Origin of the sequence: Rudanella paleaurantiibacter (assembly GCF_009184635.1) — a bacterium.
Taxonomy (GTDB): Bacteria; Bacteroidota; Bacteroidia; order Cytophagales; family Spirosomataceae; genus Rudanella; species Rudanella paleaurantiibacter.
In genome coordinates this window covers 115,344-173,014 of record NZ_WELI01000011.1, presented here as the reverse complement: position 1 = coordinate 173,014, position 57,671 = coordinate 115,344, and the positions used below count along the sequence as shown (strand labels likewise).

Genomic DNA, 57,671 nt, shown 5'->3' with positions numbered 1-57,671 from the left:
GGAGAAAACCAATCAGGTGTCGCAGGCTTTGCAGAAAATCTGCCGGGGCGTCGAAGGTATCGAGTCCATCTCCTCACTGGCTGGCTACGAGATCATGACCGAAGGCCGGGGCTCCAACGCAGGCACCTGTCTGATTAACCTCAAGCCCTGGTCGGAACGCGACCATAACGTGAAGGAAATCATGGAAGAGCTGGAGGAAAAATCGCGCGGTCTGGGGGCTATCGTCGAGTTTTTCGAACCACCCGCCATTCCGGGCTTTGGTACCTCGGGCGGTTTCTCGATGCGTTTGCTTGATAAGAACACCGATACCGATTACCGCGAGTTCGACCGGGTGAACAAGGAGTTTATGGACAATCTGGGCAAACGCAAAGAGCTAACCGGCCTGTTTACATTCTTCGCGGCCAACTACCCGCAGTACGAGTTGGTCATCGACAATAAACTGGCCATGCAAAAGGGGGTTTCGATTGGCAAAGCCATGGACAACCTCAACATCATGATTGGTAGCACGTACGAGCAGGGCTTTATCAAATTCAATCAGTTCTTTAAGGTTTATGTACAGTCGGACCCCAGTTTCCGCCGTCTGCCAACGGATCTGCTCAAACTATTTGTGAAGAACGATGCGGGCGAAATGGTGCCTTACTCGGCCTTCATGCAACTCAAAAAAGGACAGGGCCCCAACGAGATCACCCGCTTTAACCTGTACAACTCCTCAGCTATTCAGGGGCTACCCGCCAAAGGGTACACCACCGCCGAAGCCATTGAGGCTATCCGCGAAGTGGCGTCCCAAACGCTGCCCAAAGGCTACGACATTGCGTTTGAGGGCCTTTCGTACGACGAATCCATCCGGGGCAATGAGTCCTTGTATGTGTTCCTGATTGTGCTGGCCTTCGTGTACATGGTACTGGCGGCTCAGTATGAGAGTTTTATCATTCCGCTGGCGGTGGTATTCTCGTTACCTGTTGGGGTGTTCGGCTCGTTTTTTATGCTCAAGCTGATGGGGCTCGAAAACAACATCTACGCCCAAATCGGCCTCATTATGCTCGTCGGTTTGCTGGGTAAAAATGCCGTGTTGATTGTGGAGTTTGCGGTGCAAAAACGACAGGAGGGGGCCTCCATCCTGAACGCAGCCATCGAGGGAGCCAAGGTCCGCTTCCGACCCATTCTGATGACTTCCTTCGCGTTTGTGGCCGGTCTGATTCCGCTCCTGATTGCGACCGGTGCGGGGGCCATTGGCAACCGGACCATTGGTGCCTCGGCTATGGGCGGTATGTTGTTCGGAACCATTCTGGGCGTCGTTATCATCCCCGGCCTGTACTACATTTTCGCTCACCTTGCCGACGGACGCAAGCTTATCCGGGATGAAGAAGATGAGCCCCTTAGCGAGAACCTTGTCCATCAAATCGACACATTCCCTGTCATTGAAGAACGCGAAAACCATGTTTAAACGACTTATTTCAGGTGGGCTAAGCGTAGCTTTTCTGACGCTGGCTATCACCTCATGCAAAACGCCAATGCTGGTTGGCCGAACGGAGAACCGCACCGTACCCGTACGTTTTGGCGCGGGACAGGACTCCGTAAATACAGGCAAACTAATCTGGCGGGAGTTCTTTACCGACCCCTACCTGGCTGCCCTGATCGACACGGCCCTGCACAATAATCAGGAGCTGAACATCACGCTGCAGGAGATACAGATTGCCCAGAACGACATCCGGGCGCGAACCGGGGAGTACCTGCCTTTTGTGGGTCTGCGGGCCGATGCGGGGGTCGACAAGGTGGGCCGATACACTCGGCCGGGGGCTGTGGAAGAAAACAACGAGATTCGCCCCGGTCGTCGTTTCCCCAACCCGCTACCCGACTTTCGGCTGGCGGCCAACGTCTCGTGGGAGGTCGACATCTGGAACAAGCTGCACAACGCAAAGCGCGCGGCCGCAACCCGGTATCTGTCTTCCATTGAAGGCAAAAACTTCGCCGTCACAAACATCGTTGCCGAGATTGCCAATTCGTACTATGAGTTATTAGGCCTTGACAATCAACTGGATATTGTTCGTAAAAATATTGAGATTCAGACAAACGCCCTGAACATTGTGCGGACGCAGAAAGAGTCGGCGCGGGTGACGGAGTTGGCTGTCCGGCGGTTCGAGGCCCAAGTTCTGGGTACGCAAAGCCTCCAATACAACATTCAGCAGCGGATCACCGAAACCGAAAACCGGATCAATTTCCTCGTGGGTCGGTTTCCGCAACCGGTACAACGGAGCACTCAGGATTTCAACCTGCTGGTTCCTCAGCCGGTGCGGGCCGGTCTTCCGTCGCAGCTGTTACAGAACCGGCCGGATATCCGCCGGGCAGAGCGCGAACTCGAAGCCGCCCGACTTGATGTTGAGGTAGCGCGAGCCAATTTTCTGCCTTCGTTAGACCTTTCAGCTGCGGTAGGTTTTAACGCATACAATCCGGCCCTGTTGCTCTCTCCCGAATCTCTACTTTACTCGCTGGTGGGTGGGTTGAGCCGCCCATTGGTCAACCGGAACGCGATTAAGGCTATGTACGCCAGTGCCAATGCCCGGCAGATTCAGGCCGTTTTCAATTACGAACGCGCCATTCTAAACGCTTACATCGAAGTGGCTAATCAGTTGGCAAATATGAATAACCTCCAAAAGAGCTATGATTTCAAGGCTCGGCAGGTTGATGCGCTACTTCAGTCCACCAACATCTCCAATACCTTGTTCAAGTCGGCGCGCGCTGATTACATGGAGGTGTTGCTGACACAGCGCGATGCGCTCGAATCGCGGTTCGATCTGGTCGAAACGCGAATGCAGCAACTCAACGCGATGGTGAATGCGTACCGCGCCCTAGGTGGCGGCTGGAATTAAGGAATAGGGGTCAGGTAAAGTGAACGAGTCGCAGCCTGATAGGTCGAATGTGGCCTGTCAGGCTGTTTTTAGTTGATGCAAGCTACTTTGCGAGCGCAAATTTGTTAATTTGCAATTCGCAAATTGCAAATTGCATGAAGAAACACAATGGAATGCGGCCCCTGGACATTGTGGTGCTGCTGAAAATAATTGCACTGGGCGAACAAGGCTGGCTAAAAAAAGACCTGGCCGGATGGCTTCAGATAAGCGCTTCGGAGGTAAGCGAGTCGATGAATCGTTCCGAAATAGCCGGATTGATCGACAATACACATCGTTCGGTTATGCGTCGGGCATTGCTGGAGTTTTTGCAACACGGTTTGCGTTACGTATTTCCACAACGACCGGGCGCTATGGTTGTCGGTATGCCAACAGCCCATTCAGCACCATTACTAGCCAGATCATTCGTTTCATCCGAAGCGTACGTCTGGCCGGATGCGTACGGAACCGTGCGAGGACAGGCCATTGAGCCACTTTACATAACCGTCCCCCAGGCCTGCCGGTTGGACGGCAATTTATATGACTTACTAGCTTTGACAGATGTATTGCGCGTAGGTAAGGCCCGCGAAATGGTACTGGCGAAAACAATGTTACAAGATCGCATTTTAACATGAGTGTAGCAGGCGAGGTGAACCGCTTACGGCTGCGGGTTGTGGCCAACTTGCTGGCCCACTTAAAGCAAGACATTGTATTTGTAGGGGGCGCTACCGTATCCCTTTACGTCGACTCCAACACATCGTCCGATATCAGACCAACCGATGACGTAGATGTGGTTGTCGAACTGGCCACGTATGGGTTGTATAGCGAACTGGATTCTCAACTTAGATCAATTGGTTTTCAGAACGATGTCATGTCGGGCATAATCTGCCGGTACGTAGTTCAAGGAATCACCGTTGACATAATGCCCACCGATCCGTCGATTCTTGGCTTTAGTAATCGCTGGTATGCAGATGGATTCCGTACGGCAATGTCCTGCAAACTGGATGAGCAAACGTCCATCAAGATATTTACATTGCCTTACTTCGTGGCATCAAAATGGGAAGCCTGTAAAGGACGTGGAGGGGAAGACCTTCGATGGAGTACCGACTTTGAGGATATTATTTTTGTTCTCGATCAGGTTTCGGATGTTGAAAATAAGCTAATAAACTCAACAGCCCCTGTCAGAACCTACCTCCGCGATGAATTTAATCAGCTACTGAATCGACCCGATCTGGATGAATGCATTTACGTACACCTTGAACCCCGTTTTGCATCGGTACGAACACAACGAATCAGGTCTTTGATCGAAACCGTAGCGCTACCTTAATACCACAATGGCAAAAGACGTAACCATCCTGACCGGGTTTCTGGGATCGGGCAAAACCACCCTGCTCAATGCCTTACTGAATGAGCAAGTCGGCCGGCGCTTCGCGCTGATCGAGAATGAGTTTGGAGAAGAGGGCATCGACGGCGAACTGATTGTCAGACCGGATATCGACATTACCGAACTGAGTAACGGCTGTTTGTGCTGTACCCTCAGCAACAACTTACTCGATGTACTGGACGCCCTGAGCCAGCGGCAGCACAGCTTCGACGAGTTGATTATTGAAACAACCGGTATCGCTGATCCGTCGAATATTGCGGTTCCGTTTATGATGGTGCCCGCGGTACAGGAAGCCTTCTGTATCAAGCGGGTGATCTGCCTCGTGGATGCCGAACTGGTTGAAGATCAGCTCCGTGACACCGAAGAAGCTATTGGCCAGATTTCGTTTGCCGATGTTATTCTGATCAACAAAACCGACCGCGTGAGCCCTGAGTACCTAACCCGACTACGCACAACCCTGAACGAGATTAACCCGTTGGCGGAGGTGCTGGTTGGTCATAAAGAGGCTTATCCGATTGCCGAACTGCTGGCCGTAGTGCGTGATGAATCCGAGACCGCTGGCATTGCCCGGCTCACGCCCACCCGGCCCAATTTGCCCGGGGCTTATTCAACGCCAACCGCACAGCCACAACTCGCAGAGGCCCCGCCCAAAGCCCATCACCATCGGCACAGCAATCTGGTTTCTGTCAGCTTCCGGTTCACCAAGTCGCTGGATTTAACCCGGTTGTACCACCGCCTGACTACCTTGCTCCTGTTTCATGGCAAAGACCTGTACCGCATAAAAGGGGTGATTTATGACCGGTCGCGGGCCGAGCGATGGGTCGTTCAGTCAGTTGGCCAGACCCTTACGTTGGTGGACGGAGCACCGTGGCAGACTGACGACGAACGAGTGAGTCGGCTGGTATTCATCGGTCGTGGCCTCAAAACCGCCGAACTGGAAACAATGCTCGGACAATGTTTCTCGAAAGAACCCGATGCTGGCTCGTCTGATCTACTTCGACAAACGCCCAGCCTGTAAAACTTGAACGCGACAGCAAGTTTTATTTATTCCTTTTTGCAACCTTGTTGCAAAAAGGAATACCTTTGTCATAGTTCCGTGCATGGTTGCGTCGGCAATCTATCCCGCACGATACCCTTTGGCAATGAAAAAACTACCTGTTACGGTCCTGAGCGGCTTTTTGGGAGCCGGTAAAACCACCCTTCTCAACCACGTACTGCATAATAAACAGGGCCTCAAAGTGGCGGTTATCGTCAACGATATGAGTGAGGTCAATGTGGATGCACAACTGGTTCATCAGCAAAGTACCCTATCGCGCACCGAAGAAAAGCTGGTCGAAATGTCGAATGGTTGCATTTGCTGCACCTTGCGCGAAGACCTCATGCAGGAAGTAGAAAAACTGGCCCGTGAAAATCGCTTCGACTACCTCCTGATTGAGTCTACCGGGATTTCGGAACCGCTACCCGTAGCCCAAACCTTTTCGTTTGTGGATGCGGAGAATGGCATTGACCTTTCCCGGTTTGCCCGGCTCGATACGCTCGTAACGGTTGTGGATGCGTTCAACTTCCCGAAAGATTTTGGCTCCATCGACAATGTGTATGGAAGGGCTCTCAATGATGACCCCTCCGATACGCGTACCATTGTAAACCTGCTCACCGACCAGATTGAGTTCGCTAACGTGCTGATTTTAAACAAGACCGATTTGCTAACCCGGCATCAGGTCGGCGAACTCAAAGCCATTCTGCACACACTCAATCCTTCAGCCAAACTAATCGAATCACAATTCTCAAAGGTCGATCCGGCTCAGATTCTACATACGAACCTATTCGATTTTGATGAGGCATCGCAATCGGCGGGCTGGATTCAGGAGTTGCAAAATCACCAGAACGGCATCAGTCACACGCCCGAAACCGAAGAGTACGGTATCCGCTCATTTGTGTTCCGCGACGTTCGGCCGTTTCACCCGGAGCGCTTCTGGCAATACCTGAGTGAACATTTTCCGGCGGGGATTATCCGCAGTAAAGGCCTGTTCTGGCTCGCTTCACGGCCCAACGAAGCTCTCAACTTTAGCCAGGCCGGGGGTAGCCTCCGGGCCGAACGAGCTGGGGTTTGGTGGGCCTCCATGCCGTTTCAGGAGCGTATTCGATACGGTTCATTCCTGGACAACCGCGACCAGATCGAACGTCGCTGGCACAAACGCTTTGGCGACCGGCAAAACGAACTGGTCATTATCGGTCAGGATCTAAACGAGCCTCAGATACGCGCCGAATTAGACCAATGCCTGTGCTCCGAACCAGAAATAGCGCATATGGAAGCCAACGGCCGCTTTAAGGACCCATTTCCAGTTTGGGAGTAAACCATTCCACAGTATGACAACCAACAAGATTTACGACGTAATCATCATTGGAGGGAGTTGCGCGGGACTGAGTGCCGCGCTGGTATTGGGTCGTTCGCTCCGGGAGGTACTGGTTATCGACGCCGGGCGTCCCTGCAACCGCCAAACTCCTCATTCACACGGCTTTCTAACCCGCGACGGCGAATCGCCCACTCAACTTCTGGCCATCGCCCGTGAGCAATTGACCCACTATCCTAACGTGACCTTACGTACAGGACTGGTCGTGAAGGCCGAAAAGCAAACGGAGGGATTTCGGGTGACGACACAACCAGAGGCAACTGATGCGGGCGAAGACTTCTCAGCTCGCAGGCTGCTGCTGGCAACCGGCGTTTTCGACATCATGCCCGACTTGCCAGGCTTTGCCGAATGCTGGGGGCGCTCGGTACTTCACTGCCCGTATTGTCATGGGTACGAAGTTCACGGGCAACCTCTGGGCGTTTTGGCAAACGGTGAGGTCGGTTACGAGATGGCTACCCTCATTCAGCACTGGGCGGGCCACCTGACGCTGTTCACCAACGGCCCATCGACACTGACCGACACACAGAAAAACGTGCTGGGCCAGCTGCACATTCCGATTGTTGAAACGCCGATAAAGGCTATTGCGCATCAGGCCGGAATGCTTACCCATCTGCTCTTGGCAGACGATAGCACAAAGCCGCTCAGTGCAGTGTTTTCCCGCGTTCCCTTCCGCCAGCATACCAACATTGCCGAGCAGTTGGGCTGCGAACTACAGGAAAACGGGTTGATTAAAGTCGGTGAGGTTGGTGATACATCCGTTCCGGGCGTGTTTGCCGCCGGAGATACCAAAACGCTGTACCGACAGGTTACTCAGGCGGTTGCAGGCGGTGCCAAAACAGGAGCCTGGATCAATCGAGAGCTACTGACGGCTTCGTTGCAGGAGCGCATTTTTTAAGGGAGCAGTTTGATTCCACCTCAAAATCTGGCGTCCTAAGAGGGCGTCAGAATAAACCTGATTCCGGTCAGAATCAGTCGGGCATTTGATCCAGATACGTTTTTTGGGTCTGCTTTTTAGTGTAAAACTGCGTTGTTTCCAGCGTCTCGTGCCGGAGGTGTTGCTGCACATGCTCCAAACTTACCCCCGATTCGAGCAGAAGCTGCCCGGCCGTATGGCGCAAACTGTGCGCCGACATACCCTTCCGTTTCAGCCCCTGCTGACGCAAATGTTTATCGACAATATAGCGGATCTGATGCGTCTTTAATTCATCGAACAGCGGTTCGTTTTGCCGGGCGGGTGTAAGCGGCCACCGCTCGGTTTCGCGCAGAAAGGCTTCGATGGCACTTCGGCAATCGGCAAAAAACTTGATTGGTTTACGGGTATGTTTCCCTTTGCCCAGTACCCGTAATTGCCCCCGGTCGAAATCCAGATCGCCGAGACGCAACCGGGTTACCTCTACCGTGCGCAGCCCTTCCAGACTCAGTAGCGCCAGAATAGCCAAATCACGCGCCGACTCGGGTACGGCAAGCAAATCACGCCGTTCATTTTCTTCCAGACTATCCTTGTAAAATGTGCGCTCAATGGCTAGCCCTCGAATATCATTAATATCGCGCAAGGCATTGATCTGTTGCTCGTTAAGCCCTAAGTCGTCCCGTTTACGAATACACCATAAGGCCAATTGCTTAACGGCCGACAAGTACAGATTCACCGTAAAAGGCGAGTAGTCTTCGGCTTTTAAATGCTCCACAAAATCGCCTACCGTCTGTCCGCTTAGCGAAGCCGGCTGCCCCAATTGTACCTGTCCATCGACGTACAAAAAAAAGGAATTTAGAGCCTTGGTATAGGTTTCTTTGGAGTGATCGCCCCGCAGGTTTTTTGCCTCCCGGACAAACCGAAGTACCAGCTCATTCATAGCGGGTGGCAGCTTGGGCACGCGCGGGTCAGGAACGACAGTGGGCTGACCTATTTGCTGGTAGAACAGCATGAATTTCCGTATCGGCGAAACGCGATTGGGTGGCAGTTCGGCCGTGTACTGCGCAAAGCTGACACCATCAATCGGAACGCTATTTTGCAAACAAGCCTCGACAAACGCACGGGCATGCCGGGGATAGTTACTCGACTTCGGCAAGTCCGTCGCGAAGTACCGGATCAGCTGACTCACCGTCAGTCGCGATTGCATAGCACCTAACCCCTGCTGTCCGGCTCTATCCGGTTTACGAAGCTCCTTCATCCTCATCAATTTAGCTCCTTAAAGATGATACATTTTCCTCTTTTCACCAATTCTTGCAAATCATAATTTATGAGACGGTGAAAGATTTCATTTGGTTCTCTACTCTGTTATGCCCACAAGCGGACCGCCCCGACCAAATTTCGGTAGCGAAATCAGACCGGGGCGGAGAAAGTATGTAGGTAAATGGACAGTGAATAATGGAAATAGCTTCCGCGAGTGCCTTCGACAGGCTCAGGCTGACTGGCGGCCCTCAAACCGTGTGTCAGCCTGAACCTGGCGAAGGCACTCGCGGAAGTAATCAAATAGATATATTATCAACACCTCAGGTTAGTTCGAAATTATCTGCAAAAATTTGGTGGGTCGCTCGGGGTCGGGGACAAACCAGGCAGGATTTCCGGATTCGTCGCGGCCCAGGCGGGCACCTGTAACCGGCGGAGTCGATTTGCCTTTCCGCCGAACGGTAATGTTGGGTAAAAACTCCGCGTCGGCTAAATCCTGAAGGCTTTGAGTAAAGGCATCGAGAACCCGGTCGATGTCATCCGAAGTATGCGCTTCGGTCATGAAACACGGGAAACCATCCCAAATATGAATACCTCGCTCACGCATGAGCGTAAACAACAGCTCACTGTACGGAACATCTTCGGTAAACTTAATTCTCCAGAGTGATCCAAACTGGGCAACAAGAAGTGGCAACCTATTTTCGGTCAGGAACTGATTCATGGCTTCTACCAACCTGCGGGCTTTATCCGTTAATCGCTGTTGCAAAGCAGGCCCTTGTTTTTGCATGTAGGTAAGCGAAGCCTTAGCAGCAGCGAGCGCGAGCGGATGCCGTACAAAGGTACCCGCATAAAACGTTATGTCAGCCTCAGGATACGACGCATCGCCGTAATTCCAGAAGCCACCATCGAGTGCATCCATGAAAGCTGCCTTACCCGCAACCACGCCAATGGGTAAGCCACCACCCACCACTTTACCATACGAAGCCAAATCGGCCTGGATACCAAACAGCCCCTGAGCGCCAGCAGGGTGCATACGGAATCCGGTGATGACTTCATCGAAAATCAAGGCCGTTCCCGACTCCATTGTCACTTCTCTGACTTTCTTCAAAAACTCAACCGGCTGAAATTCAGACCGTCGGCTCTGTACGGGTTCGACCAATACAGCCGCCAATTCGTTGGCTCGTTTGCGAATGATGGCCAGGCTTTCGTCGGTGCCGTAATCCAGAATGAGCAAATTTTGAACAGCCTCCGAGGGAATTCCCAAAGCCGCCGGGTACGATTGTTGCGAACTGCCCGCGCGAGCAATCACTTCGTCGAAAATGCCGTGATAAGAGCCCGTAAACACCACCACCAGCGAGCGACCGGTTACGGTGCGGGCCATCCGAATGGCTGCCAGCACCGCTTCGGAACCTGTGTTGCAGAGGGCCGCCCGCTCAAAGCCGGTAAACGAGCAAATCATCTGACAAACCTCGCCCGCCAGCCGGTGCTGTGGTCCAATCTCGTAGCCTTTGTCGAGTTGTTCATGAAGAACTTTATTCAGAAAATCAGGCCGGTGCCCAAACAGAATCGAGCCAAAGCCACTGAGCACATCAATGTATTCATTCCCATCAATGTCCCACAACCGGCTCCCGAGCGACTTATCGACGACGATCGGGTACACGATTTCTTTGGTCAGTGGTTTGAAACCCGTCACGGCCCGGGGGTCGGCCATCCAAGGTCGGTATTGCTGGGTATGCGCTTTGCTACTGGCTGTCTTTTGGTTGTAACGCTCCACATGTTCGTGCAGGAACCGCTTTTGCGAATCGCTCAGAGCCGTAATATGCCGCTCAATTCGCGCGCCAGCCCCAAAGGCTTTGGTCACCGTTACAGGCTCAGGGGTCGGGGGAACCTCGGCCGGTGACGGCGTAAATTGGGTTGGTGCAGGAGCACTATTTGCAATGGCACCACCCTGTAAAATAACCAGTTGCTGATTTAAAATCTGAATCTGCTGCGCAAATAAATTCACAACCGAAGGGGCATCGGTAAGACCGTGAACAACAGACGTTGAGGCAACACCCGCATTATTCACGGGTAGCGAAACCGGCGCAATGTCCGGTTGAATCACCGGTAGTGCCACTCGATTGGGCGAGGTGACTTCAGCAGGTTTTGGCACAACAGGCCGATAGGCATCGGCGGGCAATTTACTATCGAGGTAGGCCAGTAATTTTTCCAGCGTGTTGTACTCAGCCGAAAGCTGCCGGAACGAGATCGGCAAATCAAATTTCTTCCGAAGCTGAAACGAAAGCTGCGTTAACGCCAATGAATCGAGGCCAAGGTCCAGAAAACGGCTGGTCAGCCCTACATTTCCACTGTTTACACCAGCCGTTTCGGTCAGTAACGTTCTGACAATGGCTAAGAGTGCCTCTATTCTTGAGCTCGGAGTTGACATACTTGTCGTTGAATGAGTTAAATCCGCCTGTGGAGGTTTGTTTGCCTGAAGGCTGCCTGTGTTCACTAGTAATGAGGCACTTACCGGGTCAACCCAGCAGCGTTTTCGGTTGAACGCATACGTGGGCAATAGCACTTTTTTCGGGGATGAGCCCGCGTACAAGCCAGTCCAATTGGGGGTAACACCCCACGTCCACAAAGTACCCAGTGCGTTTAAAATTGCCCGCGATTCCGACCCCCGACCGGCTTGTGCCTCTATGCTGGCAACCACCCGAAGCGGTTTCTCCAAACCCTGCTGGCGGGCTAAAGCCGTAGAAACCGTACCCGGCCCCACCTCCAGCAATAGCGCGTTGGGCACTTCAGCGAGTGTGCGTAACGCGCGGGCAAACTGCACAGGGAGCCGCATATGGGTAGCCCAGTACATAGGGTCGGTGGCCTCAGCGTCGGTTAGCCACGTCCCCGTCACCGTCGAGACAATCGGTTTGCGAGGGTTTTGCAGCGAAACTTGCCCCACAGTGGACGCAAATGACGCTACGGCTGGGTCCATCATAGCTGAGTGAAACGCATGGCTTGTTTCCAGCATCCGGTTCGGAATTTGCCGTCTGTCCAGTAGGGTAGCCAACCGCTCAACCACTTCGGCGGGACCAGCCACCACACATTGCTGCGGGCTGTTGACGGCTGCAATAGACAGCCCCGGCGGAAGCATGAACTGCAATTTCTCCGAGTCCAGGCGCACCGATAGCATACGGCCCGACGGTAATTCACTAATCAATCGGCCACGGGTCGCAATCAGGGTGAGTGCATCGGGCAGAGAAAAAACGCCCGCCAGATGAGCCGCCACAAACTCTCCGATACTGTGCCCACAAAACAGCGTCGGGGCAATTCCCCAACTCATCCAGAGCTGGGCCAACGCGTATTCCGTCGTAAACAGAGCTGGCTGGGTATAGCGCGTATTTTTGAGCCTCACTTGAGCCTCTTCATTGTCCAGCGCGAAAAGCACCGTTCGGATATCTACATCCAACAGGCCATGCAGGTACTCAGCGCACTTATCAACGGCATCCCGGTACACAGGCTCTGTTTGGTACAACTCATGCCCCATGTTCAGATACTGAGCCCCCTGACCGGGGAACATAAATACCAACTCGCCGGGGCTTTCAGCGACAGTCGATAGGGGGTCAGCGGTCTCGGTACGTAGTTGCTGTACAAGCTCTTCGGCAGAATCGGCGACCACAAACCGCCGGAAATCGAACGGAGGCCGGGTGGTTTGTAAGGTGTACGCAACGTCGGTCAGGCCGGGGGCATCAGCTTGCAACAGCGTGGTTGCCAGTTCATCGGGATAGGCATTCAGGCTGGCTTCCGATTTAGCCGACCAGCAAACAAGTTGAGCACGACGTGTGGGCTTATCCAACTCCTCAATCTCAACCGTCGGTACGGGAGCATATTCTTCCAGAATAGTGTGCACATTGGTGCCACCAACCCCAAACGAACTAACCCCCGCCCGGCGCGGCTGAGCGGGCTTTGTCGGTTCCAAGCCCGGTTCGCCGGTAAGCCACGGTTGTAAGCTGTTATTTACGTAGAACGGACTGCCGGAGAAATCAATAATTGGATTTGGTTGCCGATAACCAATAGATGGAGGAAGCTGACGATGATGCAGTGCCAGCGTTGTTTTGATAAAACCAGCCACCCCAGCCGCAGCCGTCAAATGCCCCAGATTACTTTTGATCGAGCCAATCGCACAATACTGCTTCCGGTCCGTTTGGCCAAAGGCGAGATTCAGCCCCTCCAGCTCAATGGGGTCGCCCAGAGGTGTGGCCGTGCCGTGTGCTTCAACGTAACTGATGGTGGCTGGGTCAACTTTAGCATCGTCAAGTGCCTTTCGGATGGCTACTGCCTGACCTTCAGCACTCGGGGCCGTAAAACTCCCTTTTCCCCCACCATCATTGTTTACCCCAACACCTTTGATTACGGCATAAATCGTATCCCCATCCTGCTGGGCATCGACCAGCCGTTTCAGCAAAACAACCCCAGCCCCGTCACTAAACACAGTACCACTGGCTTCGGCATCGAACGGGCGGCAATGGCCATCCCGGCTAAGCATGGCCCCCTCTTCGTACAAATGTCCACTGTTGATCGGAGCCGTTACACTGGCTCCGCCCGCAACGGCCACGTCGCACTGACCCAGTCGCAGGCTATCAACGGCCTGTGTAATGGCCAACAACGACGATGAACAGGCGGAATACACACTAACTGCCGGGCCTTTCAGGTTCAACTGATAGGCCGTTCGCGACGCAATGAAATCTTTCTCGTTGACCGTCATCGCCTGAAACGCCCCAACCTGATTCAGCACCTCGGGGTTTGTCAAGATGTTGTTCAGGTAATACGTGTTATTACCACAACCCGCCCACAGGCCAATTTCACCGTCGAAATGAGAAGGCAGGTGGCCCGTTTTTTCCAGCACCTCCCACACAATCTCCAGAAAAACACGCTGCTGCGGGTCCATTACCTCCGCCAGTTTCCCATTCAGATTGAAAAATTCGGCGTCGAACTGGTCAGCCTGTTCCAGAATTCCCCGGGCTTTCACATAGGCCGGGTCGAGTGTGAGCGTGTCGGGCAATGAAGGGTCCAGCTCCTGATCGGCGAAAAACCGTATGGTTTCCTGACCATTGACCACCACCTGCCAAAGTGCTTCGGGCGAGGAGGCTCCGGGAAAGCGCCCGGCCATGCCAATTACCGCTATATCCGTATCGTCGGCAAGGCGCGGCTTGCGGCTACGCGTACGCAAAGAAGGTTTAGACGACCCATTCAGAAAATCGGCCAAAGCCTCTACGGTCGGATATTGATAGAGCTTCGTGACGGAAAAATCGTAGGCGTAGGTCTGCGCGAGCGTCGTGACGGTTTTGATGGCCAACAGGGAATTGCCGCCCAGCTCAAAAAAATTGTCGTGAATGCCCACCCGGCCCACCTGAAGCACTTCTTTCCAAACCGTAATGAGGTTCTCCTGAATCTGGGTTTGTGGAGCCGCGTATGCACTGCTCAATAACTCGGAGGCATCAGGATTGGGCAAGGCCCGACGATCCACTTTCCCGTTGCGGGTAAGCGGAATGGCCTCTACTGGCAACAGCAAGGCGGGCACCATGTAAGCAGGCAAGCGTGTTTGTAAAAACGCACGTATCGCCACCCGGTCGAAACCGATTGGCATGACCACATATCCAATCAGTCGTTTGTCGCCCCGGGCGTCTTCGCGGGCCAGTACAACCGCCTGTTGTACCCCCGGGTACTGGAGGAGCGCCGTTTCAATTTCACCCAATTCGATCCGAAACCCTCTGATCTTCACCTGCTCATCTATCCGGCCCTGATAGACCATATTCCCGTCGGGCAGTCGAAGAGCCAAATCACCACTGCGATACAGTCGGTCGCCCGGCTCGGTGCCGAACGGATTCACAATAAACCGCTGCGCCGTTAGCGCCGGCCGGTTCAGGTATCCACGGGCCAATCCGGCCCCACCTACATACAACTCGCCAACCTCCCCAACGCCCACCTCATGCCCGTCGGGATTCAGAATGTAGGTCGTGAGCGTGGGGATCGGCACCCCAATCGGCGACCCGGCATTTCCACTTACCTCATCCACTATGTGCGCCGAGGTAAGAGCCAGATAGGTCACGTGCACGGTAGTCTCCGTGATTCCGTACATGTTGATCAGTGCACAGCCGGGATAGGCTTTAAACCAGGGCTTCAGCCGGGCCGGGTGCAGGGCTTCGCCCCCAAAAATGACGTAGCGAAGCGGTAACGAATCAATGTGACCCACCACCTGCTCCTGCAAGGCATAAAACGCCGAGGGTGTTTGGTTCAGAACCGTCACGCCCTCCTGGTGCAGTAAATCGCCAAACTGTTGAGCATCTTTGGTTACCGATTGCGGAACCACCACCAGCTTCCCCCCAAACAGCAAGGCCCCGTACATTTCCCAGACCGAGAAATCGAAGCAAAACGAGTGGAACAGGGTCCAGACATCATCGGGGCCAAAGTGGAACAGGGGCGAATCGGTAAAGAACAGCCGAACCACATTTCGGTGCTCAATAATCACCCCCTTCGGTTGGCCGGTTGAGCCGGACGTATAAATAACGTAAGCCGCGTGCGCTGGTGTTAGCCCCGTTTGCGGAAGCTCGGTTGCTGCCTGCGCAATCCGGTCCCACTCACCATCTATACTCAGCAGAGTCGCTTCAGGATTCAGGTTCTGGAGTTTGGCTTTGGCCGCTTCATCAACAAGTACCACCGGCCCGTTTACGTCCGAGAGAATATACCGAATCCGCTCGGCCGGGTAGTCGGGATCGATGGGTACATACGCGCCACCGGCCTTCAGAATACCTAACAAGCTCACAATCATTGACAAGGAACGATGGAGGCAGACAGGAACCAACGTTTCTTCGTGCACCCCAAGACGTATCAGGTGGTGAGCCAATTGGTTCGATTGCTCATCGAGTTGGCGGTAGGTAAGCCCATGTTGCCCAAACACAACCGCAACCCTATCGGGGGTTCGTTGTGCCTGCTGAACCAGCAGATCGACAAGGGTAGGCCCGGCAGCGGCCTGGTCTCTGTTGAAGAGAGAATTCATACGTATGGGTGAGGGAATAGACTTTGGTACCGTTTGGCACAAAATCTATGATTCATGACCGTTGGCAGGGGCATTCAGCCAATCGCTCGATAGGTAAGCGTAGAGCACTTTATCCAGTACAATGCCGTCTTTTACCGCACTGCTTCGTAGTACACCCTCACGCTGAAAGCGGGCCTTTTCGAGCACTTTAATAGAGCCCAGGTTATGCGCATACGGCATGGCATACAGGCGGGTTAGCGGGTACTGCACAAAGGCATAATCTGTAAAGGCGCGGAGGGCGGCCGTAATGATTCCTTTACCCCAATGCGCTTCGCCGAGCCAGTACCAGATTTCGGCCGAGTACCGGTCAATGTCATCACCAAAGCGCAGGCCGATGTTACCTACGGCTTCACCACCCACATCGAGCGCGAAATTGAGCTCAACGGCCGGATCTACCACGTACTGAATCCAACGTTGGGCATCGGTGGGCGTGTAGGGAAACGGGAAACTGTCGCGCAGATTTAGCCAGATGGCTCGGTTGTTGGCGTGGGTATGAAGGTTCACTTCATCGCCAAACTGCCAGGACCGCACGCGGCACAGACCACATTCAAGTTGCATAGGTTACACGAAATTATACGAACGTCTCCTAAAATATAGACGAGTTGGCCCGAGTGTGGTAACAAGAAGGCTTCTGATAACGCGCGGTAAACTGTCACTCGCAACCGGAGATCCGTTCAAACCTTCCGTAGGTACTGGCGAAAAAAGGTTTGTTCTTATTGCTAAAAACCAAACACCATCGAATGAAAACACCCCGCCTGATGCGTCGATCAATTTCGAGTGAAACGAGCGACACACCGGGCGGGGTGTTCAGTATATGAGAGCGTCTTACCGGTCGAATTTGCGTTGACTGGCCCGTTGCTCAGTTGGGAAGTCCGCCGGAATCGGAATATCGACTTTTCCGGTGGCAGCCCATTGTGTACCGCGTTGGAGGCAGGTAATGAAGCCTACGCACTCAACTGAATAGTCGGCGTGACCCAATGGCGTATGAAAAATGCGCCCTTTACCAAACCGAACCGTCATCAGCATGGGTTCGTGCCGGTCGGTACCCCGATTGCTTTTGGGCGAGAAAGCAGTGGCCAACACATCCATTTTCTCGGCCGGCCCCCGCAACCGATCATACAACTCGTCGCGGCTGTGTAACCAGTTTGTGGGCATCCCTTTTGTGATCGGGTGCTTTGTATCCCGAACCTTGACCACAAATTCGGCCTGTGCCCCGTGAGATCCAGCCTTACCCGGCTGCATGTCGCGCACCAGTTTCTCGGTCTGGTCATAATAGACGTAAGGGCCGTCTTTCTCGGTACGGTCGCCCCAGCCACCCAGACCAATCATTTGGTTATAGGCCGGCCACAACGGAAATGAATTGTTAGCCGCGTGAATCACCACCAGCCCTCCACCTTTTTTCATGTACTGCTCAAAATCGGCCTGTGTCGCATCGGACCAGGGGGCGGCATTCCAACCGAAGTTGCAAATCACCACATCGTAGGCCGAGAAATTCGGATGAAAGCTCGAATCCATACGTGCTTTGGACAACGCCCGCGTGGGCCGCATACCGTCGAGGGGGTAGTTTCGGATAAACTCCTCGCCCTCCCAGGTGTAATAGGTCCGTTGAACATCAACCGAGAATTTGCCCGTTTCTTCCAGATAGCGCTTCATCATGAACGTAATCTTGGGCCATTGTACGTGGTTATTCTGGCCGTCGATGATGAGCGCCCGTAAGCGAGGAGCGGGTTTGGCAGCGGCTGTCGTCAAGCTGAACATGCACAGCAAGACAAACGCTATGGTGGAAAATCTGGCAATGGACTTCATGCACAAAGGGGTTTAAGATCGTAAGGAATATGCCTGTATCGTAACTCCCGAAAAAGCAATAAAGCCTACTATCCCTACTTTCAGATAGTAGAGTAAGCCCATTTTTACCCCCTTCGCTCAACGCCCGTTACAAACACATCCTAAGAGTCGCTGCCTGTTTGTGGGAGGTAATCTTCACGATTCGGGATGAATTAATGAGAAGGCCGCCTGCTACACCAGCAAGCGGCCTTCTCAGCTCATTTGAGCCAGTAGCCCCCAAACGGGAAAACGGTATTTATTGGCCCTGTCCCATTGAGAAGGCCTGCTTTCCCGCAAACGCGTAGAGGTTTTCGGTTTTAATCGTATCAATATTATGCTCTGCCGCTTTCGATAAAATCTGGATAATATCCTGTTTGCTGATCGGCTTACCGGTTTGGGGCAGAAAACGACAACGCCAATGATCCGTGCAGAAGGTCTCTTTGAAGCCATTCGGCCAAACCTTGATTCCGCGATTCGTAATCATACTCAGGGGTAACTCAGGAGTGGCTAAGGCTCCCACCTGCTGCGCTAATTCTTCAGGGTCAGTGCCCGCCCAGTGAACAAACACATCAACACCCAGTAACTCTTTAGCAACCGCCGGTTTGCGTTCGTACACAGGCAATTCGATAGCTTGTGAGTTCGCGTACGAAACCGGCTTCAAAATACCCGGTTGCTGCCCGAGTCGGTCAATGATGGCCTGAGCAAACTCCTTCGTTCCTACTTTTTGCTGGCTAACCCCTTCTTTATAGATGTCGTAGGTATGCACGCCATCTTCAATCGTTTTCAACCAGGCATTCTGTACGCGTTCGGCTACTTCGGCCTGCCCAATGTGGTTGAGCATCATGATGGCCCCCTGCAAAAGTCCCGATGGGTTTGCCAGATTTTGACCGGCCCGGCGGGGAGCTGATCCGTGGATGGCTTCAAACATGGCACATTCTTCCCCAATATTGGCCGAACCGGCTAAACCAACCGAGCCAGCAATTTGAGCCGCCACATCGGACAGCACATCGCCGTACAGGTTTGGCATCACAACAACATCAAAAGCCTCGGGCGTATCAGCTAATTTGGCAGCTCCAATGTCAATAATCCAGTGCTCGGTTTCCAGATCAGGAAACGCGGGGGCTACCTCATCGAATACCCGATGAAACAAACCATCAGTCTGTTTCATGATGTTATCTTTTGTAAAGCAGGTTACTTTTTTGCGGCCATACTGACGGGCATAGGCGAATGCATACTGTACAATTTTTTCGCAACCCGGCCGACTAATCAGCTTGAGGCATTGCACAACCTCATCGGTTTGCTGATGCTCAATGCCGGCATACAGGTCTTCTTCATTTTCGCGCACTATAACCACATCCATATTCGGATGCTTGGTTTTAACGAACGGGTGCAGGCTCATACAGGGCCGAACATTGGCGTATAACCCCAGCATTTTACGGATAGTTACGTTGAGGCTTTTGTAGCCTCCCCCCTGCGGTGTGGTTATGGGCGCTTTTAAAAACACTTTATTACGCCGAATGATGTCCCATGATTCGGCAGAAATACCCGACATATTTCCAGCCAGGTAAACCTGCTCGCCAACCTGAATTTCGTCAATTTCCAATTGAGCACCAGCCGCCTGCAAAATAGACAGCGTTGCATCCATAATCTCGGGGCCAATTCCATCCCCTTTGGCTACAGTAATTCGTGTCATTATGATGAATGTGTGTATGTGAACTGAGGGCAAAGTTCATGGCTATAATTCATAAATAATAATTTATATATTTGATGTTATACATAACTTTTATTTATGAATTACACCCTGCACCAGCTACATGTCTTTCTGACCATATCACAAACACAAAGCATTACCAAAGCGGCTGAGGTGCTGCATCTGACCCAGCCAGCTATCTCAATTCAGTTAAAAAATTTTCAGGATCAATTTGAAATCCCCCTCACGGAGGTCATCAGCCGCCGGGTTTACCTAACCGATTTTGGCTGGGAAATTGCCCGGGCAGCCGAGAAGATTCTGAACGAGACCCATGCCATTAACAATCGGATTTTGGCTTACAAAGGCTTACTGCATGGCAAGTTGAGAGTATCGGTGGTATCAACGGGTAAGTATGTGATGCCGTATTTTTTGTCGGACTTTTTACGCAAGCATGAGGGCATTGAATTGGTGATGGATGTGACAAACCGGCAAAAGGTAATCAGTAGTCTGGCCAACAATGAAGTCGATTTCGCACTGATGTCGATCATACCCCATCAATTAGGAGTTAACTATCTGGAACTGATGCCCAATAAGCTTTATCTGGTGGGGCGTCGACCCGACCACCCCGCTCCCCCCGACACTACCCCCCAACTACTCGAAAAGCTTCCGCTCATCTATCGGGAAGCGGGTTCGGGGACACGTTCTATGATGGAAACGTTTATCTCGGAACGTCAACTCGTGGTACGCAAGCGCCTGGAGCTTACCTCCAATGAGGCCGTAAAACAAGCCCTTCTGGCCGGACTTGGCTACTCTATAATGCCCTTAATTGGAATCCGGAATGAACTCCTCAACAACGATTTACAAATTATTCCGATTGAAGGGTTACCCCTACAAACATCCTGGATGCTCATTTGGCACAAAGACAAAAAACTGTCGCCTGTTGCTGAGGCATACGTCCAATCTTTGGAAAAACATAAAGAACAGATTATTGAACAAGACTTTGGGTGGTGTAAGCTCTTTTGAGCCCGGAATCGAGTAGCTTTCCATGTCTACTGAGCAAACCAAAGACCAACCCAAATCAGCGTTTCGTATTTTCAAGGACCATTGTTTATTCACATAGGCAGAGGCAAAGGTGAATGAAAAGAAAAGTCAGCAGGCACATCTTTCCCGAAACAATCGCGCAGCGCAAAACGGGCTGCCTGATAGCCGCACATACCATGCACCCCGCCACCGGGTGGGGTCGCTGAGGAGCAGATATATAGGCCGGGCGCACCCGTGCGGTAGGGAGTTAATCGGAACGTGGGGCGGGTGTACAATTGCCCCACATCAATAATGCCCCCGTTGATATCGCCCCCGACATAGTTCGGGTTCCAGGCCTCAATTTGCTTTGTGTTCTGGGTATGCCGAGCCAGAATCCGGTCGCGAAAACCGGGTGCAGCACGCTCTACCTGTTGCTCAATTCGCTCGGTCATATCGACCGTCGATCCGTTCGGGACGTGGCAATAAGCCCACCCCACATGTCGGCCGGCCGGGGCTCGCGTGTCATCAAACACACTTTGTTGGGCCAGCAGCACGTAGGGCCGGTCTGGATGATAGCCGCTATAGGTGACTTTTTCGGCCAGAGTTATCTCTTCCAACGTACCCCCCAAATGCACCGTCCCCGCCCGGCTACAATCGGGATTAGCCCACGGAATGGGGCCATCCAGCGCCCAGTCAACTTTAAAAATACCGGGGCCATACCGGTAGGTCGCCAGTTGTTTCCGGTACAACCACGGGAACCGGTCGCCAGCAAGCTGAAGCACACTTTTCGGTGTCAGATCCAGCAATATAGCCCGCGCAGGGGGCAGGTCACCAAACGAGCGGACGGGCCGGTTCACTTCTACCTCGCCCCCCAACGACTGCAAATAATGAACAAGCGCCTGGGTAATCTGCTGGGCTCCCCCTTTGGGTAAAGGCCAGCCCACCCGGTGCCCCACCCCCATCAGCACCAGTGCAATAGCCGAGGTGGTCAGGTTACTCAACGGCTGAATAGAATGAGCCGCCATACCCGCCCATAGCGCGCGTGCCTCCATGCTGCGGAACCGACGGGCAAGCCACGTAGCCGGTTGCACCGCATTCAAGCTAAACTGAGCCAGCTTGAGGGGGTGGCCCGGCCAGCGCAATGGACCCAGAATATCGGGTAGTAAGCTGGGCAGGTGTTCAATAATTGGCTCGAATAGCTGTTGATACGTGGCCGCATCGGGGCCGAGCCGTTCGGCTGTATCGGCTACAGACCCCATCAGCAAAGCAGCCCGGCCGTCGGGCAGTGGGTGAGCCGCTGCCACGGGGGGGGTTATCCATTCGAGCCCAAACTCGGCCAGGGGCAAACGACTCAGAAACGGAGAAGCAACCGCCAACGGGTGAATGGCCGAGCCGAGGTCATGCACAAAGCCCGGTAACGTCAGCTCGCCCGAGCGAACCCCTCCGCCGGGTGTAGGCTGTGCCTCCAGTACCTTCACCGACAGGCCCGCCCGCGCCAGCACAATGGCAGCACTGAGTCCATTAGGGCCCGCGCCCACAACGACCGCATCGTATTTTTTTTCTGTACCATTCATGATTTTGTACCTGACGGGTCACCGCCAGTTTTGGGGTTTATGGAACACCCGACCATCGGCTTTTAACACCCAGGGCGTAATCGGGTTCAGGTGGTACCCACCCGTATCGGGGCCGCGGGCATCGATCAATTGCTTTAGGGTTGGCTGCGTGTAGCCAGTTTCGTCGGTAACCCGGCTACAGATTTCGGTTTCGGCTCCATCCCAGCGCCAGAGGTGCCGAAAGCGGACATGGGCCTTATCGAGCACGGGTTGCTGTAATTCGGCCACTTGCCACGACCGGCCCGCATCGGTACTGACCTCAACCCGAACAACCTTGCCGCGCCCGCTCCAGGCAAGGCCCCGTATTTCAATCCAACCGCGTTCTACCTGTGCCGGGTAGGCCGGGTACGTAATCAGACTGCGGGCGTCCATTTCGAAACTGAACTGCCGAATTTTACCAGGCCCGCCACCGGGTGCACGCACCGGCTCGGTGTATTTGGACGTTTCCTCACGCGTGTGCCAGGGGGCGTCGCCCAACTCAAGACGACGGAGCCATTTAACGCTCATGTTCCCCTCCCAACCGGGCAAAAACAACCGTACCGGATAGCCTTGTTCGGGCCGGAGGGCTTCGCCGTTCTGCGCATACGCGATAAGGGCATCGTCGAACCCTTTCTGTACCGGAATGCTGCGGGTCATCCGGGCCGCGTCGCCCCCTTCGGCCAGAAACCACGTAGCCGAAGGCTTCACGCCCACCTCCCGAAAGAGGGTCGACAGTTTCACCCCGGTCCACTCGCTTTGGCTCGTCAGCCCGGCAATTTCCTGCGGGCTCATCGTTTCTTTACCCGTCCGAAAATTTCCTGAACACTCCAGAAACGCAATCCGCGATACGCTCGGAAACCGCTTCAGGTCGGCCAGTGAAAACACCGTGGGTCGGTGAACCAGCCCGTGAATGGTTAGCTCGTACCGGGCCGGGTCGACCGTAGGAATCCCGTTATGGTGTCGCTCAAAGTGCAAATCCGAGGGGGTAATGATGCCGTGAAGATCCTGCAAGGGGGACCGAGACGATATATCGGAGGGTTTTTTTACCAGCTTCTCAAACGCCGATCGGGTTCCGACCTCGCCCGGCGGCAAACCCGGTACGCGGGTCGGGTCATCGAGTAATTTGAGTTCATATTGCGAAATGCCAACCTGAACCGCCATTGCAGGCCAACCTTTCGCCAATGCGTTTTGCACCAGGGCCACAGCCGCTGTTGCGGCACCCCCCAGCAGGCTCCGACGGCTAACATTTGGGGTTCTTTCGGTTTCGTTTTTCTTCATTACTCATCGAATTTCGGGCCCACCCCGCCGGTCGTCGGGCACAAACAAGTGCTGAGCCGGCATACAGATAGTCGGTAACGTATTGGCATTTAGCACCATCGTTGAATCCATTACTTTATTGGCCGACAGCAGGTAAGCGGTGAGGGCATACACCTCGTCATCGATGAGGGAGCCGGGGGCATTGAAGGGCATGGCCCGCCGGATGTAGTCAAAGACGGTTGTCGCGTAAGGCCAGTAATTGCCAATGACCCGTTCGGGCCGTTTGCCGGATAATGCTAAGGCATCAGCAGGGGCCGTCATAACGAGGGCACCGTTTGGTCCACCCGTACCACCCGGCCCGTGGCAGGCCGCACATTTGGCCCGAAAAAGCACGGCCCCCTGCCCCGCCGTACCCGAACCCGGTGGTAGGCCTATACCATCGGGGCGCACATCGCTGTCCAGTCGGGTCAGGTGTGCGGCAGAGGCAGCTCGCCCGAAACCAAACCGACCCGGTATGGTATCCGTTGGCACTATAGGAGAGTTGGTACCGGGCGAGTGACGAACCCACCCGCCCAGTATCACCATCATCACGCATGAGAGACCAATTAGCCTATTCATACGTACCGGCTTCGAGCGTGCTGCGGCTGAGCGCGTACGGCCGCACGTAGCGATCAAGTACCACATAAATGGAATCTTTATGCTCGTTGATGCCCCGCAGAATCACCCGCTGTCCGCCATTTTGTACGGTGTAAGCAAGCACCATCCGGTTCCGTTTGACAGGTTTACTTTCCGCCCGAATGCCTTTGGAGCGCCGGGTAGAGCGGGCAAGTGGGTGTATTTTGGGGTCTTCGGGCCCGATGATGACCTGTACTGCTTTCGGGATAAACGAAACAGCTTCGAGCGAGTCTTTGGCCGCCTGAACCGGGTCGCGTTCAGGGCGAGACTCGCCGGGACCGGCCGGTCGGGCGCCTTGCCCACCCAGGTCGCGGTTGTTCACCAGATATTCGCGGGTGGCGTTTTCGGCCTGGCTCGCCCGGGCACCCCGGTTTTTGTCCTGCAAATACAGAACACCATTCACCGTATCGGCTTCGTAATAGAACACCCGCTGCCCACCGGCTACTCCCGTGAGTTCAAACGTGCGGTTGATGTCGCGCATGGGGGCTCCCCCTCCGTTCGACAGGTCCAGTTGGACGGGTTTGGCCGTTTTGAACGTCAGCGTAGTCCAGTTTTCAAACGTAGCCTGTTGCCAGCGGAGGGTGTCGGTCGGCGATTCGGGCAGGAGCTGTCCGGTCTCGGGACCGCCGTGGATTCGGAACTCGGTCACGGCATAATTACCCCGTAACTCCTTAATCCCTTTCTGAGCGGGTTGCTTATAGGGGTCGTATTTCCAGTTGGTCCATTGCAGCCAGAACAGCCAGACCAGAAAAATGCCGAGGGTAGCCGCTTTCAGCCCGATACGTACATATTGCTGCCAACCCGTAAAGTTTGGGGCAAAATACACAGGCACCACGGGCTGCTCCAGAATGAGCAACTTGTAGAGGTCGGCGATGTAGTAGACCAGCAAAAAGCCGGATAACAACACGAAATACGAACTATATACATGCACGCCCCCGTCGTAGGCAAAGTTGACGTACACAATGTCGGCCAGGGCCCCAAACAACAGCACCGCCCCCCAGAACGTAGTGGCTCGAAAAAACAGGAATGCTCCGGCGGCCACCTCAACTACACCCGTAAACACCTCGTACCAGGGCACAATGCCAATCGACAACCAGTAAATTTTTTGTAGCGTCAAATCACCAAAATCGGTGTTCAACACCCCCAACGACGGGTATGGCAACTGGGTGGGTAGCAGTTTAGTGAACCCAAACCCGATGATACCGATACCCGCGCGGTACCGCACCACCACCCGCAGCCAGTAGTACAGGGTCTCATAATGAGCGGGTTCCGCCTTGCGAAGCCAGAGAACGGCCGTCCAGACGGCCCCTACCGCAATGGCAAACAGCAGCGTGATTACCCAAATGGCATAGCCATTCAAGGTACTCCCGAAGATACGATTCCCGAATAGCCCCAGACCCGACCCGAAGCGGGCCAAATCGTAGAAATCGCGGTAGTGCGGGTGAAGCCAGTCAAGAGTGAGGGCATTTTTGTACCAGGCCAGGTCATTGGGCAACGACATGGCGATGAAAAACACAAAGGCAATTCTGAACAGAATTTTCTGGCCCTCGGTCCAGGGACGGGCTGTTGCGCCTGCAGATACCGGCGGATTTGCAGGCGCAACAGCCGCCGAAATCGGCTTTCGTAACCCAAGTTCAATTTGTTCAGGCGTGATTGGATAGGTTGCCATAGGTCTGTGAGTTAAAGAGTGAGTGAGCCCCGCCGACCAGCTTTGGCGGCTTCGTGTTGCAGGTATTTTTTGTTCACTTTCACCAGCGTAGCCTCTACCCGGTGCCCTTCCGAATCGGTGCCTTGCAGCGTGAGCCGGTTGTTGGCAGCTCGGGTGAGCCGTAACCTAAGTCGATCGGTAGCGTGATGGGGGTTTGCATTCTGCAGAAGCAGTTGAGTCCGGGCAACATCGGTTGTGTACCGGTAGTAAAGCCGTCCCTGCGAACCGGCCAGTTCGTGATCGCTTTGGGCGGCACCGGCAGGTAGCTCTTCGGTTGAAACATGGTGGATTGTTACCGGCCGGTTCGACCGGATGCTGAGCGTATTCCAGGGCTCAAAAACCACATCTTGCCAGCGGCCTGGGTGCATTTTTGCGTAAGGAATCACCTGCCCATCCTGCTTAAACGTTTCCACCCGGTAAAGGCCAAGCACCCCCTCGGCACGCAGGCCGGGCGTTTGCGGGTACCGGATAGCCCGGGGCGTGAATGCCGTTGTGAACCCGTAAACACCTACAACCAAACCCAAAAACGCCCCTTTTAGCCCATAGCGGGCCGCTCGCGGAATAGTCGACAGGGCGGCAGGTTCCTGATTGGGCCGGGCCGGGCGTTCGAGGGATACCAGGCGGAACAAACGAGCGGCATCGTGCCCAAACAGAAACAGCCCAAAGGTGAGCAACAGCCCGCTGTAGATGTACTCACCGCCCTCATAAGCGAGGTTGGAGAAAAACACATTCCCCAAAAACGGTAACAGAATCAGGGTTCCAATAGCGGTGGTTTTGCGGTGGAGCAACAACAAGCCGCCTAACACCTCAACTCCACCCAGAAACGCCTGATACCCCGGCACAACCCCCAGCGAGAGCGAAAACAATTTCCAGGCCGAATGGTCGCCGTAGGCCGTATTGAGGCTACTCAACGACGGCAGGGGGGCCTGAATCGGAAACAGTTTGAGGAAACCGTAAGCTATCACGGCCCAGGCGAGCCGGTACCGAACCGCCACCCTGACCCAGGCATACACACGCTCGTCGGCTGCTGGATTCGGGGAGCGTTGCGCCCAGATTAAGGTGCCGATGCCGGCCAACAGAGCCACTACCGCCCAGTTTGTAAACGTAGCCGTTGAACCAAAAAACGAGGGCGCATACCGCGACAGGTTGAACAGCCACCGCGTAAAAGCGTAGGCAACCGAATCGCCTGACCAATCGAACAGGTTCTTGAAAAATTGACCGTCGAGCGGCAAAAGCTGAATAGCCATGTACAGCACCACAAACCGGATACCAATGGTCTGGATTGATGAGATTTTCATGACGGAAAGGGGTTAGTAGCCAGGATTTTGTTCGAGTGCCTTATCAGACAGGAGCTGCTGAATGGGTAGGGGCATGAGGTACCGGTTCGGGTCGGTCAGGTTGAACACGGCCGGCGCGCGACCCGTCCGAACAATATCGAACCAGCGGTGCGGCTCCAGCGCAAACTCCACACGTCGTTCATTTTCAATGGCCAGTAATACCGCTTCGGGCGTAGCTACGGTTGAGCTACGGAGCGGGGCAAGCCCGGCCCGTTCGCGAACGGCGTTGAGGTCAGCGAGAGCCTCGGTCAGCTTGTTTTGCTGGGCACGGGCTTCAGCCCGAATCAGATAGGCTTCGGCAATCCGGAAAATATAAGACGGGTCGGAGGCCGGATTACGGTAATACAACGTGCCGTATGGGCGGTTCTGATTGTCGCGGGCCACGAGCACCGAGCGGTTTCCGCCGATGGCCGGGTTAGTTAGCAAGGCCACGAGCGCGTCGTTGGGTGCCCACTGACGGGTACCACCGGCCGTTTGGGGTTGCCACTGATTCCGGTGCGTGTTTACCTCAGTGGTACCATTGTAAAAAATCTCCCAAACCGACTCCTGCGTGCCCCGGGCGTCGTTCTGAAAAAAGGCACCAAACGGGCGCAAAAGCCGGTAATTCGTCGAATCACCAATCAGGCGGCCCGCGAAATCCTCAGCTTTTGCCCAATCTTTGTTGTATAGAAAATAGCGCGCTTTGAGCGCAAATACCGTTTTGCGGGTCACGTTGTACCGGTCGGTTGCCAGCGGCAACAGTGGTTCGGCAGCCTCCAGATCCCTGAGCACCTGCGCATAGGTTGCTGCCAACGTAGCCCGCCGAATCCCGGCATTGTCGGCGGGACCGAGGGTTGGCTTCGTAATAATAGGCACCCCGCCCCACGTCCGGGCCAAATCGAAATAAGCCAACGCCCGAATGGCATAAGCTTGCCCCAGGTACGCGTTCCGCAGGGCTGGGGTCAGGGCGGGATCGGTTACGGCGGGCACTTTCTCCAGCACATTGTTGGCCCGGTTGATGGTGCGGTACATAGCAATCCAGGCCGAGCTAAGCGTTGCATTTTCGGCGCTCACCCGCTTATTGATAAACTCCTGCACCTGCGACTGTGACCCTGTCCAAACGATATTGTCGCCCGACAGATAACCGATACTTGGAAAACTCGTGCCGTAATACCCGGCATCGGCCAGGGCGCTGTACACACCCCGCAGGGCTGTAAGGGCCGAGGTTTGGTCTTTTATGGTTACCGCATCGGAGATAGATTCGAGCGGTTTGACGTCTAAAAAGGTTTGGCAGGCACTAACCGCCAACCCAACGCCCAGTAGAGCGATGTATTTAATTCGTTTCATGAGGTCGGAAAAGTTAGAAAGTGAGGCTTAGTCCACCCTGAATACCAACAGGTTGCGGAGGAGTACCGAGGTCAATACCCTGCGCGTTGGGGTCGCTGCTCGCCGATGATTCAGGGTCGAGACCGGTGTAGCGAGTGAGGAGCCAGAGGTTGGTACCCACGGCGTAGATTCGCAGATTTTGCAGACCGACCTTGGTTGTCAGCTCTTTCGGGAAGGTATAGCCCACCGTGAGCGAACGCAGACGCAAAAACGAACCATCTTCAAGCCAACGGCTCCCCCCATCGCGGTAGTTATTTACGTTGATGCCGTCGATACGGGGCACATCGGTCACATCGCCGGGTTTCTGCCAACGGGCCAGATTCGAGGCAAAAATGATTCGGGCGGCATCGCGAGCCCCGCCCCCTTCGCCAAAGAATCGGTTATGATTGTAAATCTGGTTGCCGTACTGAAACGCAAAGAACAGATTTACATCGAACCCTTTGTAGGTCAGATTATTGGTGAGCCCACCGAAGAATTTGGGCCAGATACTCCCAAGCAATTGCCGGTCGGCCACGGTGATTTGCCCATCTTTGTTTACGTCGTCGTAAACCGCATTGCCGGTTTGCGTGTCCACGTACAACTGTTTATACACCCAGAACGAGTACAGCGGGAAGCCTTCCTGTTGCAAAATCAGGTCGCGGCTACCGTACCGAAGGGGGTTGGGTAAGCGCTCGATGCGGTTCACATTACGGGCAATATTGAAACTGGTACTCCAGGTTAGGTTGCCGCGCTGTACATTGACCGTAGAGAGTGACAGTTCGAAGCCCCGGTTGCTGATTTCGGCGGCATTACTCCAGTACTGACTGAACCCGGTGGTGGCGGGCAGGGCCAGTTGAATCAGACCATTGGTCGTCAGTTTGCGGTACAGGTTCAGCTCCAATCGTATGCGCTCGTTCAGAAGGCCAAGATCTAAGCCGAGGCTACTTTGCCCGGTGCGCTCCCACTGCAAATCGGGGTTACCCAATTGCTGGGGCGAAATACCCGGATTGCCCTGATACCCCGTGCCACCGGTCCACAACCCCTGAGCGGCAAAGTTGCCGATGCCATTCTGATTACCGGTTACCCCCCAACTACCCCGGAGTTTAAGGTCACTAATGAAGGATACGCTTTGCAAAAAGGGCTCCTGTTTGATGCGCCAGGCCGCACCCAAAGCAGGGAAATACCCCCATTTGCGGTCGGCCCCGAACCGGCTGCTGCCGTCGGCGCGCAGGCTCACATCGAACAGATACTTACCCCCGAAATTATAGTTAGCACGCCCGAAAAACGACGCCAGCGTATTTTTACTCCAGCTTTGCGATGCGGCCGTTGTCGCGGCCGACGAAATCTGGGTGAAGTCATCATTAGCAAAACCACGGCCTTCGGCATAGGTACGGGTGAGCACATCGCTCTGTAACGTGTTGCCCACCAGCAAACCAACATGGTGTTTGGCTCCGATACGCACGCGATACGAGAGAGTTTGCTCGTTAAGCCAGGTCGTAAACTGACTCACGCTGGAGGTTGCCAACCCATTCGGGCTGCCTGAAATCAGGAGCGAATTCCAGTATTCCGACTCGTTATAATTGTTGTAATCAAGCCCCCAGCTACTCCGAAATTTTAGTCCGGGCAGCAGCTGGGCGTCGGCGTAGAGGTTACCGATATAGCGCAGACTGGTGGTGTTGACGTCGTAATTTTGGAGCAGCAACGTCAGGTTATCAAAACCGGCCCGGCCCACCAGCACGCCCTGTTCATTTACCGGCGAGAGGTACGTTGGCGTATGCAGAGCCGCCTGTAGCAAGCCACCGGCCGGGCCATCGCCAGCGCGTGCCTGATTGCGGTACGTACGCGAAAAGGTGTTGCTGACCCCAATCTGCACCTTATCGCTCACCTGCTGGTCGAGATTAACCTTGAAATTAGCCCGGTCGAAATTGATGGGTCGGATGATGGCCTCCTGGCTGTTGAAGCCTGCCCCAATGTAGTATTTGGTGGTCTGGGTTCCGCCCGACAAGGCAAGGTCGTAGTTCTGCAAACGGGCCGTCCGAAACAGTTCGCTCAGTCGGTCGTAGGTTTTCTGTTCTTCGGGCAGGCCACGCCCGACTTCGGCAACAGGCCTGAACGGCCGATTGGAAAAGGTGCGGTTCAGTGATGGGGTATCTTTTCCTGTGTTTACCCACCACTCGTTCACGAGTTCGGCGTGTTGGGGGCCGGTTGTCAGGTCCCACAATTTAGCCGCTCGCGCAGCTCCAACCGACGCATTGACGCTAATGGTGGGTTTCTGACCGAAACTGCCCCGCTTGGTGGTAACCAGAATTACACCGTTGGCCCCACGCGAGCCGTAAAGCGCAGTGGCTTCGGCGTCTTTCAGTATTTCAATGCTTTCAATATCGGAAGGGTTAAGGTCAGCGATGGGCGAAGTTGCTTTGCCCCCCGTACCGATCGTTTGCAGGCTGTTGCCGTTGATAAACACCCCATCGACGACGTAGAGGGGGTCGGTGCTGCCGTTGATGGAGGTGGCTCCGCGCACCCGGATGTTTGTTCGTTCGCCCGGCACGCCCGTCGACGCAGAAATCTGTACGCCCGGCACCTTGCCCTGCAACTGTTGATCGAAGCTGCCAACCGGGATTGATTTTGTTTCGGATGGGTCGATTTTGGTGATAGAACCGATCAGATTTTTCCGCTCCTGCGTGCCGTAACCAACCACAATTACCTCACCCAGTTGAGCCGACGATTCGCGCAGGGTGACGTTCAGTTTGGTAGAACTCCCAACTTCTTTGATCTGGGCTTGCCCGCCCTCGTAGCCGATCGACGAAAAAATAAGCCGTTGACCGGGGGTCGCTTCAATCGAGAACTGCCCATTGGCGTCGGTGACCGTGCCTCGCTGTTGCCCCTGTATGACCACATTGACGCCGGGGATTGCTTCCCCTTTGTCGGACCGGACGGTTCCGGTGATTCGTGCCGATGACCGCCCATCCGTGGGCCGCCCGTTCGTGGGCCGCCCATCCGTGTCTCCACCTGTAGTTTGTGCCAACAAACTACCCGACAGTAGTAGACAGACTACTACAAAAAGTACGCGTTTTTGCATTACTTTGTACTGGTTACGTGAAAAATGAGGTCAGTCCGACTTAGTCGGCTGCCATGACCTTGTTTTTAAGCCAGCCGGGACGGTTGCCGCCGTTCCGGCTTTTTTGTTCCCCTATCCAGTGGTTGCCGCCAACAGGATCGGGCTTTACGCTACTTGATTCACACAAAAGCCCCATAAACATCAGGGCCGCTACAATTACTCAACCTTTCTGAAGCGACGCCACGTGCAACCCTTTACCCCGGTCGGCAGCGTAGCCTCTCCGACTTCAAATCAAATTCGGGCATCTGGTTTTCAATTGTTTTGCTAAGCCAATAGACTTTCATACCCAAACACGTTAAAGACCACTTCTCCATATAGTCCTGCTGTTAGATAGACTATTAGTACTTATAATCTATTGATTTTATAGATTTATGCAAATAAAGGGTATGATTTAGGAAGGCTGCAAATTTTTGTTCTTGTTTTTTTCGTATCGGCTGTAGCTACTTCAAAAGAACATCTCTGTATATACAAAGTGTATCCGTGAAGACAAGGTGTACTTAATAGTTTCGTATTCAAGAGCTTAAAAACTATCCGGGTCTCCGCAACTTACCGGGTTGTCTATCTTTTTACTTTGTTTTTGTGTTGCAATCTCACGTTTGGTTTCAAAGTCAAGCTATCCGTTGTGTAAAACCGGCTGTATCGCTGAGCAACCCAACAGGATAAGGCCGACATAGTAGTGGAGGGAGCTAATAGCGAACCAGTGACACTCCGGGTTGTGGGTACTGGCGGCCGCTTGCTTCATACCGAAATAATAGAAGTAACAACTGATTCAATCCGTCGGCGGGTACCCCTTTCAGCAGGGTCGGGCGTGTATCTTTTGCAGATAACTACCCCAACCCGAAGCCATACCGCGAAACTGGTACGCTACTAAAGTACCCTGTAATCAGACCTAACAGGCAGGTTGACAATATGCCTGCCTGCAGGGTCAATTTGAATGTGGGCAAATCGCCCGGCGCAGGGCACCGGGCGATTTGCCCACAGCTATTTGAGTAAAAACACTTAAAATACCCTTGGACTACTCCACCAACTACCCCAACGGGTAGGGGAAAAGCAGTACACCAGACCCTAGCTTTGGACCGGAAAAGCGCCACCGTAAATAGCTGCTTTACCACGTCAATACGTTTTAATAAATCCTCTTTATGCAGTTGAATTTCTACCCAAAGAATACCTCTTTTTGGGCGGCCCTATTGCTACTGGCAACCCTATTCCCAACCCTTCTACATGCACAGTCGGGCTTTTTTGAACCAGCAACATCGGGGCAGGCCCGTGTAGCTACATCGGCCATGAACGGCCTACAGCGGTACACCCTATACCGGCTCAGAACAGCCGATCTTCGGACGTATCTAGCCAAAGCTCCACTCGAGTTTCGGAGTAATGCCGCCCCGCTTCGCCTGGCTATACCACTCCCCAACGGAACGGTTGAAACGTTCGGTATTTACGAATCGCCAATTCTGGCTCCATCTGTTGCCAAAGCGCATACCGACATCAAAACGTATACAGGTAGAGGGTTGGCAAATCCAACGTATACCGTTCGGCTAAGTCTGACGTCAGGTGGATTCGATGCCCTGATTTTGGGCGTAGAGAACGATGCCGTTTACTTTACCAAACTAGCCACCGACCCCGCCGATCAGCTCTATTCGACCTACTTTGCGCGGGATGCCAAAAAAGCTGATGAAGTGCGCCCTTTCGGGCAACGAGCCCAGTGCGGCAATGAAACCAAAGCCATTGACCTAAGTGCACGTCCACAGGGGGCCCGTCTGGCCAACAACACGGGTGCCACGCTTCGGGTGTTTCGTCTGGCTGTTGCGGCAACGGGTGAGTTCACGCAGCGGAAAGGAAATGGCAATGTTAGCACAGCGTTCAATGCGCTTGTGGGCTACGTAAACCGCCTGAATGCGGTTTTCCGGACTGAACTGGGCGTTTCCCTCCAACTGGTGAGCGGAACAAACCTGGTATATCCAAACGCAAACACCGACCCCTACGACAATACAAATCAGGTGCAAATGCTCAGCGAAAACCACAATAACCTGGCTACTGTACTAACCAACGATGGGTACGATGTAGGCCATGTGTTGGGTACTAGTGCCGGTTCGGGTGGAGGTATTGCGTCGAAAGGAAGCCTTTGCAAAGAGCAGTACAAGGGGCAAGGGGTATCAGGCGTCGGCGACGGGTCCTTTGCGGCTGTTTTCGATGATCAACTGATCAGCCACGAAATAGGCCATCAGTTTGGTATGGATCATACCTATAACAGCTCAATTCCGGTTTGTACAACCCGGGTACCGGGTACATCAGTAGAACCAGGGGCTGGCACCACCATTATGAGCTACGGCTTCACGTGTGGGGGCGACGACTACGAGAAAACCCTCTACCAGCCTCTACTTAATTTTCATACCATCAGCTACCAGCAGGCCATTGAGTACATGGCTACCGTATCGTGCGGAACCAGCACGCCATCGAACAACGCGGTTCCGGTTATTGGGCAATTCCCCGCTAATACCACCATCCCGAAGTCGACACCTTTTGCCCTAACCGGTACCGCTACCGACACCGACGCCGGCGATGTGTTAAGCTACTCGTGGGAGGGCACCAATATCGCGACCGTCGTACCCGATAACAGCACCTTTGCCAACACGGCTCAACCTCCCTTTTTCCGTAGTTACGCACCTGTGTCAACCGGAACGCGCTTTTTCCCTCGGCTTGATGCCATCCTGAATGGCTCAAACAATGCGCCGGGTGATAAACTACCCTCAGTTGGTGTGGCTACTACCCACCGGATGACAGTCCGCGACGGAGCTGGGGGCATTGCCTACCAAACAGTTAACGTAACAATTGCCGAAAACGCCGGTCCGTTCGTGATAACGTCTAACCTCAACGGTTCGTACATGGGCAGCACCCAGCAAACCATAACGTGGGACGTAGCCAATAGCAACGAGGCACCGGTCAACTGCGCTAACGTCCGGATTCTATTATCAACCGATGGCGGTCAGACCTTCCCCACAACCCTCCTTGCCAGCACACCCAATGATGGTAGCGAGCCGGTTACGCTTCCGAATATCACCAACAATCAGTGCCGGATTAAGGTCCAGGCAGTTGATAACATCTTCTTCGATATTTCGAACAGCAACTTTACAATCGTCGACCCGAATAACCAGCCGCCTGTTGCAGCCGTTCTGTCGAACCAGTCGGCCACACTTGATACCGATTTCTCGTACACCGTCCCGGCTTTCTCAGACCCTGAAAATCAGGCGCTACGCTACAGTACTCTCGGCTTACCGGCTTCGCTGTCAATTCATCCCGATACACGCACAATCAGTGGCAAGCCAACAATCTCTGGTCCCTTCACCGTAACAGTGGTTGCCACTGACCCCGGTAACGCTACTGCTGCGGCCAGTTTTGTGCTGACGGTAAACCCTGTACCAATGGTTGTTAACTTGGTTGCTAATCCGACAAACCTGCTTACCATCGCTCAGACCACCGTTACAGTCAACGTGACCGGCGGGCGGGAGCCGTATAGCTACGATTACAGTCGGAATACTGTGCTGGCAGGATACTCATCGATTGGCAATACAGTAACCTTTTCCAGCCTTCCAGCAGGTGTGCAGACGTTCACAGTCATTGTAACTGACGCCACACCGCCCGTTAATCAGACCATCACCGCCCTGGTGAGCGTAACGGTTACCGACCCTACCGCAACTCCCGTAGTTAAAGTAGCCAGCAATGACCCCTCAGCGGCCGAAGGTAGCGCACTTCCAACCCAGGGGAGCAACGCTCGCCAGGCTCGTATAGCTGCCAACGCCGAAGAAGCGCCAGAGGACTTAGGCTACATCCAGTTTGAGCGCAGCAATACGAAGGGAACACTCGTTGTGCAGTATCAGATAGGTGGAACCGCCAGCAACGGAGCGGATTACAACGCCCTCCCTACCTCGGTAACGTTTGCAGACGGTGAGGCTATCGCAACCCTTACGGTTGACCCAATTGAGGATAATGAGGAAGAAGGCGACGAAACGATTGAAATTACACTTGCCGACACGGATGCTTACAACCCAGATCCTAACTCACAAAAAACAACCGTCACTTTGAAAGATAACGATGGACCGTCGACACCAAGCACACCGGCTAACCTGACCATCACCAGCTTTACCTGCAACAGCTCAAACACGGAAACCTTGAGTCAGGTCGAGTTTGTGGTAGGTTATAAAAATGGTACGTTTGCCCCGGCTCTTGCGCCCTTATTCATTAACGGAGTGACGGGCAATGGGCAGCTTGGCCAACGCTACAGCTTACCCTTCGACCGCAACCAAAGCACACTGACGGTACAGGACGCGGCTACCCGAGCTACCTATTTTGTGTGGAATTTCCGGCAGGCATGCACCAGCACGCCCCCCTCGTCTACCACCAGCACGCCAACCGTACCACCTGCGCCAACGAGTCTGACCATCACCAGCTTTACCTGCAACAGCTCAAACACGGAAACCTTGAGTCAGGTCGATTTTGTGGTAGGCTACAACAATGGTTCAACAACGCCCGCGGTGGCACCCTTGCTGATCATTGGAGCAACAGGTAATGGGCAGCTTGGCCAACGCTACAGCCTACCCTTCGACCGCAACCAAAGCACACTGACGGTACAGGACGCGGCTACCCGAGCTACCTATTTTGTGTGGAATTTCCGGCAGGCATGCACCAGCACGCCCCCCTCGTCTACCACCAGCACGCCAACCGTACCACCTGCCCCAACGAGCCTGACCATCACCAGCTTTACCTGCAACAGCTCAAACACGGAAACCTTGAGCCAGGTCGATTTTGTGGTAGGCTACAACAATGGTTCAACAACACCCGCGGTGGCACCCTTGCTGATCATTGGGGCAACAGGTAATGGGCAGCTTGGCCAACGCTACAGCCTACCCTTCGACCGCAACCAAAGCACACTGACGGTACAGGACGCGGCTACCCGAGCTACCTATTTTGTGTGGAATTTCCGGCAGGCCTGTATCGCGGGCGGTCAGGCCCGGGTGGCTGAGCCAAAAGCCAGCTGGCAGATTTCGGTATTAGGCAATCCCACCCACAGCTCGGTAGAGTTGCAGGTAGACGGCGCTCAGGGACACCCAATCGAGCTAATGCTACTGGATGCGGCAGGCCGCCAAGTTACCAACCGCCGGATTATCCCCCAATCAGTCAGTCACCGCGAAACCTTCGATATCTCCGGGCAAAGCAGTGGTCTGTATGTCATACAGGCTACCAACGAACAGCATCGGCAGACGGTGAAAGTCGTGAAGCAATAAACAGGTTCTGTTAAAAGAAGAGGCTACTACACGCAGGCATTGGAGCAACACCTCCAGCCTGCGCGTAGTAGCCTTTTTCGTAAGTAATAGGTCCACGATAAACTCGCTCAACACCACGCAGCCTCAATTAATGTTGATACCAACCGTGAAACCCAGCCAGGGCTTCTGCCGATATACCCATGCTCGATTATTGCGGTCGGCCAGGTTTTCGAAGCCCACAGCCAAACCAGCCGTTACACTTTTATAACCGACAATAGTAGCCAGACCATAGTTAACACCCAGAGCTTCGTACTCAGTAGTGATTAGGCCATTGGTATTAAATTCATTGACAAGCACCGGATCTATACTTAGTACCGAGCCAATACCGAAACTGAACGACTGCACATCGGAGCGTTGTTCGCCCCGGAGGTAAATATTTCGAAAACGACCCAGATCATACCGAATACCCGTGTACACGCCAATATTGGCACTCGTAGCCAGCTGCCCCGGTCGGTCTCGTTGGGGAAACCGGTATTTAAACAGAACTGTAAACAGATCAATGTCGAATGAGGTAAGCTGGTAATAGAACCAGGGGCTCTTTTCTTCGATGAGCCTGAGCCGGGGTTTGTAATGCACAAACAGAAGGGAGGCCGAATCGCCCTGATCGAAAGTTGTCGGGTTGCCATCCGACGGCGGTAAGGTGTGCGGGTCAAAAGCCGCAAACAGTGTATCAGCCCGTTGATAAAGAGCCGCATCGGCAGGTTGATTAAGTCGTTTCTCAGTCAGGCCACCTTGTGCATCTGCCTGATACAGCGTCTGACCCGCCCGAACCCGGTAAATCCGATTCAGTGCCCGAATGTCATCACGCGAGTTAAGACTGGCACAGCCCGACAAACAACTCCACAGGGCCAGAAAAAGGGCAAGACGTTGGGTAATACTAAACATATTTCCAAAGAGCAGAAGCGTTATCTAATAGCTAAGTTATGGGATTGGGCCAATGGCAACCGAAAATAAAACGCAGCGCCATCGGTAACCCCTGCGTCGAGGCCGATTTGACCGTGCATACTCCCGATAAACTCGCGCGAAATGGCAAGTCCGAGGCCTGTACCTCCCGATTGCCCCGCCTGTTCGGGCACTTTGAAATACCGATCGAAAACAAGCGGCTGGTGTTCAGGCCGTATCCCAACGCCGTAATCGCGCACCATAAATTGAACCATGTTTTCAACCGCCAATAACGCAACACTCACTTCAACGGTGCCCTCATTCGTACTGTGGCGAATAGCGTTTGACAAAAAATTGATAAGCACCCACGACGCTTTTTCGGCATCGGCCAGCACCAGAGGCAGATCGTCCGGCACGGATACCTCAACCCGAAGCTGCTTCTGTTCGGCTTGAAGACGTAACGCATGCGTTGCGTAGTGGACAATATCAGCAGGCGCAACCGGCCGTAGTTTCAACTGAATCTGCCCCGATTCTACCTGCGCCATGTTCAGAAGTTCAGCCGTCAGATTCAGGAGTCGGTCCGCATCAGCACGCACATGGGCAAGCAGACTCTGTTGCTCGGTATTTAAGCGGCCCACCCGCGTGTCTTCCAGCAGTTTCAGACTCATTTTGATACCCGCCAGCGGGGTTTTCAATTCGTGCGAAACGGTGGCAATGAAGTTCGTTTTGGCCAGGTCAAGTTCTTTGTACGAAGTCACATTTTCGAGCACAATCACGTACCCAGCCAACTCGGCCTGTTCCTCGCCGGTACGGATAACCTCAACCCGGTGCGTGCGCCGATGATAATACCCCTCTTTACCCCGACCTCCGGCATTAGTTGGGTCAGGATCGTAAATTTTCAGTAACGCATGACCAGCGCCAGGCGGGTTATCGGCGGAATGGCCCTGTTCGCTCATAACATCCTGAATGAGTGTGCGTAACAAGTCGTTCTGTGCTGCTACGTCGGGGGCATATCGACCCAGCAGCGCCGACTGCCCGGCCCCTAACAACCGACACGCTACGTTGTTGACAAACAGGATTTGGCGATGCTCATCAAGGCCGATAATCCCCTCACTCATAATTTGAATGAGTGTTTCGATACGTCGTTTTTCGTGTAGCACCTGGGCCAGATTAGAGTGTTCGTACTCATCGAGCTTCTGCGCCATCGAGTTAAACGACCGGGCGAGTTCGCCAAATTCATCTTCCGACCGGAAGTGGAGCCGTTCTTCAAAATTGCGGCTCGCAACCTCTCGAATTCCTCGGGTCAGTTCGCGGAGGGGGTTGGCGATGTAGCCGGGGAAATTGATGATAAACGAAAACAGGACCAGAAAACTGGCTGTACCCACGAGTGCCAGCCATTTGAGTGCTTGCCGGGAGGTTTCTTTCGCCGTTTCGTTTTTGCGAATCATAGCCTGCCGGTTCAGATCGGCAATGGTCAGTAAACTTTGCTCGATTCGGCCTACAGTCAGCGAATCCGTTGCGCCCCTACGGTACTGGTCAAATGCACGTCGTAACAAACGCGTTGCCCGACCCTCGCTTACTTCCGTCACGTTGGCCTCCTGGCCACTCAGGGCGGTTTCAAAATCGGTTAGCGCGTCGGGGTTTGGCCGGTCGGTCAGGGCGCGTTGCATGGCACTGACATACTCCAGCGAGTTGTAGTTGTCCTGCAATATAGCCCCGGCATCACTCGATACCCGGTTGAGATAATAAGCACTCAGGCCACCCAGCATCAGCAGAATGACGAACAAAAACGTCAGAGCGAGCGATATTTTGGTTTTGATGCTCATGATAAAATAATCAGATCGGTATCAGATTCCGACAGGCGATTCAGCAAGCGGTTAAACGCAAACGTCCGCCAAATTACCTGTACCAGATTAACATGCGGTTTGCCCATACAAACCGTGGTAACGCCCCGTTGCTGCACCTCCTGCATAATGCATTCGACCACATCGGTACCTTTCACCTGTACTACTTCGGCTCCCAGCTCGGTGGCCAGTTTAAGGTTGTTAATCAAGTGACGCTGTACATCGAGCCGGATTTGATCGGGGGCTTCGGCGGGCGTTTGCACGTACAGCACGTACCAGCGCGAGTTGTAATAAGCCGCCAGCCGGGCCGTTTTGCGAATCACGCGCCGGGCCACCTCGGCACTACTGCTGATGGCCGCCAGAAACCGCTCCGGCCGACTCACGCCATTCGGCGTCAACAGGGTATCAATTTTGCGTTCAACGGCCGAGGCCACTTCGCGCAGGGCAAGCTCGCGGAGCTGGAGGATTTTTTCGGGTTGAAAAAAATGGTTTAAGGCGGTTTGCACCTTGGCCGGGTCATAAATTTTACCCTCCCGGAGCCGGGTGATTAGTTCGTCGGCGGTCAGGTCAATATTCACAACCTCATCAGCGAGTTGAAGCACGCGGTCGGGTACGCGCTCGGTTACGTCGACGCCCGTAATGCCACGCACCTCGTCGTACAAACTTTCAATATGCTGAATGTTGACCGCTGAGATGACGTTGATGCCCGCGTCCAGAATTTCGAGCACATCCTGCCACCGTTTTTCGTGTTTGGAACCGGGAATGTTGGAATGCGCCAGTTCATCGACAATGACCAGTTCGGGGTGCCGGTTCAGTATTGCCTGCGTATCCATTTCCTCCAGCTGACGCCCCTTGTAAAATAACCGCCGACGCCCAATCTGGGGTAAGCCCGGCACAAGCGCTTCAGTCTCGGCCCGGCCGTGGGTTTCGATGAACCCGATAGCCACGTCGAATCCACTCCGCAACAAGGCATGAGCCTCCTGCAACATCCGGTACGACTTACCTACCCCCGCGCTCATCCCGATATAGACCTTAAACTTACCCCGGCGTGACTCGCGGAGGAGGTTCAAAAATCGTTCGGGCGCACCGGTGCGGTTTGGGTCGTTTGGGTTCATGTCGGTGGCGAACTTAGTAGCAGGTTCTCGCTTAAAAGGAAATAGCCAGGCTCGTTGTCAGGCTAACGTTCGTTGGTGTCAGGCCGTTTTTCGATTCGAAAATAGCAGTTCGGCTCTGGTACGCTTTCCCTTCGATACGCCAAAGCGCGTTCGGCCAGATGGCGTAGTCGTAGTTGAGTGAATACCCCCAGGTTTGAAAACCGGGTATGCCGATGATAACCGCCCGGTTGTCGTCGTAGTACTCAATCCGCCCGGCCGCATACGTTTTGTCTGTTATCTGGTAACGGGCAATCAGCGCGGGCGAAAGCCAGACGTTGTACCCCGCAACACGTTCACCAGCCTGTCGGGCAAACGGCTTTTGCTCCGTGCCGATATCGAAGCCCAGAATCACGCCAAGCCGGTTGGTCGGGTTCAGTATGGCGTAGAAATTATTGAAAAATCGTCCCTGCCGCAACGAGTCGGGCCGGTCGGAGCCAAGAAAACTACTCCAGTTCAGCGTGACCCTGGTGTTGGGGCGGTACTGCACCTGCCCCGAGAAAGCCATACCTCCGCGACCGGGCACTTTCCGAATCCGTTGCCAGCCATTGGCCACCATGCCCAGCACCGTCCAGCGGTTGTTTGGCGAGTTGTACGTGACTTTAGCCCCGGCCAGATAATACGGCGAATTTTCGGCCATCAGACTCCGGGTGAGTGTCCAGCAATCTTTCGAAATGGCGCTTTCGAAGCCAATATGCGAGGTAAAAATGCCCGCGTCGAACCAGAGGAGGCCCGTTTTAGACAGCTTCACCCCAGCGTTGGCTTCCAGAATAGTTTTCACCAGCTCCTGCTCGGCTGCGTAATTGTATTGCGCATACGTACCCGCCTGCAACGCCAGGTTAGCGCGCACCGGCCCATCGGCATACGCCAGCTTTGCATACGCCAGATTGATATTCACCTCGCGGTTGCGCCGGTGGTTGTACAGAAAACCTGGCCGTTCAGAAGCGACTTTGGGAGCCGTAAAATCATGGGCGTAATAGGCTTCCACATACCCACTGAGTACCAGCGGGGACGGAGCCACAACGGCACTACGCCCGATAGAATCGACCCGCTGCCGGAGGGTATCAGGCGTCACTTTAGTCGATACCTGCGCATAGGCCGTCAACCCAACGGTCATCAGTACGGCCGTACAAAAAATAGGTTTCATCATTTTTCTTTCCCCAACCAACCGGGCCGGATACACTTCCTGTTCGTATCATTTACAGAGCGTCGAGCGCCACATTCAATTTGAGCACGTTCACACGAGCCGGTCCAAACAAACCGAAGAGTGGACTCTCTGTGTGGGCATCAACCAACGTATTTAATCGATCCACGGAGATACCCCGCACCCGCGCAATCCGGGCCACCTGAATTTTAGCGGCTCCGGGCGATAAGTCAGGGTCGAGACCCGATCCCGAAGCCGTCACCAGTTCAACCGGTATATCCGCCCTGCGAATGTCTGGATTATGCACCAGAAACGTGTCGATGCGTGCCTGGACCTGTTTCAGGTATTCCGGGTTTGAAGGCCCCTTATTCGACCCACCCGAACCGGCCGCGTTGTAGCCCACCGCCGAGGGGCGTGTGTTAAAGTAACGATCGTCCCTAAACGACTGGCCAATCCGGGCAAAGCCGACCACCTTACCGTTTGCTATAACCGTTTCGCCGGCTCCACCACCCGGCGTAAACCGGGCAAAACCAGCTACCAGCAACGGATACACCACCGAAAGTAAAACCAGCATCACGCCCGTCAGGCGTAGAGCGGGAGAAATATGCTTTTTCATAGTATGTAGAAAACTGATAATCAGAAAAACAACCCAACCACCACATCAATTAGCTTGATCCCCACAAACGGCACCATAACTCCACCCAATCCGTATACGAGCAGGTTGCGCCGGAGCAAGGCACTCGCCCCAATGGGCTTGTAGGCCACCCCGCGCAGGGCCAATGGAATTAACAACGGGATAATGAGCGCGTTGAAAAGTACTGCCGACAGTATGGCCGACTCGGCCGAGTGCAATCGCATGATATTCAGGGCCTGTAAGCCCGGAATGGAGGTGATGAACAAAGCGGGTACAATGGCGAAATACTTGGCCACGTCGTTGGCAATGCTGAACGTAGTAAGTGTACCCCGCGTTATGAGCAACTGCTTTCCAATCTCCACCACTTCAATAAGCTTGGTCGGGTCGTTGTCGAGGTCGACCATATTGCCAGCCTCCTTGGCGGCCTGCGTACCCGAGTTCATGGCCACCCCCACATCGGCCTGCGCCAGGGCGGGGGCGTCGTTGGTACCGTCGCCCATCATGGCTACCAGTTTGCCATTTGCCTGCTCCTGCCGGATATAGTGCATTTTGTCTTCGGGTTTGGCCTCGGCGATGTAGTCATCAACGCCCGCTTTTTCGGCAATAAAACGGGCCGTAAGCGGGTTATCGCCCGTGACCATTACGGTTTTAACGCCCATCTTACGGAGTCGCTCAAAACGCTCGGCAATACCCGGCTTGATAATATCCTGAAGCTCGACTACGCCCATCACCTGCTCATTTTCGGTCACTACGAGCGGAGTGCCTCCGTTAGCTGCAATCGCTTTCGCCTGCTCATCCGTTGCCGCCGGGAACTCGTTTCCGGCCTGTTCGACCAACGAACGGATTGCGTCGAGCGCCCCCTTTCGTATCCGCTGGGTACCCAAATCGACGCCCGACGAGCGTGTTTGGGCCGTAAACTTGATGGGTTTTGCGCCCCGTGTGCTCAGTTTGGGCATCAGCTCGGCACCGAACTCCCCCGTGCGGGCCAGCTCAAGGATTGACTTCCCTTCGGGCGTTTCGTCGGCCAGCGAGCTGAGTGCACTCACCCGCACCATATCAATGGGCAGTACGCCTGGTGCCGGGTAAAAGTGGGTGGCCCGGCGGTTGCCAATCGTGATTGTCCCCGTTTTGTCGAGCAAGAGGGTGTCTATATCGCCCGCCGTTTCTACCGCCCGCCCCGACTTGGCAATCACGTTGGCCCGCAGCGCCCGGTCCATCCCTGCAATGCCGATGGCCGACAGCAGCCCCCCAATGGTGGTCGGAATGAGGCAAACGAACAGGGCAATCAGGGCCGCAACAGTCATGGGTGTGTGGGCATACTGGGCAAAGGGTTTGAGGGTCACACACACGATGATGAAAATGAGCGTAAACCCGGCCAGCAGAATCGTCAGGGCAATTTCGTTGGGCGTTTTCTGGCGCGATGCCCCTTCCACCAACGCAATCATTTTGTCCAGAAACGACTCGCCGGGCTGGGTGGTTACCTGAACGCGGATATAGTCCGTCAACACTTTGGTGCCGCCCGTTACGGACGATTTATCCCCACCGGCTTCGCGAATGACCGGAGCCGATTCGCCCGTAATGGCCGACTCATCAATGGTGGCCAGCCCCTCAATGATTTCCCCATCGGCCGGAATAATATCGCCCGGTTCACAGATAAACACATCCCCTTTCTGCAACCGTGCCGACGAAACAAGGGTATATGCATTCCCCGATGGGTTATTTCCTCGGCCAGTTGCCACAATTTTAGCGGGTGTCTCCTGCCGGGTTTGCCGGAGTGATTCGGCCTGCGCTTTGCCCCGCGCTTCGGCGATGGCTTCGGCAAAATTGCCAAACAATACCGTCAGCAACAGAATCACGCTAACCAGGGCGTTATAGATCAGTGAGCCCTGCGTACTATCGCCCGATAGAGCGATGTAGCCGGTTACGAGAAACATGATGAGCGTACCGATTTCGACGGTGAACATGACCGGATTCTTAATCAGTGAAACCGGGTTTAATTTGACAAACGACTCCCGAATCGCTGAACGTAGCACGTGGTGCCGGAACAGGTTGGGAGCGGATTGATTCTGAACCATTTTGTTATTTTTGAAAAAAAGGAAGCTATACAGACGTACAATATGAGTCTGGGTGCGTTCGCCTAACGAGCGCCGGGTCTGGGCAAAACGGCCCACAAACGAGTAGGCATTCTCGGAAACGAAGACGATTTAGTGAGTGCTTTTTGTTTCTATCAGAAGCACCTCGGCTAACTACCTGGGCGTAAAGTACTCCGCCAGCGGCCCCAGCACCAGAACCGGGAAAAACGACAGAGCGGTAATAATCAGAATAACGGCCAGGGTCATCAACCCAAACGTTGCCGTGTCGGTAGGTAATGTCCCCGAGGTTGCCGGTACGTATTTCTTGTTTGCCAGTAGCCCAGCCACTGTCAGCGGCCCGATAATCGGGATAAACCGACCCAGCAACAAAACAAACCCCGTGGCCACATTCCAGAACAGTGTGTTGTCGTTCAAGCCTTCAAACCCTGACCCATTGTTGGCATTCGCAGAGGTAAATTCGTACAGCATCTGGGTAAAGCCGTGATAATGATCGGCATGGCTGGCATTCGACGCGTCGTGGACAGATACGAGCGGGCCAACTACTTCGGGGTGTTGTACCACCAGCCAGGCAGCCAGCGCGGTACCGCCTTTGATCAACAGGGTGCTCAGCAACGCTACGAGCGAGGCAATTTTGATTTCGCGCGCTTCAACTTTCCGACCAAACAGTTCGGGGGTTCGGCCAACCATCAGACCGGCAATAAACACCGCGATAATGAGGTAGTAGAAGTAGTTCAGGAAACCCACCCCACAACCGCCGTAAAACGCGTTGGTCATCATACCCAGCAATTGGAAGGCACCCGATAAAGGCATGGATGAGTCGTGCATCGAATTAACCGAACCCGTCGAAATTGCCGTGGTTGCTATACTCCAGTACGCCGACGATAACGGGCCGAATCGCACCTCTTTCCCCTCCATCGCGCCGGTCGGTTGCGCCAGGCCAAGGTTAGCCAGTGCCGGACTCCCGCTATACTCGGTCATCAGCGTCGGAATCACCAACAGCAAAAACCCGGTGGTCATCACCCCGAACACAACCCAGATAAAGCGTCGGCGATTGATCAGATAGCCGAATGCCAGCAGAAGGGCAATAGGCAGCAGAACTTGCGCCATTAACTCGACCATATTGGTGCCATACGTGGGGTTTTCGAGTGGGTGCGCCGAGTTAGCCCCGAAGTACCCACCTCCGTTGGTACCGAGGTGTTTGATGGCAATGACAGCAGCTGCTGGCCCCCGCGAAACATGAACCGTGTCGCCCTCTATCGAGGCAAACTGGCCTTCCCCGTCGAAGCTGGCAGGGACGCCGTTCAGCGTCAGAAAAAAGGCAAGAATAAGCGAGCCGGGCAACAAAATGCGGGTAATGGCCCGGGTGAAGTACACATAAAAATTGCCTGATAACTCTGTGCGCTCAGGCCGGAATGCCCGCACCATAAGCATCAGAGCCGCGATGCCCGTGGCCGCCGACACAAACATCAGAAAGTTAATGACGCCCAACTGGGTCAGGTACGTCAGGCCTGTTTCACCCGCGTAGTGTTGAAGGTCGCAATTGACCATGAAACTGATTGCGGTGTTAAAGGCTAAATCGGGCGTCATGGCCGGATTCCCGTCGGGATTCAGGGGCAGTTTGTCCTGAAACAGCAGCATAAAAAACGCGTACACAAACCACAAAGCATTGATCGTAAGCAGGGCCACCAGGTTTTCTTTCCAATTCATTGGCCGGTCGGGGTCAATGCCCGCAATACGATAAATCAGTCGCTCAAGGGGAGCCATAAAGCCCATTGCCGGGCGGGAATTTGGTTCGGGCTTATCCCGAAAACAGGCAGCCATAAGCTGCGCAAGCGGTATAGCCAGCAGTAGGGTCGCCAGGTAGGTGACCGCCACGCCGATTAGTTCGGTATTCATACTAAAGAAAGTAATAGCTGGGCTGGACAGCCCGATTCAGAAGCGTTCGGGGCGGAGGAGTACGTACAGCATGTAGGCGAACACCAGCAACGCCAGAATAAACAGGGAGGTTAGCATAGTCAGATTTTTTCGAACCATTCAATGGCTTTGTAAAAAAAGGCGAAGCAAAGCAGCGCCGACACGAGCAAAAGCAAACAGGTAGCCATAGTGTGTTTCAGTTTGGTTGGTTACGCCTGTTCAAGGGCCAACAAGCGTTCCATTTTGCCCCACGCCAAACTAAAAAAACAGCAACCTACTGACCGACAGCACAATAAAGCCCGTCTTCACTGCCAGAAGACGGACTATTTGCCGGTTATTTGTTTCATTTTGAAAACGTATTTTTTCAAAATGAAAAAATGGTTCAGCCGGGCCGCCCTTACTCAATACCGTACTCGTCGATTTTACGGTACAGCGTCGTCAGACCGATACCCAGCAAACGGGCGGCCTCTGGTTTCTGGCCCGCAGTTTGCCGCAGCACCCGCCGGATATGATTTTTCTCTACGGTGGAGAGTCGAAGCGCTGTCTCATCTGAACCGAGCGCGCCCACAGCGGTTTCAAACGGCAGTAAATCGGGAGTCAGTACAACGGAACCATCGGGTTGGGGCTCGGACAGGATCACGGCCCGTTCGATGACATTTTTCAGTTCGCGGATGTTGCCTCGCCAGGTGTGGGTTTGCAGTTGTCGGCCAAAACCCGGGTCAATACGGAGATCGCGCCGACCCATTTTAGCGCCGATCTGCCGGGCAAACTGCTCCGCCAGCAGCACAACATCGTCGGGCCGTTCGCGGAGGGGAGGCAACGGAATGGTAAATACCGACAGGCGGTAGTACAAATCGAGCCGAAACGTGCCCGCTTCCGCTTCGGCCTGCAAACCCCGATTGGTGGCGGCAATCACCCGAACATTCGTTTTGGTCGGTTTGGTATCGCCTACGCGCAGATACTCGCGGGTTTCCAGTACGCGCAGGAGCTTCGTTTGTAAGTCAAGCGGCAACTCGCCAATCTCGTCCAGAAACAGGGTTCCTTTGTCGGCTTCAGCAAAAAGGCCTTTCTGATCACGCATGGCACCGGTAAACGCCCCCGCCCGGTGGCCAAATAACTCACTCTCCAGAATATCCTTGCCCAACGCTCCGCAATTGACAGCCACAAACGGCCCCGTGCTCCGGGCGCTGCCGTAGTGTATCGCCTGCGCAAACACCTCTTTACCAGTGCCGGTTTCACCTGTTAGCAGCACGGTGGCATCGGTGACAGCCACTTTACGGGCGAGGTCGACGGCCTGCCGGATGGCCGACGACTCACCGATGATCGTACCAAAACCGTGCGTACGGTTCATTCGCTGTTCGAGCGCCTGGATCCGAAATTGCAAGTTGGCCTTATCAACCGCCCGACTCAGCAGGGGTAAAATCCGGTCGTTATCGTCGCCCTTGGTGATGTAATCGAAGGCCCCATTTTTAATGGCCGTGACCCCATCGGCAATGGTACCGTAGGCGGTAAGCAGAATGATCTCGGTGGCTGGATACAACTCTTTCAGTTGCGCCGTCAGGTCAATGCCACTTTTGTCGGGCAGCTTTACATCACAAATTATCACCTGCACCGGCTCTCGTTCGAGGGCTTTCAGGCCGGTACGGGCATCGTCGGCTTCGAGCACAAGGTAACCTTCCAGTTGAAGCATCCGGGCCAGCAGCGTCCGCAGGCGGGGTTCGTCGTCGATGATAAGGATAGTAGCAGACAAAATAAACTCGTTTCGGAATACCGCTGGGAGCGGGTTGTTTTGCGGGGCAAGCTACTCAAAAAACAAACCGGGGCTCTACTATCTCTCCTCGGTTTGAGCCAATCCAACAACCCGGTTGGTGATCCTTCCCCCATTAAAACCCAAAGAGTTTGACCTGGGTCTACCCACACCCATACTTACCCACAAGAATGTTTTGATACCAAAAATGCGTATTATTGACTCACAGACAACCATTTGCCCCATCCAGCCATGTTGCGCATTCATCTTCTCCTGGCATTTGCCTTGTATTGTACATCGTCCGGGTTCGCACAGGGTTTCAAAATCCAGCTTACCAAAGCAACGCTCGCAGCCAAACAAGACCCGTTTGTGGTGTATCAGGTACAATTCAAGGTGATGAGTGGCACCGTGCAAAACCGGTCCGAATTTAGTCTTGTCCGCAACGGGGCCCTGAAAGGCTATGCGCAGCTCGAACTCGCCGAACCCCTATCGGCGGGGCAGGCGACCCGATACGATGAGGTCTTGTATGTGCTGGGGGATGGCGTATCGGCCGGGCAAACGCTCAGCTCGCATGATCTGGCCAACCCAACCGTGCCCGCTAACCGACCGTTTTCGTTTAAAACAACTACGGCTTTTCTGGGCGATGCGGCCAATGAATTTTTCACGACGATCAGCAACCTGAAGGGTGTACTCAAAATTGGCGACCTACTGGAATACCAGAACGTCAAGGGGCAGCGCGGCAAGGGCAGGATTAAGGAAATTACAGTTGCTCAGAAACTACACCCTGTGATGCTGATGGATGGACTACCGGCCAACACGCCGGTTAGCCTGGCCATTGTAGCCGACAACGCTATTGACTTTTCCGACGCAACCGTCACCTCAGCGGGTACATTGGGCGCTGCTCCGGCTACGGCCAATGCGGGCAGTACTCCAACGGCGACGGGCAAGACCAAAACCATCCCGGTCAATGCCGTTTTACAAAACGATGAGGTTACGATTACGGTGCATAACCTGATCAAGTTTAACCCCGACCCGGCCACGCGGGCATACGACATTATCAAGGTGGATTACACACTCGACTATTACGTGGTTGATGCGACGTTCGAAAACATTTCGTCGCACCCCATCGACGCGGGTGAATATCTATTACGGCTCAACTTCTTTTCGGCTGATGGCAAAAGTGCCGACGAGTTTCTGCGGGTTTTCAAAAAGCAAAACGGAACGGCCAACGACGCCCAAACCCAGGCCGACGCCTTTGACCAGCTCGGCCTCGGTGGCACAAGCAAAATCAGGGTCGCCCCGGTTTTGATGAAGTATCAGAGCATGATTCCCGACTACGAAAAGACCCACAAACCGACCGTTGATGCACTCAATGGCACACTCAAGCCCGGTCAGAAAGTCCGTAGCCTGGTAGCTACCATGATGGGCGTACCACCCACGTATCGAATTGAGGGAATCGGCACCTGGAAGGGTACGGTGTTGAGCAAAAAGAATCTCCTCTTCGCGCCAATCCGGTAACGTGTACACCCAATGGTTAGCGGATCATAGCCCTTCCATCGAGAGCAATTCCTTAGGCGGCCAGGATATGATCCTGGCCGCCTTTTTTATAGCACAAGGGCTTACTGGAGGCTATACAGGCTGTTTTTTACGAAAATGTAACGTGGGTGTTAATCAATGTAACGTGAGTGTTAGCGCACCGGAGGCTCAAGGTCGTACTTGCGGGCACAAACCAACCTACTCTAAACAGTTGTCAAATCCTTACAACGCCCTTCCCTCTAGCCAGCAGCCTTTTGAACGCCGTCTGCCTCTATGTCTAAACCCCATGTCCACAAACCTTTTTATTCAACACGTATGAAACCAAACCTTTACCTTCTGCTTTTTTTGCTGACAATAGGCTTGTCTCGCGAAGGCTTTGCTGTGGACAAAACCTGGCTCGGCACTACAAGCAACTGGGCCACAGCCAGCAACTGGAGTCCCTCTGGAGTTCCCACTTCAAGTGATGTTGTCATCATTAGTGTATCATCAAATAATCCGGTTATAAACAGCGGGACTACGGCAAATGCATTCATAATGTATGTAAACAATGGCACTACAGTAACCATTAATAGTGGGGGTACTCTACGTGCCATTGGAGAAGGTGGAGTTGCCGTCAGCTTATATGGTAACGCTCAGATAATTAATAACGGAACGTTCCGAATCGAAGGCAGCTCTCAGTCAGGGGCAGTATCGATGTTTGAAACCGCTTCATTTACAAACAACGGTGTCTTTTACAGCGACTCTCCAAGTGGCGGAAACATTGTATTTAGAGGAACCAACAGCGTTACAAACTCTGCAACCGGCAACATGACATTGCTTGGAAATACCATTGGAGTCCGTTATGCTGGTTCTGCAACCTTTAATAATCAGGGAACAATCACTGGCACTGTTGGACACCTATTGTGGGCGAACCCAGGCGAACTTGCCGGAACGGCATCTTTCACAAACAGTGGAGTAATATCGGTTGATGTAAGCAACGGTGTTTACATTGAAGCCAGCTTGAACGTTGTGAATCAGGCTTGTGGAAAAATTATTTTGAACACCGGAGATTGGGCACAATTGTCTGGCTCAACGACAAACTCGGGGCAAATCACAATTGCGGAACAACTACAACGCACGGGAGGGATATTTACTAATTCGAGTGGTGGCGTGTTGAATTACGGGTCGTTATCAGGCACCATAACGAATAATAATGGATCGGTAATCGTTAATGAGAACCCGACCAACAGCACCATTTTCACGTATCAGGGCACGTTTACAGGCACTGTCAACGGAATTTTCACCAATTCGGCGGCTACTACGTCGGCCGGTACGTTTACGGCACCCAATACATTTGTGCCGTCGGGGCTACCGTCGGGAGCACAAACGCTGTATGCCAAAATTACCCCATCGGGTGGCGCCTGTAGTTACGTAGTTCCATTCAGCTATACCTACAATCCCCCGCCGGTCATCACACAAGACCCGGTTAACCGGTTTATCTGTACCGGACTGGGTACAACGTTTACCATTGCCGCCACCAATGCAACCTCGTACCAATGGCAGGTAAACACAGGGTCAGGCTTTGTCAACGTGGCGAACAACTCCACATATTCAGGGGCAACCGGTACAACGCTCACCATCAGCAACGTAAGTGGACTAAACGGGTACCAGTACCGCTGTATAGCAAGCGGTCTTGGTGGCACAGATACGTCAAACTCCGCCACATTAACAGTAAATCCCTTACCGAACGCTAATATCTCACCATCGAGCACAGAGATCACTTGTACGGTACCTAACATCACCCTGACGGCTTCCGGCGGAAGCACCTACCGCTGGGATAACAACACGACCACGGCCACCCGTACGGTCAATGCGGCCGGTACCTACTCCGTCACCGTGACAAGTGCAGATGGTTGTACGGCCGTGGATTCGCAGGTGATTACCCAAAATACCACTCCCCCCTCGGCCAATATCTCGGCACCTGGTACCGAAATCACCTGTACGGTGCCAAGTATCATCTTAACGGCTTCCGGCGGAAGCACCTACCGCTGGGATAATAACACCACCGCAGCGACCCGTACGGTTAATGCCGCTGGCACTTACTCGGTAACGGTCACTAGTGCCAACGGTTGCACAGCCGTCGATTCGCAGGTGATTACTCAGAATAACACCGCCCCCTCAGCTAATATATCGGCACCCGCTACCGAAATTACCTGTACGGTGCCTAGCATCCTTCTAACCGCAACCGGCGGGGGCACTTATCGTTGGGATAATAACACGACCACCGCGACGCGCACAGTCAATACCGCTGGCACGTACTCCGTAACAGTAACATCAGCCAATGGATGTACGGCCGTCGATTCGCAGGTGATTACTCAGAATAATACCGCCCCCTCAGCTAACATCTCGGCTCCTACGACCGAAATTACCTGTACGGTGCCAAGTATCATCTTGACCGCAACCGGCGGGGGCACTTATCGTTGGGATAATAACACCACCGCGGCCACCCGTACGGTTAATGCCGCTGGCACTTACTCGGTAACGGTCACTAGTGCCAACGGTTGCACAGCCGTCGATTCGCAGGTGATTACTCAGAATAACACCGCCCCCTCAGCTAATATATCGGCACCCGCTACCGAAATTACCTGTACGGTGCCTAGCATCCTTCTAACCGCAACCGGCGGGGGCACTTATCGTTGGGATAATAACACGACCACCGCGACGCGCACAGTCAATACCGCTGGCACGTACTCCGTAACAGTAACATCAGCCAATGGATGTACGGCCGTCGATTCGCAGGTGATTACTCAGAATAATACCGCCCCCTCAGCTAACATCTCGGCTCCTACGACCGAAATTACCTGTACGGTGCCAAGTATCATCTTGACCGCAACCGGCGGGGGCACTTATCGTTGGGATAATAACACCACCGCGGCCACCCGTACGGTTAATGCCGCTGGCACTTACTCGGTCACCGTGACAGCAGCCAACGGCTGTACGGCCGTGGATTCGCAGGTCATTACTCAGAATAACACCGCCCCCTCGAGCAACATTCTCGCACCCGCCAGTACAACCCTGACCTGTACGACCACATCGCTGGCCCTGACCGCAACCGGTGGAGGCACCTACCGCTGGGATAATAACACCACCGCGGCAAACCGTACAGTGAATGCCGCTGGCACATACTCCGTAACAGTAACAGCGGCCAACGGCTGTACGGCCACCGCCACCACCAGCGTGTTCAGCAATACCGGGGTCGTTACCGTTACCATACCGACCACCACCACCGGCATCGTTAATGCACCCTTTTCCGTCACATTTACCGCTACCGGGGGGCAGGGAGGCTATAGCTTCAGTCTCGAAAATGGCACCCTACCCACTGGCCTCAATGTAGCCGGGACCGGAATACTGGCGGGCACACCCACCCAGACGGGTTCATTTACCTTCACCGTGCGCGCTCAGGATGCCAACGGGTGTATAGGCGTCAGCGCCGTCTATACCCTGGTTCTAAGCACCACCGCCACGGTCTCAACAGCGGCTCCCGCTAACATCTCCGGCATTTCGGCCACGCTCGGGGGCACCGTTTCTGCCGACGGAGGGGCTACCGTCACTGAATTTGGGATAGTGTATCTGGCTGGGGTAGGCACCCCAACCACCAGCAACACCAAAGTGATGATGGGGGCCGGCATGGGGCCGTATAGTCAGCTGGTAACCGGACTCAGCCCCGCCACCACCTACAGCCTACGCGCTTACGCCATCAACCCGGCGGGCACCAGCTACGGCAACCTCCAAACCTTCACCACCTCATCGGCCCCTCTGGCCCCCGTCGTGCTCACACCCGCCAATGGTAGCGTAATTGGCCAGAACCGGCCTACCTACTCCGGTACGGCCGCCCCGGGCGATGTTGTCACCATCAAAGTCAATAGCATTAGCCAGGGCCAAACAACCACCGATGCAAGCGGCAACTGGTCGTTTACATCTTCTTCACCCCTACCCGACGGGCCTCATTCCGTAAACGCCAGCGTATTTCGCGATGGCGTACTGAGTGCCAATAGCAACACCAACTCGTTTACCGTCGACACCACCCCGCCACCCGCTCCGGTCGTGACCACTCCCGCCAACGGCGCTTTGCTGAGCAACAACTCGCCCACCTACACCGGCACAGCCGAGCCTGCGAGCACCCTGACGGTGATCGTGGATGGATCAACCGTGGGCACCGCCACCGCCGATGCGAGCGGCAACTGGAGCTTCGCCCAAAGCACCCCGCTCGCCCAGGGATCTCACACCCTTCGGGCCCGCGCGACGGATGGGGCGGGGAACACCAGTGTGGACAGCAACACCAACACGTTTACCGTCGACACCAGTGCGCCCACGGTGACCATTACCAGTTCGGCGACGGACCCCACCCCCACCAGCCCCATTCCCCTCACCTTCACCTTCTCGGAGTCGGTCACCGGGTTTGTGGTGGAGGACATCACGGTGGGCAACGGGAGTCTGAGCGGGTTTGCCGGCTCGGGGAGCACGTACACGGCCAACTTCACGCCCGCAACCCCTGGGTTAGTGTCCGTGAGTGTGGCTGCCGGGGTCGCTCAGGATGCGGCAAGCAACCTCAACGGGGCATCCAACCGGTTCACCCTCACGTATGCGCCACTACCCACTATTGCCGGGTTGAGTGCTTCCCCAACGGCGGTTTGTACGGGTAACCCGGTAACGTTTACCGCCACGATTGGCAACGTAACGGGCAGTTACGCCTACACCCTCACCAACGGCAGCAGCACGGGCACGGGCACCTCGTCGAACCTGTCGTTCAGCCAGGTATGGCAGACCGCAGGCTCGGGTGTACAAACCTTTACCTTGACGGTAGCGGGCAATGGCCGCAGTGTGGCTACCACCACGGTCACGGTGAATGCCTTGCCGGTGGCCACCCTGAGCAGCAGTGGCACGCTGACCTGCGCCCAGACCTCGGTTGTACTGACGGCCACGGGGGGCAGCAGCTATGCCTTCAGCGGGCCGGGTGTGAGCCAGTCGGGCAGCGGGAACACGGCCCCGGTTTCATTGCCGGGCACCTACACCGTAGTGGTCACGAATGCGGCTGGGTGTACGGCCACGGCGACGACCACGGTCGAAAGTGCGACGAGCAGCGTAAACGCGTCGCTTGTGGCCTCGGGGACGCTTACCTGTGCCAATCCGACGGTGACGCTGACGGCCTCACCCGCTGGGGCCAGTTACGCCTTCTGGGGACCGGGCCTGAGCCAGTCAGGACCGGGTAACACGGCTACGGTTTCAACGGCCGGGACGTACTCGGTCACCGTTACCGCGGCTGGAGGCTGTTCAGCGGTTGCCACCGTAACCGTGCAGGGCAACACGACACCGCCCACGGCGAGCATCGCCCCCACCTCAGCCACGCTTACCTGCACCAACCCCACTGCGACACTCACCGCAAGCGGTGGAGGGAGCTACCGCTGGGAAGATGGCAGCACGAATGCCCTCCGAAGTGTTAGCACGGCCGGTACGTATTCGGTGACGGTTACGGCTGCCAACGGCTGCACGGCCACCGCGTCGGTGACGATTTCCGAAGACAAAACGCTGCCTGCTGTTTCGCTGGCCGCGTCGGGGACAGTGACCTGTGCCAACCCCACCGTCACGCTCACCGCGTCACCAGCGGGGCAGGGCACCTACCGCTTCACCGGGCCGGGTCTCAACCAGTCGGGTGTTGCCAACACGGCCACCGTCTCGGCCGGAGGGGTCTACATGGTCACCGTCACGGCCGCTAACGGCTGTACGGCTTCGGCCACCACCACCGTGGAGAGCGCCACCAATGCGGTAAACGCGTCGCTCGTCGCATCGGGCACGCTTACCTGTGCTAACCCGACGGTCACCCTGACGGCTTCACCTGCCGGGGCCAGTTACGCCTTCTCAGGGCCGGGCCTGAGCCAGTCAGGAGCTACCAACACGGCCACGGTTTCAACGGCCGGGACGTACTCGGTCACTGTTACCGCAGCTGGAGGTTGTTCAGCAATCGCCACCGTAACCGTGCAGGGGAACACCACTCCGCCCACGGCGAGCATCGCCCCCACCTCAGCCACGCTTACCTGCACCAACCCCACTGCGACACTCACCGCAAGCGGTGGAGGGAGCTACCGCTGGGAAGATGGCAGCACGAATGCCCTCCGAAGTGTTAGCACGGCCGGTACGTATTCGGTGACGGTTACGGCTGCCAACGGCTGCACGGCCACCGCGTCGGTGACGATTTCCGAAGACAAAACGCTGCCTGCTGTTTCGCTGGCCGCGTCGGGGACAGTGACCTGTGCCAACCCCACCGTCACGCTCACCGCGTCACCAGCGGGGCAGGGCACCTACCGCTTCACCGGGCCGGGCCTCAACCAGTCGGGTGCCGCCAACACGGCCACCGTCGCGGCCGGAGGAGTCTACATGGTGACCGTCACGGCCGCTAACGGCTGTACGGCTTCGGCCACCACCACCGTGGAGAGCGCCACCAATGCGGTGAATGCGTCGCTCGTCGCATCGGGCACGCTTACCTGTGCTAACCCAACCGTGACGCTGACAGCCTCACCCGCCGGGGCCAGTTACGCCTTCTCAGGGCCGGGCCTGAGCCAGTCAGGAGCTACCAACACCGCCACGGTTTCAACGGCCGGGACGTACTCGGTAGTCGTAACTGCGGCTGGAGGTTGTTCAGCAATCGCCACGGTGACCGTGCAGGCTAGTCAGGAGCTGCCCACCGTGAGCATCAGCGCCAACCCTGGCTCGGCTATCACCCAGGGACAAACCGTTACCCTCACCGCCAGCGGGGCAACCGCCTACCGCTGGAGTACCGGGGCGACCACCCCTGCCATCAACCCGCCCACCTCCGCTACCGGATCAACGGTCTACTCCGTCACCGGAACGGGACCCAACGGCTGTTCGGCCACCGCTCAGATCACCCTTGTCGTCTCGGCCAGTGTGACTCCGCCACCTGTGAGTGTGTGTGGTTCACAACCCGGCACCCTGGGTGGCCCCCTGACTCTGCTCGAACCGATTTACAACTGTGCCACCGGGCAGATTCAGTTCCGCACCAGTGGCGGCAATGGTTCGCCCATCACCTACGCAGCTATCGGCATCACTGGGCCCACCACCTCCTGCTCGGCTACGGTCGATGCGCAGGTAGCTGTGGATATCCGGGATGGCAAACCGAACGTGGAACCCTTCACCTTGTTTGCGACTCAGGGCAACATCACCGTCAGCTTCCGCTGGGATGCACTGGCCTTCTGTGCCGGTACGCCCCCACCTGCTAACACACCGCCTACAGTGGCCAATGCTGTGGGGCCACAATCGGCGACAGTCGGTGTGGGCTACAGCCTCAATGTGGGTAGTGTGTTTACCGATGCCCAAACCCCCGCTAGTCTGATTCTGTCGGCCTCGGGTTTACCCGCTGGGCTGGCATTGAATGGTGTCACTATTTCGGGTACGCCCTCCACTTCAGGCGTGAGCACGGTGATGTTAACGGCTACCGATGGGGGCGGGCTGAGTGCCAGCACGAGCTTCGTCATCACCGTAAGCGGGGCCAGCGGCACGGTTGTTCCACCCGCCAATACGGCACCCACGTTGGCCAATGGCGTAGGGCCACAATCAGCGACGGTCGGCGTAGGCTACAGCCTCAATGTGGGTAGTGTCTTCACCGATGCCGAAACACCGGGTAGCGTAGTACTTTCAGCCTCGGGCCTGCCCACCGGGCTGAGCCTGAGTGGGAGCACCATCACGGGTACGCCGTCCGCTTCGGGCGTAAGCACGGTGACCTTGACGGCCACCGATCCAGGTGGACTGAGCAACAGCACGAGCTTCGTGTTGACGGTGAGTGGAGCAGGCGGTACCACCCCACCGGTAGGCGGGCCTCTGGCCGCTACCGTGGTGAGCTACAACTGCCAGACCGGGGCCATCACCTTTGGCT

At 54.8% G+C, this 57,671-nt stretch carries 34 protein-coding genes (2 of these 34 cut by a window edge); 12 read left to right on the top strand and 22 right to left on the bottom strand.

Features of this window, described 5'->3' with window-relative positions; all coding sequences use genetic code 11:
- The 7 genes from F5984_RS22255 to F5984_RS22225 all read left to right on the top strand — a co-directional run.
- On the top strand, window positions 1-1,444 hold the final stretch of the coding sequence (locus F5984_RS22255; RefSeq protein ID WP_152126423.1) for an efflux RND transporter permease subunit. The gene continues 1,760 nt to the left of window position 1, outside the view; only the last 1,444 of its 3,204 coding nucleotides appear in the window; its start codon lies off the left edge, out of view; the stop codon is at window positions 1,442-1,444.
- Entirely contained in the window at window positions 1,437-2,867 is a 1,431-nt protein-coding gene (locus F5984_RS22250) for a TolC family protein (RefSeq protein WP_152126422.1), read from the top strand. The genes F5984_RS22255 and F5984_RS22250 overlap by 8 nt, the downstream gene beginning before the upstream one ends.
- A gap of 134 nt (window positions 2,868-3,001) precedes the next feature.
- Window positions 3,002-3,517: a hypothetical protein gene (locus F5984_RS22245; RefSeq protein WP_246169271.1), complete on the top strand. Its 516-nt coding sequence runs from the start codon at window positions 3,002-3,004 to the stop codon at window positions 3,515-3,517.
- Complete coding sequence (locus F5984_RS22240) at window positions 3,514-4,209, top strand: hypothetical protein (protein ID WP_152126421.1); 696 nt, start codon at window positions 3,514-3,516, stop codon at window positions 4,207-4,209. The genes F5984_RS22245 and F5984_RS22240 overlap by 4 nt, the downstream gene beginning before the upstream one ends.
- Before the next feature lie 7 nt (window positions 4,210-4,216).
- Complete coding sequence (locus F5984_RS22235) at window positions 4,217-5,284, top strand: CobW family GTP-binding protein (protein ID WP_152126420.1); 1,068 nt, start codon at window positions 4,217-4,219, stop codon at window positions 5,282-5,284.
- A 124-nt stretch (window positions 5,285-5,408) separates the two neighbouring features.
- Window positions 5,409-6,620 carry a GTP-binding protein gene (locus tag F5984_RS22230; protein ID WP_152126419.1) on the top strand — a complete coding sequence of 404 codons (1,212 nt, stop codon included), beginning with the start codon at window positions 5,409-5,411 and terminating at the stop codon, window positions 6,618-6,620.
- 13 nt (window positions 6,621-6,633) lie between these two features.
- A complete protein-coding gene (locus F5984_RS22225; protein WP_152126418.1) occupies window positions 6,634-7,572 on the top strand; it encodes an NAD(P)/FAD-dependent oxidoreductase in 939 nt (312 codons plus the stop codon).
- A gap of 73 nt (window positions 7,573-7,645) precedes the next feature.
- Here F5984_RS22225 and F5984_RS22220 read toward each other — a convergent pair whose 3' ends face one another.
- The 5 genes from F5984_RS22220 to F5984_RS22200 all read right to left on the bottom strand — a co-directional run bounded on the left by F5984_RS22220 (window position 7,646) and on the right by F5984_RS22200 (window position 19,436).
- Window positions 7,646-8,845: a tyrosine-type recombinase/integrase gene (locus F5984_RS22220; RefSeq protein ID WP_246169268.1), complete on the bottom strand. Its 1,200-nt coding sequence runs from the start codon at window positions 8,843-8,845 to the stop codon at window positions 7,646-7,648.
- Window positions 8,846-9,172: 327 nt separating this feature from the next.
- Window positions 9,173-15,880: a polyketide synthase gene (locus tag F5984_RS22215; RefSeq protein WP_152126416.1), complete on the bottom strand. Its 6,708-nt coding sequence runs from the start codon at window positions 15,878-15,880 to the stop codon at window positions 9,173-9,175.
- A 45-nt stretch (window positions 15,881-15,925) separates the two neighbouring features.
- Window positions 15,926-16,477, bottom strand: coding sequence for a GNAT family N-acetyltransferase (locus tag F5984_RS22210; protein ID WP_152126415.1), 552 nt, complete (start codon window positions 16,475-16,477; stop codon window positions 15,926-15,928).
- Between the two features lie 267 nt (window positions 16,478-16,744).
- Entirely contained in the window at window positions 16,745-17,677 is a 933-nt protein-coding gene (locus F5984_RS22205) for a ThuA domain-containing protein (RefSeq protein WP_152126470.1), read from the bottom strand.
- A gap of 322 nt (window positions 17,678-17,999) precedes the next feature.
- A complete protein-coding gene (locus F5984_RS22200; RefSeq protein WP_152126414.1) occupies window positions 18,000-19,436 on the bottom strand; it encodes an NADP-dependent isocitrate dehydrogenase in 1,437 nt (478 codons plus the stop codon).
- Between the two features lie 96 nt (window positions 19,437-19,532).
- On the opposite strand from F5984_RS22200, the gene F5984_RS22195 reads away from it, so the two are divergent.
- Window positions 19,533-20,456 (top strand): LysR family transcriptional regulator, encoded by a 924-nt coding sequence (locus F5984_RS22195; RefSeq protein ID WP_152126413.1) that lies wholly within the window; start codon window positions 19,533-19,535, stop codon window positions 20,454-20,456.
- An 89-nt stretch (window positions 20,457-20,545) separates the two neighbouring features.
- Here the strand turns inward: F5984_RS22195 and F5984_RS22190 are convergent, their stop codons facing one another.
- The 7 genes from F5984_RS22190 to F5984_RS22160 are packed head-to-tail and all read right to left on the bottom strand — an operon-like array spanning window position 20,546 to window position 31,445.
- Window positions 20,546-22,027 carry a phytoene desaturase family protein gene (locus F5984_RS22190; RefSeq protein ID WP_152126412.1) on the bottom strand — a complete coding sequence of 494 codons (1,482 nt, stop codon included), beginning with the start codon at window positions 22,025-22,027 and terminating at the stop codon, window positions 20,546-20,548.
- Between the two features lie 18 nt (window positions 22,028-22,045).
- On the bottom strand, window positions 22,046-23,323 hold the full coding sequence (gene soxC / locus F5984_RS22185) for a sulfite dehydrogenase (RefSeq protein ID WP_152126411.1): 1,278 nt from the start codon (window positions 23,321-23,323) through the stop codon (window positions 22,046-22,048).
- Window positions 23,324-23,326: 3 nt separating this feature from the next.
- Window positions 23,327-23,920: a c-type cytochrome gene (locus tag F5984_RS22180; RefSeq protein WP_152126410.1), complete on the bottom strand. Its 594-nt coding sequence runs from the start codon at window positions 23,918-23,920 to the stop codon at window positions 23,327-23,329.
- Window positions 23,913-25,646 (bottom strand): hypothetical protein, encoded by a 1,734-nt coding sequence (locus F5984_RS22175; protein ID WP_152126409.1) that lies wholly within the window; start codon window positions 25,644-25,646, stop codon window positions 23,913-23,915. The genes F5984_RS22180 and F5984_RS22175 overlap by 8 nt, the downstream gene beginning before the upstream one ends.
- 11 nt (window positions 25,647-25,657) lie before the next feature.
- Window positions 25,658-26,983: a DoxX family protein gene (locus F5984_RS22170; RefSeq protein ID WP_152126408.1), complete on the bottom strand. Its 1,326-nt coding sequence runs from the start codon at window positions 26,981-26,983 to the stop codon at window positions 25,658-25,660.
- A gap of 12 nt (window positions 26,984-26,995) precedes the next feature.
- Window positions 26,996-28,348: a RagB/SusD family nutrient uptake outer membrane protein gene (locus F5984_RS22165; RefSeq protein ID WP_152126407.1), complete on the bottom strand. Its 1,353-nt coding sequence runs from the start codon at window positions 28,346-28,348 to the stop codon at window positions 26,996-26,998.
- A 13-nt stretch (window positions 28,349-28,361) separates the two neighbouring features.
- Window positions 28,362-31,445, bottom strand: coding sequence for a SusC/RagA family TonB-linked outer membrane protein (locus F5984_RS22160; protein WP_152126406.1), 3,084 nt, complete (start codon window positions 31,443-31,445; stop codon window positions 28,362-28,364).
- Window positions 31,446-32,160: 715 nt separating this feature from the next.
- Between F5984_RS22160 and F5984_RS27045 the strand changes: the two genes are divergently transcribed.
- Together F5984_RS27045 and F5984_RS22150 are read left to right on the top strand one after the other, a co-directional pair.
- Entirely contained in the window at window positions 32,161-32,355 is a 195-nt protein-coding gene (locus F5984_RS27045) for a T9SS type A sorting domain-containing protein (RefSeq protein ID WP_394367446.1), read from the top strand.
- Between the two features lie 268 nt (window positions 32,356-32,623).
- Window positions 32,624-36,763 carry a reprolysin-like metallopeptidase gene (locus F5984_RS22150; RefSeq protein ID WP_152126405.1) on the top strand — a complete coding sequence of 1,380 codons (4,140 nt, stop codon included), beginning with the start codon at window positions 32,624-32,626 and terminating at the stop codon, window positions 36,761-36,763.
- 123 nt (window positions 36,764-36,886) lie between these two features.
- Here F5984_RS22150 and F5984_RS22145 read toward each other — a convergent pair whose 3' ends face one another.
- The 9 genes from F5984_RS22145 to F5984_RS22105 all read right to left on the bottom strand — a co-directional run bounded on the left by F5984_RS22145 (window position 36,887) and on the right by F5984_RS22105 (window position 48,214).
- Window positions 36,887-37,687 carry a hypothetical protein gene (locus F5984_RS22145; protein WP_152126404.1) on the bottom strand — a complete coding sequence of 267 codons (801 nt, stop codon included), beginning with the start codon at window positions 37,685-37,687 and terminating at the stop codon, window positions 36,887-36,889.
- A 20-nt stretch (window positions 37,688-37,707) separates the two neighbouring features.
- A complete protein-coding gene (locus tag F5984_RS22140) occupies window positions 37,708-39,510 on the bottom strand; it encodes a HAMP domain-containing sensor histidine kinase (protein ID WP_152126403.1) in 1,803 nt (600 codons plus the stop codon).
- Window positions 39,507-40,643 carry a sensor protein KdpD gene (locus F5984_RS22135; protein ID WP_152126402.1) on the bottom strand — a complete coding sequence of 379 codons (1,137 nt, stop codon included), beginning with the start codon at window positions 40,641-40,643 and terminating at the stop codon, window positions 39,507-39,509. Before F5984_RS22135 ends, F5984_RS22140 begins: the two co-directional genes overlap by 4 nt.
- A gap of 31 nt (window positions 40,644-40,674) precedes the next feature.
- A complete protein-coding gene (locus F5984_RS22130; protein ID WP_152126401.1) occupies window positions 40,675-41,826 on the bottom strand; it encodes a porin in 1,152 nt (383 codons plus the stop codon).
- A 52-nt stretch (window positions 41,827-41,878) separates the two neighbouring features.
- On the bottom strand, window positions 41,879-42,439 hold the full coding sequence (locus F5984_RS22125) for a K(+)-transporting ATPase subunit C (protein WP_152126400.1): 561 nt from the start codon (window positions 42,437-42,439) through the stop codon (window positions 41,879-41,881).
- Window positions 42,440-42,459: 20 nt separating this feature from the next.
- On the bottom strand, window positions 42,460-44,532 hold the full coding sequence (kdpB, locus tag F5984_RS22120) for a potassium-transporting ATPase subunit KdpB (RefSeq protein ID WP_152126399.1): 2,073 nt from the start codon (window positions 44,530-44,532) through the stop codon (window positions 42,460-42,462).
- Window positions 44,533-44,703: 171 nt separating this feature from the next.
- A complete protein-coding gene (gene kdpA / locus F5984_RS22115; protein ID WP_152126398.1) occupies window positions 44,704-46,446 on the bottom strand; it encodes a potassium-transporting ATPase subunit KdpA in 1,743 nt (580 codons plus the stop codon).
- A gap of 36 nt (window positions 46,447-46,482) precedes the next feature.
- Window positions 46,483-46,584 (bottom strand): potassium-transporting ATPase subunit F, encoded by a 102-nt coding sequence (locus tag F5984_RS22110; protein ID WP_245581724.1) that lies wholly within the window; start codon window positions 46,582-46,584, stop codon window positions 46,483-46,485.
- Window positions 46,585-46,861: 277 nt separating this feature from the next.
- Window positions 46,862-48,214 (bottom strand): sigma-54-dependent transcriptional regulator, encoded by a 1,353-nt coding sequence (locus tag F5984_RS22105; RefSeq protein ID WP_152126397.1) that lies wholly within the window; start codon window positions 48,212-48,214, stop codon window positions 46,862-46,864.
- A gap of 249 nt (window positions 48,215-48,463) precedes the next feature.
- Here F5984_RS22105 and F5984_RS22100 point away from each other — a divergent pair, with 249 nt between their 5' ends.
- Window positions 48,464-49,729 (top strand): hypothetical protein, encoded by a 1,266-nt coding sequence (locus F5984_RS22100; protein ID WP_152126396.1) that lies wholly within the window; start codon window positions 48,464-48,466, stop codon window positions 49,727-49,729.
- A 347-nt stretch (window positions 49,730-50,076) separates the two neighbouring features.
- Here the strand turns inward: F5984_RS22100 and F5984_RS26620 are convergent, their stop codons facing one another.
- A complete protein-coding gene (locus tag F5984_RS26620) occupies window positions 50,077-50,280 on the bottom strand; it encodes a hypothetical protein (protein ID WP_185155613.1) in 204 nt (67 codons plus the stop codon).
- A 616-nt stretch (window positions 50,281-50,896) separates the two neighbouring features.
- Between F5984_RS26620 and F5984_RS22095 the strand changes: the two genes are divergently transcribed.
- Window positions 50,897-57,671: the 5' portion of a putative Ig domain-containing protein gene (locus F5984_RS22095; protein ID WP_185155612.1), read on the top strand. It continues 1,028 nt past the right edge of the window; 6,775 of the gene's 7,803 nt are visible here — the first part of the coding sequence; the start codon lies at window positions 50,897-50,899; the stop codon falls past the right edge of the window.

Coding starts and splice junctions, on each gene's coding strand:
- F5984_RS22205 (WP_152126470.1), bottom strand. CDS start 17,677: ATGTTCAGCTTGACGACAGCCGCTGCCAAACCCGCTCCTCGCTTACGG.
- F5984_RS22235 (WP_152126420.1), top strand. CDS start 4,217: ATGGCAAAAGACGTAACCATCCTGACCGGGTTTCTGGGATCGGGCAAA.
- F5984_RS22200 (WP_152126414.1), bottom strand. CDS start 19,436: ATGACACGAATTACTGTAGCCAAAGGGGATGGAATTGGCCCCGAGATT.
- F5984_RS22210 (WP_152126415.1), bottom strand. CDS start 16,477: ATGCAACTTGAATGTGGTCTGTGCCGCGTGCGGTCCTGGCAGTTTGGC.
- F5984_RS22135 (WP_152126402.1), bottom strand. CDS start 40,643: ATGAACCCAAACGACCCAAACCGCACCGGTGCGCCCGAACGATTTTTG.
- F5984_RS22250 (WP_152126422.1), top strand. CDS start 1,437: ATGTTTAAACGACTTATTTCAGGTGGGCTAAGCGTAGCTTTTCTGACG.
- F5984_RS22245 (WP_246169271.1), top strand. CDS start 3,002: ATGAAGAAACACAATGGAATGCGGCCCCTGGACATTGTGGTGCTGCTG.
- F5984_RS22240 (WP_152126421.1), top strand. CDS start 3,514: ATGAGTGTAGCAGGCGAGGTGAACCGCTTACGGCTGCGGGTTGTGGCC.
- F5984_RS22230 (WP_152126419.1), top strand. CDS start 5,409: ATGAAAAAACTACCTGTTACGGTCCTGAGCGGCTTTTTGGGAGCCGGT.
- F5984_RS22150 (WP_152126405.1), top strand. CDS start 32,624: ATGCAGTTGAATTTCTACCCAAAGAATACCTCTTTTTGGGCGGCCCTA.
- F5984_RS22175 (WP_152126409.1), bottom strand. CDS start 25,646: ATGGCAACCTATCCAATCACGCCTGAACAAATTGAACTTGGGTTACGA.
- kdpB (WP_152126399.1), bottom strand. CDS start 44,532: ATGGTTCAGAATCAATCCGCTCCCAACCTGTTCCGGCACCACGTGCTA.
- F5984_RS22130 (WP_152126401.1), bottom strand. CDS start 41,826: ATGAAACCTATTTTTTGTACGGCCGTACTGATGACCGTTGGGTTGACG.
- F5984_RS22100 (WP_152126396.1), top strand. CDS start 48,464: ATGTTGCGCATTCATCTTCTCCTGGCATTTGCCTTGTATTGTACATCG.
- kdpA (WP_152126398.1), bottom strand. CDS start 46,446: ATGAATACCGAACTAATCGGCGTGGCGGTCACCTACCTGGCGACCCTA.
- F5984_RS22165 (WP_152126407.1), bottom strand. CDS start 28,348: ATGAAACGAATTAAATACATCGCTCTACTGGGCGTTGGGTTGGCGGTT.
- F5984_RS22145 (WP_152126404.1), bottom strand. CDS start 37,687: ATGTTTAGTATTACCCAACGTCTTGCCCTTTTTCTGGCCCTGTGGAGT.
- F5984_RS22170 (WP_152126408.1), bottom strand. CDS start 26,983: ATGAAAATCTCATCAATCCAGACCATTGGTATCCGGTTTGTGGTGCTG.
- F5984_RS22140 (WP_152126403.1), bottom strand. CDS start 39,510: ATGAGCATCAAAACCAAAATATCGCTCGCTCTGACGTTTTTGTTCGTC.
- F5984_RS22225 (WP_152126418.1), top strand. CDS start 6,634: ATGACAACCAACAAGATTTACGACGTAATCATCATTGGAGGGAGTTGC.
- soxC (WP_152126411.1), bottom strand. CDS start 23,323: ATGAAGAAAAACGAAACCGAAAGAACCCCAAATGTTAGCCGTCGGAGC.
- F5984_RS22190 (WP_152126412.1), bottom strand. CDS start 22,027: ATGAATGGTACAGAAAAAAAATACGATGCGGTCGTTGTGGGCGCGGGC.
- F5984_RS22215 (WP_152126416.1), bottom strand. CDS start 15,880: ATGAATTCTCTCTTCAACAGAGACCAGGCCGCTGCCGGGCCTACCCTT.
- F5984_RS22160 (WP_152126406.1), bottom strand. CDS start 31,445: ATGCAAAAACGCGTACTTTTTGTAGTAGTCTGTCTACTACTGTCGGGT.
- F5984_RS22220 (WP_246169268.1), bottom strand. CDS start 8,845: ATGAAGGAGCTTCGTAAACCGGATAGAGCCGGACAGCAGGGGTTAGGT.
- F5984_RS22195 (WP_152126413.1), top strand. CDS start 19,533: ATGAATTACACCCTGCACCAGCTACATGTCTTTCTGACCATATCACAA.
- F5984_RS22110 (WP_245581724.1), bottom strand. CDS start 46,584: ATGGTTCGAAAAAATCTGACTATGCTAACCTCCCTGTTTATTCTGGCG.
- F5984_RS22180 (WP_152126410.1), bottom strand. CDS start 23,920: ATGAATAGGCTAATTGGTCTCTCATGCGTGATGATGGTGATACTGGGC.
- F5984_RS22125 (WP_152126400.1), bottom strand. CDS start 42,439: ATGAAAAAGCATATTTCTCCCGCTCTACGCCTGACGGGCGTGATGCTG.
- F5984_RS26620 (WP_185155613.1), bottom strand. CDS start 50,280: ATGAATGCATTTGCCGTAGTCCCGCTGTTTATAACCGGATTATTTGAT.